At 64.1% G+C, this 50,411-nt stretch carries 46 protein-coding genes and 1 pseudogene (1 of these 47 cut by a window edge); 24 read left to right on the top strand and 23 right to left on the bottom strand.

What is annotated here, in order from left to right:
* Positions 1-1,204 precede the first annotated feature (1,204 nt).
* Positions 1,205-2,959 carry a WXG100-like domain-containing protein gene (locus ACWEWT_RS21220; protein ID WP_452561280.1) on the bottom strand — a complete coding sequence of 585 codons (1,755 nt, stop codon included), beginning with the start codon at positions 2,957-2,959 and terminating at the stop codon, positions 1,205-1,207.
* A 981-nt stretch (positions 2,960-3,940) separates the two neighbouring features.
* Here ACWEWT_RS21220 and ACWEWT_RS21215 point away from each other — a divergent pair.
* The 3 genes from ACWEWT_RS21215 (at position 3,941) to ACWEWT_RS21205 (ending at position 6,926) form a co-directional block, all read left to right on the top strand.
* Positions 3,941-4,690 (top strand): 2OG-Fe(II) oxygenase, encoded by a 750-nt coding sequence (locus ACWEWT_RS21215; protein WP_452561278.1) that lies wholly within the window; start codon positions 3,941-3,943, stop codon positions 4,688-4,690.
* A gap of 199 nt (positions 4,691-4,889) precedes the next feature.
* Positions 4,890-5,735 (top strand): 2OG-Fe(II) oxygenase, encoded by an 846-nt coding sequence (locus ACWEWT_RS21210; RefSeq protein WP_452561276.1) that lies wholly within the window; start codon positions 4,890-4,892, stop codon positions 5,733-5,735.
* A 354-nt stretch (positions 5,736-6,089) separates the two neighbouring features.
* Entirely contained in the window at positions 6,090-6,926 is an 837-nt protein-coding gene (locus tag ACWEWT_RS21205; protein ID WP_452561275.1) for a 2OG-Fe(II) oxygenase, read from the top strand.
* A 130-nt stretch (positions 6,927-7,056) separates the two neighbouring features.
* On the opposite strand, the gene ACWEWT_RS21200 is transcribed toward ACWEWT_RS21205, so the two are convergent.
* Positions 7,057-8,955 carry a DUF707 domain-containing protein gene (locus ACWEWT_RS21200; protein ID WP_452561273.1) on the bottom strand — a complete coding sequence of 633 codons (1,899 nt, stop codon included), beginning with the start codon at positions 8,953-8,955 and terminating at the stop codon, positions 7,057-7,059.
* A gap of 419 nt (positions 8,956-9,374) precedes the next feature.
* Here ACWEWT_RS21200 and ACWEWT_RS21195 point away from each other — a divergent pair, with 419 nt between their 5' ends.
* Positions 9,375-10,139 carry a hypothetical protein gene (locus ACWEWT_RS21195; RefSeq protein WP_452561271.1) on the top strand — a complete coding sequence of 255 codons (765 nt, stop codon included), beginning with the start codon at positions 9,375-9,377 and terminating at the stop codon, positions 10,137-10,139.
* Positions 10,140-10,295: 156 nt separating this feature from the next.
* Here ACWEWT_RS21195 and ACWEWT_RS21190 read toward each other — a convergent pair whose 3' ends face one another.
* Positions 10,296-11,084, bottom strand: a complete 789-nt coding sequence (locus tag ACWEWT_RS21190) for an IclR family transcriptional regulator (RefSeq protein ID WP_452561269.1) — start codon at positions 11,082-11,084, stop codon at positions 10,296-10,298.
* A gap of 158 nt (positions 11,085-11,242) precedes the next feature.
* Between ACWEWT_RS21190 and ACWEWT_RS21185 the strand changes: the two genes are divergently transcribed.
* From ACWEWT_RS21185 to ACWEWT_RS21165, 5 genes are read left to right on the top strand one after another with little or no spacing between them, the layout of a single operon-like run.
* On the top strand, positions 11,243-12,109 hold the full coding sequence (locus tag ACWEWT_RS21185; RefSeq protein ID WP_452561268.1) for an isocitrate lyase/PEP mutase family protein: 867 nt from the start codon (positions 11,243-11,245) through the stop codon (positions 12,107-12,109).
* A gap of 17 nt (positions 12,110-12,126) precedes the next feature.
* Entirely contained in the window at positions 12,127-13,371 is a 1,245-nt protein-coding gene (locus ACWEWT_RS21180; RefSeq protein ID WP_452561288.1) for a 3-isopropylmalate dehydratase large subunit, read from the top strand.
* On the top strand, positions 13,368-13,901 hold the full coding sequence (locus ACWEWT_RS21175; protein WP_452561267.1) for a 3-isopropylmalate dehydratase: 534 nt from the start codon (positions 13,368-13,370) through the stop codon (positions 13,899-13,901). Before ACWEWT_RS21180 ends, ACWEWT_RS21175 begins: the two co-directional genes overlap by 4 nt.
* Entirely contained in the window at positions 13,898-15,247 is a 1,350-nt protein-coding gene (locus ACWEWT_RS21170; RefSeq protein WP_452561265.1) for an MFS transporter, read from the top strand. Before ACWEWT_RS21175 ends, ACWEWT_RS21170 begins: the two co-directional genes overlap by 4 nt.
* Positions 15,244-16,962: a class I adenylate-forming enzyme family protein gene (locus ACWEWT_RS21165; RefSeq protein ID WP_452561263.1), complete on the top strand. Its 1,719-nt coding sequence runs from the start codon at positions 15,244-15,246 to the stop codon at positions 16,960-16,962. Before ACWEWT_RS21170 ends, ACWEWT_RS21165 begins: the two co-directional genes overlap by 4 nt.
* Before the next feature lie 202 nt (positions 16,963-17,164).
* Here ACWEWT_RS21165 and ACWEWT_RS21160 read toward each other — a convergent pair whose 3' ends face one another.
* The 3 genes from ACWEWT_RS21160 to ACWEWT_RS21150 form a co-directional block, all read right to left on the bottom strand.
* Complete coding sequence (locus ACWEWT_RS21160; RefSeq protein WP_452561261.1) at positions 17,165-18,799, bottom strand: restriction endonuclease; 1,635 nt, start codon at positions 18,797-18,799, stop codon at positions 17,165-17,167.
* Positions 18,800-18,917: 118 nt separating this feature from the next.
* A complete protein-coding gene (locus ACWEWT_RS21155; RefSeq protein ID WP_452561260.1) occupies positions 18,918-23,003 on the bottom strand; it encodes a helix-turn-helix domain-containing protein in 4,086 nt (1,361 codons plus the stop codon).
* Between the two features lie 671 nt (positions 23,004-23,674).
* On the bottom strand, positions 23,675-24,970 hold the full coding sequence (locus ACWEWT_RS21150; protein ID WP_452561258.1) for a helix-turn-helix domain-containing protein: 1,296 nt from the start codon (positions 24,968-24,970) through the stop codon (positions 23,675-23,677).
* A 254-nt stretch (positions 24,971-25,224) separates the two neighbouring features.
* Here ACWEWT_RS21150 and ACWEWT_RS21145 point away from each other — a divergent pair, with 254 nt between their 5' ends.
* The 3 genes from ACWEWT_RS21145 (at position 25,225) to ACWEWT_RS21135 (ending at position 26,032) form a co-directional block, all read left to right on the top strand.
* Positions 25,225-25,356: a hypothetical protein gene (locus ACWEWT_RS21145; RefSeq protein ID WP_452561256.1), complete on the top strand. Its 132-nt coding sequence runs from the start codon at positions 25,225-25,227 to the stop codon at positions 25,354-25,356.
* Positions 25,353-25,655 carry a hypothetical protein gene (locus ACWEWT_RS21140; protein ID WP_452561254.1) on the top strand — a complete coding sequence of 101 codons (303 nt, stop codon included), beginning with the start codon at positions 25,353-25,355 and terminating at the stop codon, positions 25,653-25,655. Before ACWEWT_RS21145 ends, ACWEWT_RS21140 begins: the two co-directional genes overlap by 4 nt.
* Positions 25,656-25,945: 290 nt before the next feature.
* Positions 25,946-26,032, top strand: coding sequence for an NUDIX domain-containing protein (locus ACWEWT_RS21135; RefSeq protein WP_452561287.1), 87 nt, complete (start codon positions 25,946-25,948; stop codon positions 26,030-26,032).
* A 253-nt stretch (positions 26,033-26,285) separates the two neighbouring features.
* On the opposite strand, the pseudogene ACWEWT_RS21130 reads toward ACWEWT_RS21135, so the two are convergent.
* A pseudogene (locus ACWEWT_RS21130) lies at positions 26,286-26,880 on the bottom strand (helix-turn-helix domain-containing protein).
* 200 nt (positions 26,881-27,080) lie between these two features.
* On the opposite strand from ACWEWT_RS21130, the gene ACWEWT_RS21125 reads away from it, so the two are divergent.
* Complete coding sequence (locus ACWEWT_RS21125; protein WP_452561252.1) at positions 27,081-27,398, top strand: alpha/beta fold hydrolase; 318 nt, start codon at positions 27,081-27,083, stop codon at positions 27,396-27,398.
* Complete coding sequence (locus ACWEWT_RS21120) at positions 27,395-28,009, top strand: alpha/beta fold hydrolase (protein WP_452561251.1); 615 nt, start codon at positions 27,395-27,397, stop codon at positions 28,007-28,009. The genes ACWEWT_RS21125 and ACWEWT_RS21120 overlap by 4 nt, the downstream gene beginning before the upstream one ends.
* 84 nt (positions 28,010-28,093) lie before the next feature.
* On the opposite strand, the gene ACWEWT_RS21115 is transcribed toward ACWEWT_RS21120, so the two are convergent.
* Entirely contained in the window at positions 28,094-28,555 is a 462-nt protein-coding gene (locus tag ACWEWT_RS21115) for a hypothetical protein (protein WP_452561249.1), read from the bottom strand.
* A gap of 463 nt (positions 28,556-29,018) precedes the next feature.
* On the opposite strand from ACWEWT_RS21115, the gene ACWEWT_RS21110 reads away from it, so the two are divergent.
* Positions 29,019-29,366 carry a hypothetical protein gene (locus ACWEWT_RS21110; RefSeq protein WP_452561247.1) on the top strand — a complete coding sequence of 116 codons (348 nt, stop codon included), beginning with the start codon at positions 29,019-29,021 and terminating at the stop codon, positions 29,364-29,366.
* 258 nt (positions 29,367-29,624) lie between these two features.
* Here ACWEWT_RS21110 and ACWEWT_RS21105 read toward each other — a convergent pair whose 3' ends face one another.
* The 7 genes from ACWEWT_RS21105 to ACWEWT_RS21075 all read right to left on the bottom strand — a co-directional run bounded on the left by ACWEWT_RS21105 (position 29,625) and on the right by ACWEWT_RS21075 (position 35,191).
* Positions 29,625-30,068 (bottom strand): hypothetical protein, encoded by a 444-nt coding sequence (locus ACWEWT_RS21105; protein WP_452561246.1) that lies wholly within the window; start codon positions 30,066-30,068, stop codon positions 29,625-29,627.
* A gap of 52 nt (positions 30,069-30,120) precedes the next feature.
* Complete coding sequence (locus ACWEWT_RS21100) at positions 30,121-30,861, bottom strand: hypothetical protein (protein ID WP_452561245.1); 741 nt, start codon at positions 30,859-30,861, stop codon at positions 30,121-30,123.
* Between the two features lie 33 nt (positions 30,862-30,894).
* Entirely contained in the window at positions 30,895-32,025 is a 1,131-nt protein-coding gene (locus ACWEWT_RS21095; protein WP_452561244.1) for a hypothetical protein, read from the bottom strand.
* A gap of 406 nt (positions 32,026-32,431) precedes the next feature.
* Positions 32,432-32,791: an RDD family protein gene (locus tag ACWEWT_RS21090; RefSeq protein WP_452561243.1), complete on the bottom strand. Its 360-nt coding sequence runs from the start codon at positions 32,789-32,791 to the stop codon at positions 32,432-32,434.
* Between the two features lie 163 nt (positions 32,792-32,954).
* Positions 32,955-33,617: a hypothetical protein gene (locus ACWEWT_RS21085; protein ID WP_452561242.1), complete on the bottom strand. Its 663-nt coding sequence runs from the start codon at positions 33,615-33,617 to the stop codon at positions 32,955-32,957.
* Between the two features lie 9 nt (positions 33,618-33,626).
* Positions 33,627-34,865 carry a hypothetical protein gene (locus ACWEWT_RS21080; protein WP_452561240.1) on the bottom strand — a complete coding sequence of 413 codons (1,239 nt, stop codon included), beginning with the start codon at positions 34,863-34,865 and terminating at the stop codon, positions 33,627-33,629.
* A complete protein-coding gene (locus ACWEWT_RS21075; RefSeq protein WP_452561239.1) occupies positions 34,862-35,191 on the bottom strand; it encodes a hypothetical protein in 330 nt (109 codons plus the stop codon). Before ACWEWT_RS21075 ends, ACWEWT_RS21080 begins: the two co-directional genes overlap by 4 nt.
* A gap of 228 nt (positions 35,192-35,419) precedes the next feature.
* Here ACWEWT_RS21075 and ACWEWT_RS21070 point away from each other — a divergent pair, with 228 nt between their 5' ends.
* A complete protein-coding gene (locus ACWEWT_RS21070; RefSeq protein WP_452561237.1) occupies positions 35,420-35,887 on the top strand; it encodes an NUDIX hydrolase in 468 nt (155 codons plus the stop codon).
* A gap of 178 nt (positions 35,888-36,065) precedes the next feature.
* Here ACWEWT_RS21070 and ACWEWT_RS21065 read toward each other — a convergent pair whose 3' ends face one another.
* Entirely contained in the window at positions 36,066-36,428 is a 363-nt protein-coding gene (locus ACWEWT_RS21065; protein WP_452561235.1) for a hypothetical protein, read from the bottom strand.
* Between the two features lie 142 nt (positions 36,429-36,570).
* A complete protein-coding gene (locus ACWEWT_RS21060) occupies positions 36,571-37,629 on the bottom strand; it encodes a helix-turn-helix transcriptional regulator (protein WP_452561233.1) in 1,059 nt (352 codons plus the stop codon).
* An 81-nt stretch (positions 37,630-37,710) separates the two neighbouring features.
* Between ACWEWT_RS21060 and ACWEWT_RS21055 the strand changes: the two genes are divergently transcribed.
* Positions 37,711-38,295, top strand: coding sequence for a VOC family protein (locus ACWEWT_RS21055; protein ID WP_452561232.1), 585 nt, complete (start codon positions 37,711-37,713; stop codon positions 38,293-38,295).
* A 409-nt stretch (positions 38,296-38,704) separates the two neighbouring features.
* Here ACWEWT_RS21055 and ACWEWT_RS21050 read toward each other — a convergent pair whose 3' ends face one another.
* Positions 38,705-39,139: a hypothetical protein gene (locus tag ACWEWT_RS21050; protein WP_452561230.1), complete on the bottom strand. Its 435-nt coding sequence runs from the start codon at positions 39,137-39,139 to the stop codon at positions 38,705-38,707.
* Positions 39,140-39,581: 442 nt separating this feature from the next.
* Between ACWEWT_RS21050 and ACWEWT_RS21045 the strand changes: the two genes are divergently transcribed.
* Both ACWEWT_RS21045 and ACWEWT_RS21040 read left to right on the top strand, forming a co-directional pair.
* Positions 39,582-39,974 carry a VOC family protein gene (locus tag ACWEWT_RS21045; protein WP_452561228.1) on the top strand — a complete coding sequence of 131 codons (393 nt, stop codon included), beginning with the start codon at positions 39,582-39,584 and terminating at the stop codon, positions 39,972-39,974.
* 187 nt (positions 39,975-40,161) lie between these two features.
* Positions 40,162-40,983, top strand: coding sequence for a maleylpyruvate isomerase family mycothiol-dependent enzyme (locus tag ACWEWT_RS21040; protein WP_452561226.1), 822 nt, complete (start codon positions 40,162-40,164; stop codon positions 40,981-40,983).
* A 198-nt stretch (positions 40,984-41,181) separates the two neighbouring features.
* Here the strand turns inward: ACWEWT_RS21040 and ACWEWT_RS21035 are convergent, their stop codons facing one another.
* Complete coding sequence (locus ACWEWT_RS21035; protein ID WP_452561225.1) at positions 41,182-42,096, bottom strand: alpha/beta hydrolase family protein; 915 nt, start codon at positions 42,094-42,096, stop codon at positions 41,182-41,184.
* 222 nt (positions 42,097-42,318) lie between these two features.
* On the opposite strand from ACWEWT_RS21035, the gene ACWEWT_RS21030 reads away from it, so the two are divergent.
* Both ACWEWT_RS21030 and ACWEWT_RS21025 read left to right on the top strand, forming a co-directional pair.
* On the top strand, positions 42,319-43,224 hold the full coding sequence (locus tag ACWEWT_RS21030) for a helix-turn-helix domain-containing protein (protein WP_452561223.1): 906 nt from the start codon (positions 42,319-42,321) through the stop codon (positions 43,222-43,224).
* 134 nt (positions 43,225-43,358) lie between these two features.
* Positions 43,359-44,507: an IS30 family transposase gene (locus ACWEWT_RS21025; protein ID WP_452561285.1), complete on the top strand. Its 1,149-nt coding sequence runs from the start codon at positions 43,359-43,361 to the stop codon at positions 44,505-44,507.
* Positions 44,508-45,051: 544 nt separating this feature from the next.
* Here ACWEWT_RS21025 and ACWEWT_RS21020 read toward each other — a convergent pair.
* On the bottom strand, positions 45,052-45,657 hold the full coding sequence (locus tag ACWEWT_RS21020; protein WP_452561222.1) for a dihydrofolate reductase family protein: 606 nt from the start codon (positions 45,655-45,657) through the stop codon (positions 45,052-45,054).
* Positions 45,658-45,867: 210 nt separating this feature from the next.
* Between ACWEWT_RS21020 and ACWEWT_RS21015 the strand changes: the two genes are divergently transcribed.
* Positions 45,868-46,503 carry a DUF2461 domain-containing protein gene (locus ACWEWT_RS21015; protein ID WP_452561220.1) on the top strand — a complete coding sequence of 212 codons (636 nt, stop codon included), beginning with the start codon at positions 45,868-45,870 and terminating at the stop codon, positions 46,501-46,503.
* A 483-nt stretch (positions 46,504-46,986) separates the two neighbouring features.
* Here ACWEWT_RS21015 and ACWEWT_RS21010 read toward each other — a convergent pair whose 3' ends face one another.
* Together ACWEWT_RS21010 and ACWEWT_RS21005 are read right to left on the bottom strand one after the other, a co-directional pair.
* On the bottom strand, positions 46,987-48,117 hold the full coding sequence (locus ACWEWT_RS21010) for a protein kinase family protein (protein WP_452561218.1): 1,131 nt from the start codon (positions 48,115-48,117) through the stop codon (positions 46,987-46,989).
* A gap of 373 nt (positions 48,118-48,490) precedes the next feature.
* A complete protein-coding gene (locus ACWEWT_RS21005; protein WP_452561216.1) occupies positions 48,491-49,057 on the bottom strand; it encodes a dihydrofolate reductase family protein in 567 nt (188 codons plus the stop codon).
* A gap of 126 nt (positions 49,058-49,183) precedes the next feature.
* On the opposite strand from ACWEWT_RS21005, the gene ACWEWT_RS21000 reads away from it, so the two are divergent.
* Positions 49,184-49,615 (top strand): pyridoxamine 5'-phosphate oxidase family protein, encoded by a 432-nt coding sequence (locus tag ACWEWT_RS21000; protein ID WP_452561214.1) that lies wholly within the window; start codon positions 49,184-49,186, stop codon positions 49,613-49,615.
* A gap of 124 nt (positions 49,616-49,739) precedes the next feature.
* Here ACWEWT_RS21000 and ACWEWT_RS20995 read toward each other — a convergent pair whose 3' ends face one another.
* Positions 49,740-50,168 (bottom strand): nitroreductase family deazaflavin-dependent oxidoreductase, encoded by a 429-nt coding sequence (locus ACWEWT_RS20995; RefSeq protein ID WP_452561212.1) that lies wholly within the window; start codon positions 50,166-50,168, stop codon positions 49,740-49,742.
* Between the two features lie 86 nt (positions 50,169-50,254).
* Here ACWEWT_RS20995 and ACWEWT_RS20990 point away from each other — a divergent pair, with 86 nt between their 5' ends.
* Positions 50,255-50,411, top strand: partial view of an AraC family transcriptional regulator gene (locus ACWEWT_RS20990; protein WP_452561210.1) — the 5' portion only. The gene runs 869 nt beyond the window's last position; only the first 157 of its 1,026 coding nucleotides appear in the window; it begins with the start codon at positions 50,255-50,257; its stop codon lies beyond the right edge, outside the window.

Genomic DNA, 50,411 nt, shown 5'->3' with positions numbered 1-50,411 from the left:
CATTCCCCGGCGCATTCCCCGGCGCATTCCCCGGCGCATTCCCCGGCGCATTCCCCGGCGCATTCCCCGGCGCATTCCCCGGCGCATTCCCCGGCGCATTCCCCGGCGGATCGCCGGGCCCGTTCGACGGAGAGTTCGCAGGCGTACCCCCCGGCGCAGGCGGATCAGCATGCGGCTCAGACCTATTCCATGGGGGCGAACCACTCGGATGCCTACCCCGCTCCGAATCCCGCAGCTCGCCGTTACGCAGAAAGTCTTCGAAGTCCCCGAATCCTCGCGAGCTCGCCCACTGATTGTGTCCGGCCCTTTCCGCCCAATCATCGAAGTCGGCTTGGTTGCGGCGCCGCATGTTGATCAGGGCACTTCGCCCATTATCGAATTCGCTTCTCGCGGTTTGTCCGGATGAAGCCGCGTCACCCCCGTCGTGCCAATGCCGCCATCGATCCCGCACTGTGTTGGCAATCGAATTTGCAGTCGATTCCCTGAAGCGTCCTCCACCTGGCGCGGGCGGATTTCCCGGAGGGTTCCCGTTGTGCGGCGGATTCGCAGGCGGATTCCCGTTATGCGGCGGATTCCCCGGAGGGTTCCCGTTGTGCGGCGGATTCCCCGGAGGACGCCCGTTATGCGGCGGATTCCCCGGAGGACGCCCACCCGGCGCAGGCGTATGCCCACCCGGCCCGTCGTCATTCATGCGGCGCCGGGCTCCCTCGTCCGCGCGTTGACCGTCTTCACTCGCCCTGCGCGAACGACCGGAAGTGCCTCTCCGGAATCCCCGGCCGAAATCGGGCATCGAGCGCGCAATGGACTCGAGAATGTCCATGACCCTGCCCATCGGACCACCCCGACCTGCCACTACACCCTCCAGCTCGAGATATGAACACTTCTGTTGCCCGTTCGACCGTCGTCACCGCAGCGGTATCTCACACCGGTCGATATGAGACACCGACGGACGTGCTTCGTAGCGGCCACAGACATCCGATGCCGGTCCCGGCCCAGTGCGTGCGGGCCGGGCCGACCACCGGAAACCCTGTGGAGCCACGCGCTGGAACACTTCCGTGGCTCCGCGTCCTCGCCCCCATTGTGGATCGTCCCCAGAAGCGGGGAACTCGTGCACCAGAGGCATCGGGTCCAGTGAGTGCACCGAAGATCGACTCCTCTCCGCCCTTTCGCAGCGGAATTCCACTTACTCATCGACCGACCTTCGTCATCTCGATGGAGGCCGGGCACCAGCAGCAGATACATCGTCTTCCTTGGGCGGAGGTTCGGCCGAGGTCTCCCGGTCGTCTCCGGTCCGTGTATCGATGGGCGGCCCGGGCGGTGGCGACGCAGTTTCCGGCGCGAACACCTGCGGGGCGTTCTGCTGGATCGCATCGGACGCTGCTGGTGTCGCCTTGGCGGCGTCACCGCCGTCGGCGGTCGCCCGCACCGAGGTTGCGGGCGCCTCCACATCGGGCCGTTTCGTAGTGGAGTCGACGCGTGCGGCTTTGCCTCCTGCACGCGACCACGGTGTTTTCTTCGATCCCGCGCGAGCCGCCGGCTGCTGTGCGCCCGGCCCGCTACCCGGTCCGCGACCGGCGCCGCTCTGGCCCTTTCCTGCCCCCGAGTCGGCCGGGCGCTGGGCCTCGCGACCGCCACCGCCACTGCCACCGCTCTGGGCTTTTCCGCCTGCGGCCTCCGCCGCGCGCTGTCCCTGAGAAGCAGGAGCCGCCTGCGATGACTGACCGGACGCAGCGGGGCTCGCCTGCGTGGGGCTCGCCTGCGCGGATCCCGGCGGAACCATCCCCGCGGTGCTACCGGCACTGTGCTGCGCGGCTTCGGCTCCGGATCGATCCGCGCCGTACCCCATGGTGCCGGGAGTCGTCGTCCTACTCTCCGACGTACTCCCGTCTCGCCCGGGCAGATCAGTGCCGCTCGCCTGGACACCACCGGTCGCAGACGGCACCGCGCCGGGTGTTGTGGCCGCGGGTGTCTCCGGCGCGGTAGCGGCCGGTCGATTCGGATCGGAGGTGGGTGTGGTCGCGCCGGTCGGATCGGTACCACGCCCCGCGCGGGGATCGCTCGGTGCTTCCGTGCGAGGTCCGGCGGGCCCGGAAGATTCGGTTCCCGGAGTGTGACCGGGATACGCGCCAGTGGTGGGCAGTTGCGTCACCGGCGACGATCCGGGAGGCACGTTCGGGTCGATGCTCGGTGGATTGTTGTCCACCGGCCCGGGTGTATCCAATGGGTCGTCCGACCAATCGGCCGGCTCCACGCCCAGTCCAGGTGTGTTGAAATCGAGTTCGGACAGCTTCTCCCCGAACTTCGCGCCGTGCGACATCAAATCGTCGGCATGGTTGTCCAGCACCCTGCTGTAGCGTTCGACTTCGTCGGGATCGAGACGGTACTCCCCTGATCCGGGCCCCGGGGCCACGGGAATCGGCGGCGGCTCCAAGGCCTCGCGGATGAACCGCTGGAATCTTTCCGCCAGCGGTTCGACGGCTTTGGCCACCACCTCGGCCGCGATGTACCACATGATGGCTTTCGCCATTTCCTTGGCGATATAGCGCGCCGCTGCCGCGATCATCGGCCCGGTCACCGGTCCGGCGGGAGTGAACATGCCCGCGATGAAACTCGCGGCGAGCGCCGCCAGTTCGACCAGCACCGCGATCTGGATGGTCTCGATGACATCCGCCGCGATATCGAGCGCCGTCGCCGCTATTTCGAATGCGTCGTCCAGTTCCGTCAATCTGTCGTACTGGTAGGCCCATCCGGCGAGAATTGCCTGGTAGGAATCCCCCGACAGTGCCGACCCCATCTCGTCGAGGGTGCCGGTCGCCGCGTCGAATGTTTCCTGGACATCGCGGGCGAACTCACGGGCACTGTTCGCCAATTCGCGTACCTGGTCCACATCGATATCCGGATACGGAACACCGATGACATTGAGAAAGAACACAACCTCGCTCGGTATGTGGATACTCAAATCTCGAACCTTCTCACAGCGCGGCGGCGCGGACCGATCGGCCGCGGGCCGAAATTTGCCCAGCCGACAGGGACCGAGAGCGGTCGGCCCGGAGGCCCTTACTCGTCACCGGTATCGACGGATCACCGTTGAACGAGCCGCACAGTGCGCCGGTGCGGCCCCCCGGCCAGAACGGCAGTGACATTCGATCCTCATGCACCTCACTTCGCAGGCGTTCCACGCTTGACAGGTTCGCCGACGCTACCCGTATCGACGCCCGGCCAGACTACCCAACGCCGAAGTCCCGACAGAGTCGCTCGCACGGCCCCGGAGTATCGGATGCGCCCGGCCCGGGTCCAGGGGGAGGCCATTCCACCGGAGTCGCGGGATCGTCACCGACAGCGAGATGCAGACCTGAGGACTGGCGGATCCCTCGTACCGACCGGCCCCGACCAACTCGGCGAGGCCGGCCGCTGAAGATAGCCCGATACGTGATTCCGCAGGTCGACAGGATACGCCGCCCTGCGACGAAGAGATCTCATCGCGCTCGGGCGCGGGCGCGATGACCGAACCCCGACGCCGGACCCCGGTCCGGATGCTCCGATCGGGGTGGCGTCGAGCCGGCCGCCGCCGGGCCGCGCGGGGTGCGGCAGGACCCACCCGGAAGGGCATTAATCACCAATGCTGGGAACAGCACCGCCCATACGCTCACTCCGTCACCCGCTCCAGCGGCGCCGGAGAGCACCGGAACAACCCATGCCGAAACTGATTCGACGAGGCCCCCTCGCGAACGACAGCCGACGACCGGCGCCCGGCGCCCGGCGCGATGGACCGTAGGGCGACCGGGCCGGCCCAGCATTCACCACTGGTGGCGGGCGTGAAAACCAGTGCTAGCCTGCGCGAATGAGTGGAGCTCTGGATTCTTCGTGGCAACACTGCGTCAAGACTTGGATCAGTGAAAATCTGGAACAGGGTCATACAGTCGAAGCGATTATCGAGTCCATGACAAACGACGGCTACGACAAGGACGCCGCCACAGCGATTGTGCAGCAGTCGCTGACCGGAGAAATCCCGGGGGACGACTCGCCCTACGTATACGACTCCGGCCCGGTCCCGCTCGACCGGTCTTTCCACGCCTACGATCGCACCGTCCACACTCTGCTGCGGGTGGAGAAGCCGCAGGCGATTCTGTTCGGTGACGTCTTGTCGGACGACGAATGCGCTGAGCTGATCGAACTGGCCCGGCCCCGGCTGCGGCCCTCCGCGATCGTCGACTCCGCCACCGGAGAATTGATTCCCGACCGCGGCCGCATCAGCGAAACGTGCGAGTTCCAATTATCGGAGGATCCGCTCATCGATCGGCTCGACCGGCGTATCTCGGCCCTGATGCACTGGCCGCTCGAATCCGGCGAGGGTCTTCAGGTCGTGCGCTATGCGACCGGTGGAGAATTCCTGCCTCATTTCGACTACTTTCCCCCCGGAAACCAGAACAACAGAGCACTTTTCATCCGCGGCGGCCAGCGGACAGCCACGCTCATAATCTATCTCAACGATGTCGAGGAGGGCGGGGAGACCGCATTCACCGAGACTTCGTTGTCGTTCACTCCGCGCAAAGGCCAGGCGCTGTATTTCCGGTACTTCAACAACGTCGGCCAGGTCGACCCGGCGACCCGGCATGCCGGACGACCGGTGATCGCCGGGGAGAAGTGGATCGTGACGAAGTGGATGCGCCGCTACCGCCACTATCTGTGAACCTCCGGGTGATCGCTCCACCGGCGGAGGGCCGTGCCGATCCGCCGAAGGCCCGTAGTCGCGCGGCGATGCCCGGTGGCCCGGATGTCTCGCGCCGCCCCGAAGCTGCTGCGCGGCCGATAGACCGCTCAGCAGCGGTCACCGATGGGGTTTCCACCTGTGGTGAGGCGCGCGAGACCACTGTCAGTAGTCTGCGATTATGACGGTGACACTGGACAGTTCGTGGCAGAGCTGTACCAAGGCTTGGATCGACGAAACCCTCGAACAGGGTCATTCGCCCGAGTCGATTATCGACGCCATGTCGAGTGGTGGTTTCGACAAGGATTCGGCCACAACGGCTGTCCATGCGTTACTGAGGGGAGAAATGCCCGGCGCTTCCCCTTACCTGTACGACCCCAGCCCGCTCTTGCCGGGCCGGGTTGTTCACGCCCATGACCGTACGATCTACGCGCTGCTGCGGGTAGAGCAGCCGCAACTGGTCCTGTTCGACGATGTCCTCTCCGCAGAAGAATGCGACCGGATAATCGAGATGTCGGGCAATCGACTGCAGCCTTCCGCGACCATCGACCCCGCCACCGGAAAGCTCGAGCAGGCCGAGACCCGTACCAGCGAGAGCTTCATGTTCGCACCGGGCGAGAACCCATTCATCGACGATATCGACCGACGGATCTGCGCTCTTATGAACTATCCCACGGATTACGGCGAGGGTTTGCAGGTCGTCCATTACCGGACAGGAGGGCAATACCTTCCCCATTTCGACTTCTTCTCACCGAACGACCCCGGAAGCATCGTTCATCTGACCGGCGGTGGCCAGCGGGTCGCGACTCTCATAGTTTATCTCAACGATGTCGAGGACGGCGGTGGAACTCACTTCTCCGAGGCAGGAATATCATTCACTCCACGCAAGGGCCAGGCATTATATTTCCGATACTTCAATAAAATCGGCCAGCTCGATCCTGCGACGGTACATGCGGGGCTTCCGGTCCTCTCCGGCGAAAAATGGATAATAAACAAATGGATGCGTCGATACCGAGTCCCACGGTAATTCCGGCTTTCACCGAATACACCAGCAGAGGATCTGCCATACGGCGCCTGGCACCGAACGTCTTCGGCTCGGCCTTCGTACCGCGGCAGTACGGCGCTACCTTCACATGACCACCGAATTCGTCATCGAGCACCCGCTGTGGCACATCGAGAGCTTCCACGGTCCAGGCGATCCGGCCGCAGATACACCACGAATACGATCGATCGAAGCACCCTCGATCATCCCACCGCTACCGCACCATCGTGATCCCCGCCGGAGACCGCGCTGCCACCACCGACCGTCGAGTTCCGTACCGCTCTCACCATCGCCGAGATACGCACGAAATCGAACAACTTCGAGTGCTAGTCTACGAATATGACGGCGGCAGTGGATATCCTGTTCCGAAACTTCATCAGAACTTGGATAAACGACAAACTCGACCAGGGCGATTCCGCCGAGTCGGTTATCGAATCGATGACCGACGGTGGTTTCGAAGAGAACGCCGCCGCACAGGCAGTACATGTTTCATTGGGGGGCGACGTGTCCAGCACATATCAATACGACCCGAGCCCCGTGCCGTCCGGCCGAATTTTTCACATCCAGGACCGAACGATTCGCGCCCTGTTGCGGGTCGAGCAGCCGCAACTTATATTGTTCGACAGTGTGCTATCCGCTGACGAATGCGATCGAATAATCGAGTTGTCCAAGGAGAGGATGCGTCCTTCGTCCACCACAGATCCCGCCATCGGCGACTTTACGCAACCGCAGGATTCCCTCAGCGAGAGCTGCACCTTCGGATTATCCGAAACTAGTTTCATCGATCGGATCGATCAACGCATATCCGCGCTCATGAACTGCCCGCTCGAAAACGGCGAGGGTCTGCAGGTCATGCATTATGGTACCGGCGGCCATTACCGACATCATTTCGATTTCCTCCCACCAGGGGATAGCACAACCGAATTGATCCGCGGCGGCCAGCGGACTGCGACCCTGATCGTATACCTGAACGAAGTCGAGGCCGGCGGGGTCACCAATTTTCCCAGAGCCGGGATAAAATTCACTCCGCGCAAGGGACAGGCTGTTTACTTCCGGTATCTCAACGATATCGGTCAACTCGACCCGGCAACAGAACATGCCGGACTTCCTGTCGACACCGGAGAGAAATGGATTCTGAACAAGCGGATGCGCCGTTACGGTTCATCGTTCGATTGAAAATTTCTCCCTTTCCGTATCCACGTCCGCGATCCATCCCACCTCGCAGACTCGGGGCGTTGGCGTATTCACTCCCGGCTTCGGGATCACGCCCAGGGATACAGACCCTCACCGACCTGATACCTGATGGTCACGTCTTACGGATCCAGGCGGGCGCACCCCCCTGCGAATTGCTTCCCTTCTCGATGACGACCATATTGTGATGGAAATGAAGGCCCCGTATCTGACCATCCGAGTACAGCGGTACACGCCCGCTCGCGTCCGGAAGCTCTTCATGGTTCAGTCCATCCACCAGTAATTTCAGAAATCCGACCGACGTGGCCGGATCGTCGAACTCTTCGGCATTCCCACCCCAGTGGGGCCAGTACGAGGCCTGTAGATCTTCGATTACATACAGGCCGCCGGGGCGCAACTTGGGGAACAGTGCGTGGAAGGACGCGATGACATGCGCGGAGATGTGGCTACCGTCGTCTATAACGATATCCAACGGGCCGGTCTGCTCGACTGCGCGCTCCAGCGATTCGCTGCTGGACTGATCTCCGAGCAAGGGCGTGATGCGCTGCTCGACATAACGGCTCGAATCGTGGATATCGAGTCCGAATACAATGGCCCGGCGGAAGTAGCGTTTCCACATCCGCAGGGACGCGCCGTTACCGATGCCGATCTCGAGAATGGTCAACGGCCGATCCCGCAGCGGCTCGAAGTATCGCTCGTATTGCGGGGTGTAGCGATGGATTCCCCATTTATCGGACCCGTACAGGAGGGCGAGCCTGGTCAGCGAGATCTGGTCGCCGGATGGTTCGAGGCCGGCGAGCAGAAGCTCGACCTGCGGGAACAGAGCGTCCAGCCGGCCCGTTCTCGCCGCATCGATATCGTCGTGTTCGCACCAGCGCAGGACCTGGGTCGCCGTGGATATCTTCGGGCGAGGACCGAACACAGCCTGTACAGCCTCATACAGATCCTGGGTCACCACCGCCTGCGGCACCAGACCGGGCGCGACACGCGCGTGCAGTACTCGCGATGAGCGGGGGAACACCATGCGCACGAATTCCGTGCCGTCCAGCACGAACCTGAACTCGACAATACAATCGAGCTTGGACCGGCCGACGTTCGCCCGATATACCAGCTCATCGACAATAATTTCCGCTACCCGCTCGGGACCGATTTGCGCGATAACATCGTCTCGGGCCCTGTCCGGACGATCGGCCACCGCTGTCAACGCCATTATGTCTGCATTACTCTTACGAACAGCTCGGCGGTCGAGCTCGACCCCGAGCTCAGTAGCACGCACTTCGGGAAGTGCATAGCGTTTCGTCACCTCATGCCCCTCCTGGAATGGTTCGACACCCAGCGATCGAAGGTACTGGTAAAAGGCGCCGTTATCGAGATCGACCGGGTTCGGATGACCGAATACCGCACTGTCGATTATTCCGATGGCCCTCTCCGGGGAGTCGAGCAGGCTCGGCCATACCGAATCGAGGCCGTATCCGCTGATGGATTCATCGAAACTATCCAGACACCGCGACAAGCCGTGGCGAGAGAACATGGGCATCATGATCTCCACGAAGTTCGTGTAGCGAACCTGATGGAGATGCCGATAGAGCGTAATATCCCAGGAAGCATGGGATTCATGAGACAACGCCGGCTGAGCGATATCCAACCCATATGACTCGAATACAGAAAAAGCTTCGGCCAGTCCGGAATGCGTACATTCGATATCGCCGTCGAGGAAGAGTACAGCATCGTATGCCTCGATCAGTTCCGGCCTCTTCGACCAGAGTGCCTTGATTCCCGGAAATTTCGAGATCCCACCCTCGACAACAAATTCCGGTCGCTCGTCGGGGCCCTCCGGCGGTAGTTCATAATAGTGGACCATCAGGTCCCAATCCCGGGGCTCGTTCTCTTCGAACCAGGAAAGGTATGCCGATCGGCGGCCCGCCCGGATACAAACGAGGAACCTTCGCCCGCCCGGCCGCCACGACAAAATTTCGACCTGGCTATTTTCGGACAGCCGCGGTGACGTCGCCACTTCATTCCTTCCTTACCTGAGTTCCTCCCGGCGGAGAGGCTAACAGGTTGCGACGAAGTGATAGTGCCACGATTGGTGAAGGGACGCCGGGGTCGGATGATCGACCCGGACCAACGGCCGCTGGCCGCACCAGTCTTTACCCACCCGCCCGGCGGAGCTCAGGAGCAGGCACAAGCCGGACCATGTCGAGCCGATCCGCTCGCCGCCACTGCGCTGGAACGGTGACCCATCCTTCCCACTATGGAATGCACGCATCGGCCCGGAAGCCCCCGCGTTGCTAGGCTTCGACTGTGTGCGCAGACGGCCCGTTCCCAATTCACCATGACCTGCTCATCTGTTCAACAATGCGGAACCCCGGACCGAGCCTTCACTCATGGATCGAATATCACCTGCGTCGAGCGGATACGATCCTGATCTTCATGGACGACCCCGACCAGCGGCCACTGTTCGAGCCATTCGCGGTCGATCGGCGAGTGGTGTTGCTGCCAGGCCTGACCGACCGCACCGACCGGACACCGTCCGGGCTGTTCAACCGCGAAGTCGCCAATTATCGGAAGGCTGTCTCCTACGCTCTCGACCACAAGATCTCGTGGCTCATTCCCCTGGATGACGACGAGATCCTGTACGACGAAGGTGATCACAGCTGGAAGACATCAGAAAATGTGGGACACGTGACCTTCACGAATCATGAAGCAGTTCCCGTGAGCCACGAGATCATCGATCGTTTCACCGAATGCACGCTCTTCCGGCTCAACGGCTGCGCCGAGTTCATGGCATACGGCAACGGCAAGAGCGCCGTGCGCGTCACACCCGGAGTGACTGTGGGAGTGCACAGTTCCAGCGGGTACCAGGGCGAGCACCGCTCCGTTTCACACCCGGTGATCCTGCACTATCCGAACCCTACATTCGACAGCTGGGTGGCAAAGTTCGGGGATTTCACCCATTTTTCCGATTTCTGGTGGGACAACCCCAACGCTCCCATCGTCATACAGTTCATGCTGCGATCCAGAGACCTGCTACGCGCGGCCAGAGACACCGGCGACTGGGACGAGGCGCGCGAGTACTTCGCCTCATGGAGTCTCGATGCCGCAACTCGTGAGCAGTTGTTGCAGGCAGAAGTGCTGCGGCGTTACGACCCCATGGCTGAGCTTCTCGGCAGCTTATCCACGACGGCACTCCACTGATCTCAGCATCACGATCGGTATTGCACACTCCGCTCGAGGCGCGTCGCACTCTGGCTCCGCGGGCCGGCCTCCCGGGGGCCACCGAGGAGAACCTGCTGCCGGTGGGAGTCGATTCGCTGACCGGTCGCGCGAGCGATCGAGGACAGTACCAGCTTGTCAGCCGCGGGGTAGCGCTTGGACGATCCGAGTAATCCGCGCCCCCGCATCACACACCTTCTCGATCTTCGCGGCGAGTGAGTCGCCCTCGAACTCCTCGGCCCGGCCACCGACGCTGATGGAAGCGACAACCGATCCGTCCCGCCCCAGGATCGGTGCCGCTACCGCGGCGACCCCGGGCAGATAGTCGGAGTTGCTCAGCGAATAGCCGACCTTCCTGATCTCGTCGAGGTGCTGGACGAGTGCGTCCGCATCGGTGATGGTCCGTTCGGTGATCGCCGGTAGGTCCGCGCCGATCCACCTGTTCCGCAATGCTTCCGAATGAGCGAGCATGACGACCGGCCCCGCCGCGGCGTGATATGGCATCACTGATCCGACATTGATACCGGCGACGACGAGCGAATTGCGGCCCTCGAGCAGGTCGATGCACACCGCGCCCTGTTCGGCGGGGACCATCAGATAGGCCGTATTGCCGAAGGTTGTCGCCAGATCCGACATGAAAGGTTTCGCCGCGGAACGGATATCGAGCTTCGACAGGGCCGCGGAGCCGATTTCGAAGACCGGCATCGCGACGCGGTAGGCGCCTTCTTCCGTACGGTTCACCCACCCCGCCTGGATCAGCGTGGCCATCAGGCGGAACACCGTCGTCTTGTTCATCCCGCTCGCCACGGTGAGGTCGTTCAGCGTCCAGGCGGGACGGTCCGCGCTGAAATGACCGAGCAGCGTGCACGCCTTGAGGACGGCGCCCACGACATCGCGACCCCCCGGCGCCTCGGACTCTACGGGCACAGCCACTGATACTCACTCGCTTCCACAGGTCGTGCGATCGATCTCGCCACCATACGAACACATCCATCGCTCGGGGTTGACTTTGTGACCTGAGCCACCTTACCGTCTCATATCGAGATACGAAACGCATTCCGCATTGCGAAACGGAGAGTGGACTGGTGCGCAGCCCGACCTTGAAAGACCTCACGTCGAACGGACTCGTCTACGCCCCCGGCGTATGGGACGGTCTGACCGCCCGCCTGGCCGAACAAGCCGGTTTCAGCGCCCTGTGCGCTTCGGGCTTCGCCGTCTCGGCCGCGCTGGGCCTCCCCGACGCCGAGCTCTACACCCAGACCGAGAACCTGCAGGCAGTCCGCACGATCCGCGAATCCTCGAAGCTGCCCCTGGTCGCCGATATCGACACCGGCTACGGCAACGCCGTCAACGCCGCCCGCACAGCCACGAAATTCGCCGACGCGGGCGTCGGCGGCATGTTCATGGAGGACCAGGTCTCCCCCAAGTCCTGCCCCATCTGCGTCGGTGATCCGGTCGACCTGATCACCGTCGGCGAGGCGACCGGCAAGATCCGCGCCGTGCGTGACTCCATCCCCGACGACGTCCTGCTGATCGCCCGCACCGACGCGCGCGGCGACGACGCCGTCCGCCGGGCCCGGGCCTACGTCGAGGCCGGTGCCGACATGATCATGCCGGTGACCAAGACCTTCGAAACCGTCGAACAGTGGCAGCGCTGCCACGAGGAGGTCGGCGTCCCACTCATGGCCACCCTCACCGCCTCGACCTGGACCGAACGCGATTTCACCCCCGAGATCCTCGACCAGATCGGCGTCCGGCTGGCCCTGCTGCCGACCCAGGTGCTGATGGCGGCGGCCGGAGCCGCCCGCGAGACCCTGAGACGGCTGGCCGCGGGCGAAGCCCCCGCCCAGGTGAGCGCCGATGCGCTCCAGCACCACGAGTTCGTCGAACTGATCGGTTTCCCCGAGGTCGAGGCCATGCAGAACAAATACCTACCGGCGAAGGAGCAGTGACCGCCGTGGGGTACACGATGACGGAGAAGATCCTGGGCCGCGCCTCGGATCAGGAATCGGTCCGAGCCCGGGAGAACCACGCGGTACAGCCGGCGCGCATGATCGCCTACGACTTCCCCGGCTACACCGACGTCATGTTCCGGCAGATGCGCGACGACTTCGGCATCACCGAACTCCAGGATCCGAGCCGCTACATCGTCTTCATCGATCACATGCTCACCAAACGCAACGACAAGGAGACCGAGGTCCACCAGGTCACCCGCGATTGGTGCGAGTTCTACGGCATCGAATTGCACGAGGGCCGCGGTATCGGCCACCAGCTCACCGCCGAACTCGGCCTGGCGATCCCCGGCGAATTCCTCGTCCATTTCGACGGCCATATCAGCGGGATCGGCGCGTTCGGCGCCCTCGGCTGGGGCATCCGCCGCGACCTCATCGAAGCCTGGGTCACCGGGCAGGTCTTCGTCGATATCCCCGGCACCACCCGTTTCGACCTGGTCGGCGAATTCCCGCCCGGCGTCGACAGCCGTGACCTCGTGCACACCATCATCGATCTCGTCGGCGCCGACGGTTGCGCCCATCAGGTGATGGAATTCGGTGGCCCCGGCGCCCGCTCGATGGCCATCGACCACCGCCAGGGCCTGTGTGGAATGGCCATGTTCACCGGCGCCGTGTCCGCGATCTTCGAACCCGACGAGCTGTCGCTGGCCTACGCGAACAAGGTCGCCCGGCGCAGTTTCGAGGCGATATATCCCGACGCCGACGCTACCTACGCGGCCCGCCACACCATCGACCTCTCGACCCTGACTCCCCGGGTGGTGCTGCCCGGTTCCGCTCGGGCCGTCAACACCAAAACCGCCCAGGAGCTCGCCGGCACACCCATTACGAAGGCATTCATCGGCTCGTGCGCCAGCGGCCGCATCGAGGACCTGCGCGCCGCCGCCCTGGTCCTGGACGGTCGCCAGGTCGCCCCCGGCGTCGAGCTCAATGTCGTCCCCACCTCACAGAAGGTGTACGAACAGGCCGAGCAGGAGGGCATCCTCGACGTACTCCGCGCGGCAGGTGCGCATATCAATATATCGAGCTGCGATTTCTGCTTCGGCTACCAGAAACCCCTGCAAGCCGGCGAGAACTGCATCTCCACCGGAGTCCTGAACATCTCCGGCCGCATGGGCAGCCCCGACGCCAATATCTACATGGGCTCCCCCTACACCGTCGCCGCCAGCGCCCTCACCGGCACCATCCAGGAGTCGAACCAGTGAGCGCCTATCCCCCGCCGCCCGACCTCATCGAAGGCAAGGTCGCCTGGATCTTCGGCGACGATTTCGATATCGACCTCGTCGTCGGCGTCTCCAATATCAAGTCCTACGACCCCGACCACCTGCGCTCGGTGTGTATGCAGGCCTACGACCCCTCCTTCGCCGACCGCGTCCGCCCCGGCGATATCATCGTCGGCGGGCGGAACTTCGGCTACGGCCATCCCCACTATCCGCCCATGGTCGCCCTCCGCAACGCGGGTATCGCGGCCATCGTCGCGGAATCCTTCTCGCCCGGCTTCTGGCGCGGCGAGACCTTCAACGGCATGCCGTTGATCACGATCCCCGGCGTATCGACCGCTGTCACAGTGGACGATCCCGTGGCCCTCGACTGGCGCACCGCAACATTGCGCCTGCCCGAGGGAACCGACCTGGTCGGGACCCCACCGAATCCGCGGACCGTTCAGGTCATCGAAGCCGGTGGCTCGTATGAACTCCTGCTCGCCGAGCACGCACGCCAAGGACAACCGCAATGACCAATGTCGATCATCGCGTCGAGAACCCTGACAGCCGGCCCACCGGGCAGCAGCAGGTGACCGCACCGGAGAAATCGCACTCCATGGCCCGCCGCGCCGCCATCGCCGGCGGCGTCGGCACCCTCATCGAGTACTACGACTTCGCCGTCTACGGCTTCCTCGCCGTCACCATCGCACCCCTGTTCTTCCCCTCCGACAATCCCGGGGTGTCGATCCTGTCGACCCTCGCCGTCTTCGGCGTCGCCTACGTCGCCCGCCCCCTCGGCGGTATCTTCTTCGGCCGCCTCGGCGACCGCCGCGGCCGCCGCCACGCCCTCGTGGCCACAGTCGTCGCGATGGGCATAGCCTGCGGCATCCTCGGGCTACTCCCCACCCATTCGTCCGTCGGCGTCCTCGCCCCCATCCTTCTAGTACTCGTCCGACTCGCCCAGGGCTTCTCCGCCGGCGGCGAAGTAGGCGGCGCGGCGACCTATATCGCCGAATCCGCCCCACCCCGGCGACGCGGCTTCTTCGGCTCCTTCACCCCCGTCGGCTCCACCCTCGGCTTCGCCGTCGCCGCCGCCGTCGTCGGCCTGGTCGCCCTCGTCACCACCGACGAACAGATGGAGTCGTGGGGTTGGCGCATCCCGTTCCTGCTCGCCCTCCCCCTCGCCTACGTCTGCCTCCGCGTCCGGTTGAAGCTCGAAGACACCCCCGAATTCGAGGAGATGGCCGAAAAAGAGCAGGTCGCCAAGAGCCCGCTCAAGGACGTCGTCACGAAGAACCCATGGTCCGTACTCCGCGTCGTCGGCGTCGCCATCGCGATGAACGGCTCCGGCTATATCGGCTTGACCTACTTCAGCGTCTACCTGATCAAGAACCTCGGCTTCTCCAAAGACGCCGTGTACTGGACATCGGCCATCGCCATCGCCCTGGCCTGCGCCACCTTCCCGATCAGCGGCATGCTCACCGACAGGTACGGCCGAAAACCAGTCCTCATCTTCGGCTACCTCGCCTACGTCGTGATCGCCCTCCCCGCCTTCATGATCATGGGCGCGACCAGCAGCATCCTCGTCATCGGCATTGTCTACTTCGTCTACATGGTCCTCAACGGTGTCGTGCAGGTTCCGGCGTTCCCGCTGTTCACCGAACTCTTCCCCCGCACCGTCCGCTACACCGGCGTCTCCCTCGGCTTCAATATCGGCACCATCGCCGCCGGCGGCACCGCCCCCTACGTCGCCGCCCAGCTCGTCGAATCCACCGGTAACGCGATGTCGCCCGCCTACTGGGTGATGGGCGTCTGCGCCATCGGCCTCCTCACCGTCGCCACCATCCGCGAAACCGGACGGAAGGAACTCCCTGCATGACCACCGGTAACCCCGGGACAACCCCGTCCGCCGCATCAGATGAGGGTGCGGCGGGCGGGGTGTCCCGGCAGGACGGCCACGAACGCTTCGCCACACTCGCGGAGGCATGGAACGACCGGGTCCGGCACGAACCCGACGCCCCGGCCCTCGTCTACTTCGACACCACACTCACCGTCCGCCGGACCGACGACCTCGCCAACGCACTCGCGGCCGCGTTCGCCGACCGCGGTGTGGGCCACGGTGAGCGGGTGGGGATCCACCTCCAGAACATCCCGCAGTACGCGCTCGTCCAGCTCGCCCTGTGGAAACTCGGCGCGATCGCCCTGCTGCTCAACCCGATGTATCGCGGGCGGGAACTCCGCGAACTGGTCAGCGATGCCGAACCGGTCGGGATCATCACCACCGACCGCGATGTGCGGCAGGTCCGGGAGGACGTCGAGGGCACCACAGTCGGGTGGGTGATCGGCACCGCGGAGTCGGACCTCCAGTCCCGCAACGACCCCCGCGTCTTCAAGCCCGAAACCGCCTCTGCCAACTTGGCATCGGCAGACCCTGCCGACACACCTTCGGCGCACATCGACCTACTCACCTTGGCCCATGAGTACACCGGCCGGAAACCCCCATCGGTCCAGGTACACGGCGACGACCTCGCTTTCCTCGCCTACACCTCCGGTACCACCGGCCCACCCAAGGGCGCGATGAACTCCCACGCCAACGTCCGCGCGGTAACCACCAGCTTCGCCGAACTCGCCGGCATCACCCCCGGCGACGTCGTCTTCGCCCTGGCCCCGCTGTTCCACATCACCGGAGCGGTCGTAATCGGCGCCCTCGCCCTCACCGAACGAACCTCCTTGGTCTTCACCGGCCGCTTCACCACCGACGTAGCCGTAGACGCCCTCCGCGAACACGGCGTCACCTACACCATCGGCTCCATCACCGCCTTCAACGCGATGATGAACTCCGAATACGCCACCGCCGAACACTTCTCCACCATCAAAACGCTGTACAGCGGGGGTGCGCCGGTCCCGCCCAGCACGGTCGCCCGATTCCAGGAACGCTTCGGCCACTACATCCACAACGCCTACGGCATGACCGAAACCTCGTCAGCAGTCACCGCGGTGCCGCCCGGAACGAGCGCGCCGGTTGACCAGGACAGCGGCACCCTGTCCATCGGGCTACCGCTGCCGGGAGTGAACGTCGAGGTGGTCGACCCCGAAGGCAACCCCCTCCCCCCCGGCAGCCAAGGCGAACTCGTCGTCACCGGCCCCCAGGTCATCCGCGGATACTGGCGCAAGCCAGAAGAATCCGAGGCCGCTCTCCCCGAAAGCCGTCTCCGGACCGGCGACAGCGCAATTGTTGACGAACAGGGCTGGGTCTACCTGGTCGACCGAATCAAAGACCAGATCAACGTCTCCGGGTACAAGGTATGGCCACGCGAGGTCGAGGACGCTCTCTACGAACATCCAGCCGTGCTCGAAGCAGCGGTCGTAGGGATTCCTGACGAGTATCAGGGTGAGGCTGTGGCCGCCTACGTCTCCCTGAAGGACGGATACAGCGCCAGGCCCGATGACCTGATCTGGTTCACCCGCGAGCGTCTCGCGCCCTACAAGCGCCCCAGGTCGATAGAAATCGTCCCGAACCTGCCAAAAACGCAGACCGGCAAAATACGTCGACGAGTGCTACGTGATCGACACAACGACGCCCTATCCGAATAACGCGGGTGCACGCTTACAGAACTCGAGCAGACCCGGCCGCATAGATTGGCGACTCGACGCTCTCCGCCCGGGCGGAAACTCCTGACGCGGTCGGCGCAACCCCACTCGCCGCGCCATGCTGGTCCAGATACGCACTCCCTTGACGATCTTGAGTTGATTGAAGTTTGCAGGACTTAGTTGTTCACTACGCAATGCCCTGAAATTATCGCAGCTCAAACGAGCGAATAAGATGAGGACGCTCATCCAGCAGCACCTCTAGCCGGGCATCGTTCCATACCTCGATACTTGGCCGCCTGCTTCCAGAATTATGTCTTTCAATCCACGCAACAGCATCAGACGTGAAGCGGCCACTTGTTGCGATAACCAGCACATCAAAAGGCGGATTCTGCCAATTGTCGAGACTTACGACGGCAGCGTTGACATCGACAGCACTCACGGATCGACTGGTCCAATGCTTGCACTGGATGGCAACCCTCTGCGAACTGTGACCACTTAACGGATCACGTCGAAGCCGGACTGCACTCACATCGCGACCATGATCGGGCGCATTCGTATGCATAAGCCACTCGACACTCTCGTAACCTTCCGTGTCAGAAATCAACTGAAAGATCAAGCGCTCGAAGGTGGCCGCATTGATACCCGCCCAGTCAAGCTCCAGACCCGCACGTCTGGCCGGAAGCTCGACGGGTGAATATGCCATCGGGTCATCGAATTTCAGAGCACGAGAGAACAAAATGTGCGAGATTGTTGATATCGGCAGTTTCGGATCTCGTCGATAAGTGCTCACTTGCCAACCGTCTGCGTACGCGCGATCAATATCGGCCGCAATCCTGGTTATCGCACTATTGGCCGCCTGTTTCTTGGGCACCCTTTCGCGCGCCAGGTATGCAGCACTGTCCCTCGCCGCTCGCCATATGAAGTAATAGATTTGCCCTATCGAATACCATTTCAGACCGCGGCGGAAAACATCGTCGGTTTTAGGCCCGGGGCTAAACGATAGCTTGTGCCGATCCAGCATATGAACGAGATAGGCTTTACATTCCGACACAGCGAGTTCGAGCCAGAAGTCGTGGAGGTGACTGATCCATGGATCTGGCCAATTCTCGCTCTGAATTAGATCAGCAAAGTTCCTGCGGTACTCCTCAACTCTGGTTTCAAGTTCGCGCGACCCTGCCATATAGAAATATGCCCGGCGAGGAAAATAGCGCCCAGATAGGGCGCCATCTCCATCCCATTCAAAGCAATCAGGAGGCGACGATGGATGAATCAGGATGAGCTGCTTTTCAAATACTCGATTCACCAGAGATAGATCATAGTCATGCGTAGGGGTAAGCGGATCGATACGGTCGTCAAGCGGCGCACTCACTTCGCGATAAATCTCTTCCGCGTCCTCAAAGATCGCCGCAAGCGTGAAAGCTGCACGTATGTCTAAATCCTCGACCCGAGGTACCACCCCATCCGTAAGCACTGGAAAGCAAGCAAGAATCGCAGCGCGTTCGGCTGCTTTTTCCCGCTCTGCCTGACGCACCTGCCTGCGACGCTGTTCATCAGCGCATGTTTGACATCGACTCGACGCAAAGCGGGAATTTGAAGTCCATTCAGATCGTGTTCGGTACACAAACCCTTTGCCGCACTCGCGGCAATATTTGCTGGTCGAGCGCGCCGAGCACATCTCAGAAACAATCTTGCTTATCCTGTGCACTGGTTCACCAAAGGCCTCCGCGATAACTTTCACGGTGTGCGCGAAGGATCCTTCTTCGGTTGTCTCCCAGTACATCGCACAGAGATCCGCGTACTTTTCACCTTCTGCATGGATATCAATCTCAAACTCTGACACTTAGCGAACTCCGCAATCGTTCATGGATGAGGGTTGTCAATTAGCCTGCGCGCGCGAAACTCAAACTCCGCAGCCGCGTGGCGGATGCCTTCGCGGCAGTCCAGAGGGCCGTGGCTGTTCACCAGGCACGACCGTCGGCGGGTAGGTCGTTTCCGATTTCGCGAAGGATGTCCCTGTTGGCCGCCTCCGCCATGTTCGTATAAAATAGCTTCTCGATTGACCCCGTTGGCAGATTCTCTGCTATATCGCGTGACCTGTCGCGTTGCTCCATTGTCTCCGGGTATGGCTTGCCAGGGATCCCGCGGCGGATTCCGGATATGGTGGCACCCCACAGCGCGCCGATCATGTCTTGCAGTATTTCCTCTCCGATTCGGCCCGCAGCATGCAAGGCAATGCGCACGAAGTCCGGCCGGTCCCAGATGAAAGTCCGGGGCGCCTCCTGCAGGACGGCAGCAACAGCACGGACCGTCTTCTCCGTGCCGGAAGAAAGTGCGTTCTCCAGAAGACCGACCACTTGGGTGTCGTACTCGTTTGCCACTGCAGCGAACAGGTCTGCACCCATTTTCTGGCGCCGCCAGGAATCGAGATCTTGTTCTATCCAGTCCAGGATATGGTTGAGGATGGCGGGGAATTCCGATGTGCCGCGGATGCGCAAGCGGCTTTTCCAGCTGTACGGCAGCGCGCAATATTCGCGGCTTAGGTCCGGGGACTCGGCTCGTTGCACCCGGTCTTGAAGCAGCCCGAGAACCCATCCAGGGTCCGTCGCCGATCGGTCTGCAAGTGCCAGGGAGACCCAGTAACCACCGATGCCATCCACGGTAGCGAGGTCTCGTCGAATGAGTTCCAGCTCAGAGTCGGAAAAGTTGTCCCATGAGATGCCAGAGTCGGACTGGAAAAGCATGAAGATATCGTCGGCCAGGTTCTCGTCATCGCCGAATCGGAGACCCGCAAGCAGACTGGTTGCCTCAGCCGGATGGGTTGGTGCCAGCATTTGAGCTGCTCGAGCAGCGTTTCGTCGGATCACCAGGTCGGGGTCAGCGGCCAACCGCCGCAGCAGGTCAAGTTCGCGGGGATTCAATTCTTGTATGCGACGGTTCCAGCTGATTGCCTGGGATACGGCGCGCCGCCGCTCTTGTGATGAGTTTTCGAGCAATTCCTTGATGGCGTCTAGCGCGGCCTCTGGCTCATGTACCGCGAGGGTGTTGAGGATGACGGACAGTACCGAGTCGAGATCGTTAGACGAAGGGGCGGCCCGAATATTGTCAAGCACCTTGTGTGCGAGTGTCGGGCGGGCGTTGATCAGGCCAGCCACGACAGGGCTCGGGTGCCCTCCGGTAGGTCCGTGAACTTCACGGTCGGCGCGGAGGCGGGTGATGAGCAGGTCAACTACCTGATCATCGGTGTGGCAGCTGAGGCCGTCAACCACCGCTTGGATGAGCTCTAGCCGCTTGATCTCTATCGACTCGAAGTTGTCGCCACGGTCACGGACCAGGTGGCCCCATCCGTCGTGCACCGTCAATCCGAGAAGTGCTTCGACGCCATTCGGGAGGGATTGCATCACATGTTCCGCGGCGTCATGAGCGGGTCCGACGCCATAGTTATCGTGCCAATGCAGGGCGTGCCGGATGCTGACCAGGACCGCGGGGTCCAAGACATTGGAAGCGGCGATCGCGCCGAGCCGGTCGATGGTAGTGACGAAACCAGGTGTCCACTCGTCGCGTTCGCCGCTGGACACCGAGCGCCCAAACAGACCCGTCGGATAGCGCACCGCTGACTTCAGGAACTCTGCGGCCGCTCCCGAGCGGCGAAGGTTGGATGAACCGAGTTCCTCGAAGGCAATGTCGATCACCCGTTGACGCACCGGCATGACGCTCTGAGGATTCAGAGAGTAGGGCTGGAAGGTAATTGTGTGACCGCGCGCGCTGGACTCTTCCCCTTCCGTGGCTAGCATCGGCTCGAATACTTCAAAAGGTGAGAGGCGCTGACCGTCGACGAACCAAGTCGAAGCAATGTCGACAATCTGATCGTTGAACCAGACCGGTTTTGCCAGTCCAAACGCTGCAAGCTCACGCAACGCGCGAAGCGCATGCTCTGGATGTTGATTGGTCGGACGCTCGTCACTTTGGGCCAGCTCCCACAGTTGGGCTAGAGCCTCTGGAAGCGTGCCGACGCTCATTGCCGCGAGTTTGAGCACAGGAGGGAGCGCTTGAAGCACGCTGCGATAGTCGGTTTTCGGTAGGAAACGCCAAGCCGTGTGGTTATCGTCAAATCGATCGGTGGGATTGTCGATAAGCCAGCGTGTAATCTTGAGTGCGCGTTCGGGCTGGAAGTACGCCACTTTGGCCAATATATTCGCGAGGGAGCCTCGGTCGATTACATCGGCCGCCTCGATCTGGGTTTGGAATGCAACCCACAGCGAGTCCGCCAGGTTCGGCGCGTCGGCGTGCTTCGTGCGAACCTGCCAGTCAACACGGCTCACATTGATGAACAAATGTTCGACGCTGCTACCGGTGACCACCGGTTCGATTCGTGAAAGGTATCCAGTGCCCAATGGATTGGTGTCGTCGAAGGCAGCTTCGGTTAGAATAACGTCGCCGAGTAGGTCGGGCACGATTCGGAGTGACTCGCCGCGGCGACGGAGGATTCCGGCGTTTTCAAGGCTGCGCAGGTGCTTGTGCAGTTCGTCGTAGGGCTTCCCGACGATCTCGCTCAACGACTCGCGCGCAGTCGTTTCGTTGGTGCGGAACGGCTGCAGTGTAGCGACAGCATCTAGAACTGCACGACGTGTGGGCGGGTCGTAGGCGAGCGGGTCGTTAACCAACGCATCACGGAACCCCCTCATTATGTGGAACCGGATGTTGTTGTCTTGCTGCAACGCTGCGGGTTCCAACTGACCTCGTTTGATCAGGACGCCGCCGACGACGGTGGCCAGAGGGGAGTCGGTGGTCAGTACGGCGAGTTGCCGCGCGACAGCCTCTGGCGCTTCGCCGCCTAAGGCCTCACGCGCGAGTGCGGTCGCGGCCTCGAGGTCGAGGTCATCGAGCGCGACCATGGTATGCATCACAGGAAGGAGGCCGTGGCGCGCCAGCCCCTCCCTCAACATCGGAAACCCATAAGTCCTGGTCGCGATGACTAACTTGGCATTCCTGTTTCGGCGCCAGATGCCGGCAACAATCCCAGTGACCTCAGAGAGTTCATGAGCGTCGTCGATGACGATCGTGAGTTCGCCTTCTTCAGGAAGGAGTTCGAAGTCGGCTGCAGACACATGCGTGTCGCCTGCCAGTACCCGAACCTGGGCAGACGTAGGAGCCGATTCCGCGATCGCCTTCAGGATTCTCGTCTTACCGACGCCACCGGCACCGGTCACAAAGGTCAAGGTTGCGTCTGCCTGGTACGCGGCACTGACGAGTTGGTCGAGTTGATCCTGTCGGCCGACCAGGCTCCATTCATGGTTGAAGATCGTGGTACGGGTGGCATCGAAGTATTCTTCGGGGTGTAACCAGGGTCCCGGGCCAGGAACGCCGAGGAAAGACTCGCGGTGGCCGGGGAAGTATGTGTCGACGATCCTCACGGCTCGCTCGCGCGGGAGGTTTCGGATGTAGCGGGAAATATCCTCGCCGTCCCACAGCTCCCAGCTCGTCTGCTTGGCAACTGCCTTGCGGGCCGCAGGAGTGGCAGTGAGCCGAGACAGGAACAAGTAGTGCTTGGGTGCGGCAACCGTCACCTCATTGATCGCCTTGCTCACCGCGGTTGGTCCGAATTCCCGAACTCGCTTGCACTGGCCAGTCGCGAGATTGGCTCCCCCAGCCGCGACCAATATGTCTATGCCGTACTGCTTATGGCCGCGCCCGCCATACCTGCTGGCATGCCCACCAGGGTGCAGCGTGGCCATCACTTCGGTGAGCAGATCCTCGAAGCGCTCTTCGGTTAGCTCATCGAGCGGCAGCGCACGCGTCAATGGGCGGACCGGAAGGCGTACAGCCGACGTCGGCAACAGGTACTCGCCGACATCCAGAAGTACATCTTCGGCGACCGCGAGAACCTGTGCGAGATCACTCAACATCGCACGCCGCGGCCTTGAACGCCCACGCTCCCAACCGCTCACCGTCTGCTGACCAACACCTTGTTGAGCTGCTAGGCCCGCCTGATCGAGACCAAGGGCTTCGCGTCGTTCGCGGATCACCTTTCCGAGTGCTTCGTACACGAGTTAAGCGTACGCAAACGCTGCGTGTGACTCGAAGGGAACGGGACCGCTCCCGAATACGCGACCACCAGATCCGTGCCCCCGTATAGGCGGCCATCATCAGGTCAGGTGAGGCCATGTCGCTCACGGCAGACCCGCGTTCGGTCACACTGGTAGAGGCCGCACCAGCACATCGAATATGGGCGCGCGCTCCGGCCTGGTCGCAACACCCCAACCCGCGACCAGCCCCATTGCGCGTGGGCGCTCGTCGGTCGGGTCCACCAGCAAGGTCCGTCCTCCGCTCCAGCCCGACCGCTCAGCAGCTCATCGTGCACGTCCCGCCCATGCCCTCGGACGATGTGCTCGTGCACGACCACGATTTACGACAGGGAAACGTTCGCCTTCCATCTTCGGTCGCGAATTCGGGCTCCTTTCGGATTCTCAACTAGTTCCACCAACGGGGATCCGCATTGAGCGGCCACTCCCGCACCTGCCCGATCACCTCACAACCGGAGTACAGCACCACCAGATCGAATCCGGAACTGCTTGTACAGGTGTCGATCGGCGCGCGGCCACCTCCGGCGGCTCGAACGAGTCGCCGATCGCGATAGCTTCCACATCGGTACGTGCGTACACATCCTGCACGGTGACGCGGATCTCGGTAGTTCCGAGACGGGTCGAATCGGCGGAACTCAGTCGACTACTGCGCCCTCCGGTGTGGTGAGCACGTCGAGCCGATTCCGGAATTCCTCACCGTCGGACAGGGTCTCGACGGATTGGCGCACCGGCGCCAGCGCTTTGAGTGCGCGCGGAGACGATAGCCAGTGCTCGAGCGCATCGAGCACCGGCGCTGCCGAATCGATCGCTGACCGCGCGTCGCCGGTGCGGGCGAGCGCCGCTGATTTCCAGGCTGCTCTGTGCACGGCGTTGCCCGCGCTCGCCGGTTCGCTCGCGACGACCTCGAACAAACCGAGCGCCCGTTCGTGACGGCCGCTATCGGTGCAGGCCCGCGCTTCATGGAACCGGATCTCGGAATGGCTGACGAACCGCAGCCATGGAGCACACTCGTCCACCGGCTCATGCCCGATCGCATTGTCCATCTCGCGCCAGGCCCCCGACATGGAACGCTGGACACTGCTCCAGTCACCAGCCGTTCCGTGTGCGGCAGCCTCACGTGCGGCGATCAGCGCGTGTATCCGCCCCGCTGGCCGCCGCCGCACCAGGCTTCCTGCGCGGCGGATGAGCGCCAGTGCGTACGACGGGGACGCTCGACCTACACGCGCCAGGGTTGTGGTCTGTAGAGCAGCGTTTAGGCATGCATGGACGGTCAGATCGTCGTCGTCCGCCGTGAATGCCAACGACAGTGCATCCGAATAGCAGCGCCACGCCATCTCGGTGCGCTCCGCATCGTAAGCAAGCCAGCCGGTTTGAACAGCGAGCTCGCCTACTGCGGACATCCACGCTCGGCCAGTCGCATCGTCGAAGACACAGTTGTGCACCAGCGCCTGACTACGCTCCAATGCGTCGAGAGCAGTGGGCAGGAGCCCTGCACCACCAACCCGCTGCTGGGCGGCCTCCAACTCGGCTGTGAATGTGTTGAGCCGGTCCACATCCGCCATACCGATGCGGGACGGATTCCATTGCGGCAACGTCGCGACGGTGAGCGCGGCAGCCTTGCTGAATTCGCGGCGGTTCACGTCTGCCTCATCCTCTACGCCTCCAGACGGCGAGTGTCGCTGTGCTGCGGCCCGCGGGGCGGATACGGCGAGAGCGAATCGACGCATCTGCTCCGGACTCAGCTTGGCGAGCCAACTATCGAGGTCGGCGGCACGTTGCCCGCGCACCGGCCGCGATTCGGTGGCACGTTCCCATTTTCGCACGGTCGCAACAGACCACCCGATCTGTTCGGCGAACTGCTCCTGCGTCATCCGCAACGCCGCGTCACGCAGCGCCCGCACCTCGACCCTTGTCCAAACCTCCACGATCACGCGAAACCCCCTGTCCCTGCGCACTTAGCGGAAGCGTAGCGGTTCTTTATGACTGCTGTCCCTGGGACCGCGAACACCGGTCGATGAGGCTTGATCCAGCCCCGGCGCCGGGTCGAACCACCAGGCCGGCCAGCACCTTACGAGGCCGCCGACCACGGAATTCCTCGGCGCCGGGTGCACGCCATGACACCCACCCAGGAGGCACTGTGCGCGAACGACCACCTCTGCCCAAGCAACCGGCGCGAAACCGGGCAATGGAAGCGACCGTCCGGCTGTTGCGCGACCAATACTGCACCGATACAGCAACATTGGAACGAGTGGCGGCCGGGCTCCGCGCCAGTCGCGATGTCCCGGAGCCCGTCACCGACGCCGATATCGCGCCATGAGCCACTCGATCGCGTTCGGCTGGATCAACCACGACATCAGCCGAGCACCCGAGACCGACCGCGACCACGTACACCGCCTCGCCGACCGACTCGGCTACCACCTCGTATGGCCCGGCGAACACTCGGTGCTACGCGTGGCCGACCAGGTACGCAACGCCGGCGCCGACCTGGTGATCCTGCCGGCACCCGACCACCTCGGCCCGCACGAACTCGACGCCGTACTGGATGTCTGCGATGTGGAAACCGTGCTACCACGTCTCAGCTTCCCACGCTGGACCTCCATGCAGGGCACACCGTGAGCGCCCTGGTAGTGGCCGGTTACGCCATCGCGATCGGACTACCGCTGCTGGTGATCGCGGCGACGATCTGGTGGCCCTGATCGTCGCGTCATGAATGGGCCGCCGACAGTAGCACTCGGGTGCAATGGCGCAGCCCGCTGTCGGAAACAGCCACCTCACGCCGCGGGGTCGGTCGGCATCTTCAGCAGATGCCCACCTTCCCGCCTAACGCGGAAACATACGCGGCGAGAGCTTCGACCGAAGCCCGGCTTCGCATCCCCGGTAAGTCGGATCAGGCTGCTCACTAGTGGGTGTGGGAGCTGCCGGGAGGGTACGTCGATCACACCGAAGATGTTGCGGCCGCGGCGGCCCGTGAAGTCGAAGAGGAGACCGGCTGACGTCCGCGCACGATGGAACACCTCGTGACCTATCAACCTGCGGTCGGAACCTTGGACCATCCCCAGGAGATCTACTCGGCCCGCGGGGCGGAGCTCACCGAGACCCTGCCGGACGTCGACGAGGCCGAGACGATCCGATGAGTACCACTTGTCGATATCGGCCACTCCTGCGCGGCGGAACCCGGCGGAAGAGACGGGACGTTCGCGACCTGGCAGGGTCAGCCAGCGCATGCTCGCGATGCAAACCGGTGTCCTATTGCGCGTCGTCCGGGGACCGCTGCGAGCCGGGGCGCACATGTGCGCGCGTTCCGTGCGGGCCGAACAGGATGAGCAACTCGACCGCACGCCCGTCGGCGCTGCCCAGCCAGTGCGGTAGGGACGTGTCGAATTCGGCGGCTTCACCGGCCGGCAGCGTCAGGTCACGGTCGCCCAGTATCAGCCGTAGACGACCGTTGAGGACATACAGCCATTCGAACCCGTCGTGCGTCTGCGGTGTGGGTTCCGGCGGTTGCGACCGGGCCGGAATCATCATCTTGAATGCCTGCACCCCACCCGGACGCCGGGTGAGCGGGATGTACACCATTCCGGATCGCTGGATAGGTTTCAGGTGGATCCGGGGATCGCCGGTGCGTGGGGCGCCCACGAGATCGTCGAGGGGAACATCGTAGGTACGTGCCAGCGGTAGCAGCAATTCCAGACTGGCGCGGCGTTGCCCGCTCTCCAGTCTGGACGCTCTCGGAGATTCCCGTCTTTTCGGTCAGGTCGGCGAGGGTGATTCCGCGGTCCCGACGCAGCGCGCGTAACCGCTGTCCCACCACATCGAGTACTTCTTCCGTTTCCCGGTCCATCCGGGCATCTTGCCGGAACCGCAAGACTTCGTGCCAGGAGCGGGTGTGGCCGGTGAGACTGAATCGGCCCGGCAACAGACGGGTTCGCTTCCACAGAATGGGATCACGATGACCACAACAACCATGCCACCGGCTCGTCAGGCTCTGCGCACTGCGGCGGCCGCCACGCTCGCCGACCTCCTCATGATCTATACCGCGGCATGCGGCCCTCCGACCGCCGCCGAAATTGCCCCTACGCCGCGGCCACCCACGAAGACCCCGAATTCGAAGGCACCTTCCGCCACGAATTCGCCGATATCGACGGCGTCCACATGCATTACGTGACCGGAGGCAGCGGTACACCGGTGGTACTGATCCACGGTTGGCCGCAGACCTGGTACGGCTGGTGGCCGATCATGCCCGAACTCGCCGAACACCACACCGTCTACGCCGTCGACCTTCCTGGGCTGGGTGACAGCACCGGATCGCCGGCCGCCTATGACACAAAGCCACCCTCGCCCGGTACGTCCACACCTTGATCACCGAGCGGCTCGGGGTGCGGGACGCGCGCGTCGTGGGACACGACTTCGGTGCCGCGGTGGCGTTTCAGTACGCCGCCCAATTCCCGGACGACACCGCGGGACTCGGCTACTTCGATCTCCCGCTACCCGGCCCCGCGATCGATGCCGGCACCTACCGGACAATGAGCTGGCATATCGCCTTCCATTCCCAGCGGCGGGTTCCCGAGGCGGTGGTGGACGACGACGTCCGGGAGTACCTGGCCCTGTTCTATCCCCAGGCCGCCTTCGGTGGAACAGCTTTCGGCGGTATATCGACCCGCTCACCGTTCACCGATGCCGAGATCGACGAGTACGCCCGGACATACGCCCGTCCCGAGGCACTGACCGGCGGCTTCGAACTGTACCGCAGCCTCGACGTGGACGTCCGCACTACCGTCGCGGCGGCACCTGTCCAGGTCCCGACTCTGCTGCTCACCGCCCACGGACAGCTCGATGCGGTCCGCGCCACCGTGGCCCCGCGGATAGCCGATATCGTCCGGGCAGTGGACGTACCGAACGCCGGGCACTGGCTGATCGAGGAGAACCCCGGGTTCGTCACGGCGGAACTACTGCGTTTCCTCGACGGCTGAACCTTCCGCGGACGCCTCTTCTTCAGGCCCGAACTCGTCCTGCCCTCCGGGACCTCGCCGACGGCCCCATAGCCTCGCCCCGGTTCAGGGGCTGGAGGGCGAGTGCGCGACGTCACGTGACGGCCGGGTTCTGCGTCGTACCACGATACCGAGTAGCGCGAACAGAACAATGGCCCATCCCGAACACCAAGTCAGGTAAACCCATCCGGTGGTTTCGCCCGAACCATCCGCCGAGGCATCCAACGGCGGAATCGTACCGATGAAACCGGGGTAGGCCGTGTACGCAAGGTACATCCTGCGGCTGAGCAACGTGGCGAGTGCGATGCCCATGGCGGCCATGACGAACAAGCCGAGGAAGCTGAGGTGACCGCCGTTCCCGGTTGCGCTGTCCGACTCCGAAGTGTCAGGGACCCACCAGCGCTGGTTCAAACTCACCAGATAGACGACCCCGGCGAGTATTACTCCCACGGCGAGCGCCATGTAGGCGGGAGGGAGTGGCTGCCGGTAGACCGGGGGAACGTAGGGGTCAGGATCCGGTGAGTTCATTGCTGTCCCAGGATTGCCGCGCTTGTTCCCGAGCCGCCCGATGAAGCCGACTCGGATCGAACACCTCTGCACTGTACAGGCTTTCGGTAGACGATCTGCTGGTTTCGATCTGCACGCGGATTCGGGATCGAAGGTGAGGCTGCCGTTGCGATGGCGGGCCATCGCGGCGCTGAGCAGAGAACAACGAACCGTCGACTTATCTGTAAGGCAGCGGTTTCGTGGTCGGGGTCAGCTGCCCCGTAGCGTGCGTAGGAGTCCAGATAAGTCGACGGTTCAATACGGCGAGAGATTCGCGGCTGTCTGGAGTGTGCCGCCGTGCCGGGTGAATTCAATTGCGCTTTGGGTTCCGGCGGCGATGCGGCAGGATGCAACCTACACGTCAGCCGTCAACACGTAACAGTAGCTGTGCATTTGCTGACACCAGAGAGTGAACCCTTTCCACCCAGTAAATGGAGCAGAATAGATGCGTTCTACGATCCGCAACGGGCTTGTCGCCGCCGCGATCACCGCTGCGGGATTCACTGCGCTCACCCCGTCCGCCGCCGCCCAGCCCTCCATGTACAACCCGGTGATCACGCCGTGCGGCCACCTGTTCCGCACACCACTCGAGGCACCGCGCCCCGGCACCGACGTCTATTGGAGCCCGTTCGGCACCGCCGACATCGTCTGCTTCGACGCCGACATGGGAGGGTTCAGCTTCTATCAGCGCGATCCATGGGGCGGCTGGCACAGAATGAACGAACTGAGGCCCGGCCACTTCTTCTATGAGGTTGCCACCTCTACCGTGCCCGACCAGGCCACCTGGGGCTGAAACTCGGAGCGCGCGTGCCGCATTCGTGGGAGGTACAGGTCGGCGGTCCACGCACAGACCGAACCGGCGACACGGTACGCGAAGGAACGACGGCGCTCGGCGAACAAGGGCGGCGAATCGGTTGACTGCCGCCCTTGGTTCGCGGTCACACCGAGACCGGCGACAACCCTGATACCGGATGCGGACGTGCGTCGTGGCTGTTGGCGCCGACGCACGCCGGAACGATGCCCTTGCTGGGGTTCGCAGCGGTCAGGTAGTTCAGATGTTCAGGAACTCCAGATGGACGATTCGGGTTTGTGCGTCACGCTCATCGACCAGAACCTTACGGAAAACAAGGTTCCCCGACGGAGACGTGATGCTGTCACGAGCGTAGAGAAGCTTCGGTGAAGAGTTCGGATCAGGTCCGGCGATGGTCGAAATGGACAGTGCGTGCCCGGGCTCGAGCGGAGCCGAATAGCCGGATTTCTCCAGCATCCACACCAGATCGGGCGGCGTCATCTCGACGGCCAGCCGAAACCGGGGCTCGCGTCCGGATTCCTTCTGGACCAGTAGAACCTTGCCGCCCGCCGGGAGAGTCCACCCGCCGTATTCGGTTGCTTCACCGATGAGCTCCGGGCTGTCCCCCACTTCGGTTCCGGAATCCGCTGCCCGGTCGACCGATTCGGTGCATGCCACACCTGTCAGCGCAACCAGCAGGAGCATGCCGAGGAGGATGCCACGCCGAGCCACCGAAAAGGCCCTCGGAGACCCGCTGTTATCGGGTCGGGTCGGTGCGGTCGCCCTTTCGGCTGTCCGGCGGGCCCGGAAAATCGATAGCGCCATTGGTGGGTACAACCCCCTCATAGTGTTGAACCGACGAAGTTCCGAACATATTGAATTCCTGGGCATATCCCGCTGTGTGCAAACCGCCCATCCGTTTGTCGCTGATGTCGAAGCCGAGCAGTTCGACGCCTTTCGGGCTGGGCCCGGAGCTGTCCCAGTTGTAGCGGTCGAAAACGTAGCACTTGTAATCGACCACGACGGAGGGCTGGCCACCGTCGGTTTCCGGAGTTCGGACCGTGACCACACCGCTTGCGGTGAGATGCACCGCGTTAACGGCGAAGTACCAGTCCCCCTGGGTGTCCTGATCGAAGGTGTGGTCCTGGGTCCACGGCTGTTGGAATGTGACGGTTTTTCCGTGGTTCGCCGGATCAAAAGCGATTTGTTGCACAGTGAGGGTGACGAAGCTGTCGACGCGGCGCTTCATGATCGGATCGTCGGTCATCATCTCGTCCGGACTGATCGTCAGATCTTTGCCGCTGTTGCCGAGGTAGTGGCGGAGGTGCCGAGCCGCGTTCGTCCATCCTGCGGCATCTGCGGCTACAGCTCCCCCGAGGGCGACCTTCGCGAAAGCGGCGTCGTCTGCTCGGCTGTACCAAGGCTGCGAACCGTGCGCCCCCTGCCCTGGATCCGTCGGCGGCAACGGCATCGCCATTCCCGGGATCTCCGGTGCCATCAGAACACCACCCCGACGCCCGCCACCAGGTGCTCAACCTGCGGATGCATTACTTTCCTCCCACCACACGTTGTCACCGAACCCATATTTCGCGACACCGGGGTCGACCACGACCTTCTCCGGCACCTCGAAATCGACCGGGTTGTACACCGGAGCCTTCCGCCCAGGGGCGTAGTCCATGGCACCGGAAATCCTCTCCAACATCGTTGTGATCGCCGTATGCCCCGATTCGGCGGCGCTTCTCACTCCATCGAGCGCCGACCGAATCTCGGCCCTCAACGATTCCGGCATCGGGCTGTTGATCAGCGACGCCCACACACCAAGCGGAAACGACGCGTCCTGGTGGCTGATCGGCTTCAGCACCAGATCGCTCAATCCCACGGCCTGGTTGAAGACCAGCCGGTCCAGTACGAACGCGCCGTTCTCGACGATCTTCGAGACGGCATCGAGATCGATACTTCTGTCGGCCATTGTCCGGGCAGCGGTTCCGGTGCCGGACCCGAATGCCTGCGCGGCGTCACCGGTCCAACTGCTCTGCAACCATCTCGTGCCGTTGATGAGGTTCTCCGAGGTGACGTAGTCGTTGATGCCGATCCAGCCGATCCGCTGGCCGATCGCCTGCAACGCCTCCCAGTCCCCAACCAGAGGTGCGAGGTAATCCGCGACCGGCTTCTTTCCGATCGCCGAGGCGAAGTCCTCGTCGTAGACCTGTATCTGATCGATCGCCGCATCTACCACCCGGCGGACGGCGTACTCGAGCTCCGGAACGTCCGGAAAACTGGGCAGTTGCAGGCCGCTGAATCTGTTGACGCCCGACCCCGCGCCGGCCGAGTCGGCTGCGCCCGAACCGCCGGGCAGACCATTCGACGCTGCGGAGACTGCGTTCGCCGTGGCACCATCTGTCGTCTGATAGGTGGCCGCTGTCGAAGAAAGATTCGTTCGGAATGTCTCGACGGTTGCCAGGTCTGCTCGCTGGGCGGTAGAGATCGCTGTCTCGAACTTCTCCAACGACGGCGTCAACGTGGCCATAAGTCCCGTGGTGCCGACCGGAAGGGCCGTCCCGGGTAGAAACCGGGAAGCGTTCGAGATGAAGTTCGCCCCCAGATCGCTGAGATCCAATCCGAACCCGGCGAGGGCTGCCAGATCGACCGTCACATCGGTCACAACGCCTCCCCTGCACTTGCACCCGACCTCATACACACCCATCGCTTCCGACAGGAACAGTCGAAGGGCATGTTGCCGTACAGATACATCGAATCCCCCCTCTGAGCCTCGAACCGAGGATACCTCGTGTACAGAAAACCGAACGGCCCAGCGCAACTCCTCACCCAGCGACCCGGTCAGAGGCTCCGCCTCCATCTACCGGATCGCGTCGGGCGAGCAATTTCCACTACACCTGCCGGTCGGGAAGAACGCACTGACGTCGCATCGTGATCACCGAGCGCATCGAACGCACGGTCACGCCATGCGTGAGGCAGCGTCCGCTACCGATCATCCCGACAACGCATGACTAGAGCCGCCGCATGCGTCCACAACGTAATACGGCGTAACGCGAAGGGGGAGGTCGCGGTCAGCTGAAGACGGTGAGGATCTCCAGTGCCCCGAAGATGCCGATGAACCACTGCTTGATCAGCTGCCCCAGCGTCGGATAGCTGCCGTCCTCGCGCCGCAACCGGAGCCCGAGAAGGAGTTTGCCGAGCGTGGTCCGGATCAGCCTCTGGATGAATGTGCGGTGGAGGAACGAGGCGGCGATAGCGGCGAGCACTCCCGACATGATCGGATTCCACGGGGGCTCGGGGGAATGCTCGAAGCTGTACGACACCGCCACACCCACCGCGATGTGCAACACCATATCCACGATCAGGGCCACGGTGACCAGCGTGTACCGCAGTTCTTTCGATGTGTAGGGGTTCGACGTCCTGCCCACCATGAGGTCGTCCGAGGGCTTCGGGGTGCTGGGGGCGGGGCGGGCGCCGGTTCTGCCGCCGGCACGGATTTTGTGCCGCATGGGGTTCGGTTCGCGCTTGCTCAGTCCTACGGGTGGGCGTTCCGCTCCTGCGTTGCCGCGGTGATATGGCGCCGTGTTCGATTCGTCAGAGCGCAAGACTGGAACTCCTACTGTCCGAGAGGGGTTGCGGGAAGGTCACCGACATCGCCATATCGAGAACCATCCGGCGGTATTGCGGCCCGGCGTCGGCGTCCGCGGTCGAGAACTCCACCACCGCGATCGCGGTGCCGTCCTTGGACGGCACCGTTGCTTCGATTCGGAACACCTCCAAACCATCTTCGGTTGCGGGATAGCTTGCGACAGCCGGTGCCGCATGCTTTTCGGTCCACTCGAAGTAGAGGATCGGGACGATCGGTGCTTCCACCATCATGAGCGTGCCCCGTGACTTCGCGTCGGCCTTGGCGTTGATCAGCTCACTGAGCACCAGCCTCGGGTTGCGTTCCTCCCCGAAATCGAACGAAGAAACGGTCAGCCACGATACGGCCACCCGCTCGGCTTCCGCATCTGCGGTGCGGTGCAGGCCTATACCGGTGTACAGAGCGTTGTTCGCGGCCAGGGTGGCCAGCATGAAATGCAGTGTTCCGAGCACATTCGGTACATCGTCGCGAAGATCGTCGGGAACGGACTCGGTGATTACCGGGCCCACGGTCTGCAGGAGAGTGTCCAGGTCACCGAGCGGAATCTCGTTGTATCCGCCCGGAATCTCGATACCGACGGCCGGAGCGGGGCGTAGCTTGTCGTTCGGCACAGCGGGCTGCTACTCCTCCCCGCCGAGTCCGGCCAGTTTGTACACCGACGAGCCGGCTCTGGTGAGTATCGCCATGGCCGGCGCGGCGCTGGGCAACGGGGAAGTGCCGCCCAGATCGGCCGCTTGCAGCACTTTGTAGGTTGTGGCGAGCGCCGGATTGGCCTGCGCCGCTGCGCTGAGACCCGAATCGACCGGGCTTGCGAGAGCTTTCATGACGATGCCGGGATCATGCGCACCCGCTGTCCAGGCGTTGAGCATTCCCCCCAACCGCCCGACATCGTCGGCCCCTCGGATGCCGACCCAGGCGGCCTTGCCGACGGCGCTGGCACCGGGAACGACGCTGAGCGCGTCACCACCCACGGTCAGCCATGCCTTCGGGTCACCGGACATAAGACCTTCCCGCACCTCCGGGTCGGTGAAATCGAGGGCGAGTGCTCCGGCACCCGCGGCCAGTGACACTCCCAGCGCGATCGCGGAAACCGGCGGCGGCGTGACCAGCGCGAGTAGACCGGCGACGGCCGCGGTGGTGGAGAGTGCGGTGTGGATACCCTCGCGATGCTCGTCGATCCAGTCGCCGATGGCCCCGATCGCATCCTTGATCCGGTCCCAGATGCTCTTGTCCGGCTCGCTCGGCGCGAAATCCTTCGCCGCGGCATCCAGTTCGGAAGCGATCCGCTTGGCCACATTCTCGTGTTCGGTGGCGAGATCGCGGACACGGGCGGCGATCGAATCCTGGACCCCCAGCCAATTGCTCAGCGCGGTGTTGGCCGCATTCACCCGTGCGGTGGCCGCATTGAGCCGGTTCTGTGCTGCCTGCAGTGCGGCCGGGTCGTCGAACTGCTGGTTCGCGAGGCCGAGGTCGGGGTTGGCACTCGCCTGCTGAACTTCGGTGACGGCCTTGTTCACCTCACCGGCCGCCGCCGCGGCTTCCTGATCGAGGGCTTTCGCCTGATCGCGAAATCCGATGAGGGCCGTGTTCCACTCCCCGAGAACCGTGACCGCACGCTCCAGCGAACTCTGGGCATAACCCAAATCCTGGGCGAGAGTGGCATCGAAGTGGCTCCGGAACGCGTCGCCGGCCTCCCCTCGCCAGACCTCGTCGTTGCTGCTACGCAGCCGGGCCAGCAGGTCGTTGGTTTCGCGGACTGCGTCGGCGGCTGTCTTGACCCGGGTACTCAGGCCGGTGACATCGTCGGGTACGCCGGGTACCGGGTTGTAGCCGAGATGCGGATAGGGATTGTCCGTCACGGCTGCCCTTGTTCACCGGCGGTAACGGGCGTTCCGTTGACCTGGCCGAGGGCGGCAGCCGTCGCATTGTCGGCGGCCTGGTAGGCGGCGAGGCATTGGTCCACGCCGTCCGCGGTGGTCCGGGAGAGCTCCCCGATGCGCTGCACCCCGAAACGCCACCGCCGCTGGAAACTGTCCGCGGCGTCGTCGAGCGTCTGGGTGCCGATACTCGCGGCGCCCACATCGGCCATCGCTTTGAGAGCGTCCTCGAGTATCTGTTGTGAATTCTTCAGTCCGGTCGAAGTTTTCGTCAAAACATCGATATCGACCTGAAGTGGACCGGGCATCCGCTCCCCCCTTCTGCACCTGATGAGTCGGTCGCTCGGACGTTACCAGTTCACAGTCGAAGGGCAGATCCGCGAAAGAGTGGTGCGAAGCTCCGACGTAGCGCTGCTGTTTCTACGGTGTCGCGAGCTTCGACCGGCCGGGACCGGCCAGGTGGGGTGCGGGGTGCACGTCGATCGCCACGCCGACCCGTCACCAGGCAAGCCGGATGAGGGAATTACGTTCGGTGGATGAGCTTCAGACTCGCGGCATACGCCGTCTGCCTCGAACAGGGCCGCGTGTTGGTCGCTCGTCATGTGGCCGGAAACGGCGAGACCACGTGGACGCTTCCAGGCGGTGGGGTCCAGCATGCGGAGGATCCTTTCGATGCGGTGACCCGGGAGCTCTCCGAGGAGACCGGCTATAACGGGGTCGTAGAGCGTCTGTTGGGTGTGGATTCGAGGGTGATCCCCGCCGCCGTTGCTCGTGCGGGAGTCGAGCATCAGAATGTCGGGGTCTACTACCGCGTCCGCATCACCGGCGGTCGACTTCGAGCCGAACCGAACGGGGCAACTGTCGAGCCGACCTGGACTCCGATCAACAAGGTGGCCTCTCTGCGTCGATCATCGCTTGTCGATGCCGGCTTGGCTCTGGCGCGGACCGTTCCGGCAACTGGTCACATCACGCCCACTCCGGTCGGCGGCTTGATCCAGCACTGAAATACTCCCGGCAGCTACGCAGCCGGCACCCGTCACCGACCGTATTCGGTGTGTATCGGGCGCTGCTGGAGGACCGCGGGGTCGGGGCCGGCCGCACGCCCGAATCGGCCGACCTTCGTTCACCGAATGGCCCGACGCCACCTACCCGGTAAAGGGCTGACCCCGCGGCCCCGTCCGATCAGCAGCCCTGCGGAGCCCGCCAGGCGTCCTGGGCGTAGGTGGTCGAGCCGACCATGGCGCCGACCACGCCGCCGATGATCCCGAACGGGATGGCCCCGACAAAGAAGATGGGCAGCCCTGCGATCGCGCCGCTCCCGGTCCCGAGCAGGGCGCCCAGGCCGGCCCGGAGTTCGATGGAGTCGCCGGGCGCCATGCACGCCGCGATGGGCGCCACCGCCCCGGGCCCCGGAACATCGGGTGCTTGCACCGGCGCGGGCGCCGGGGCGGGCGCGGCCGCCGCGACGCCCCCTGATCCGACAATGAGCAACCCGGCAATGGCACTGCCGAGCACGGTGCGGGTCGATATCTTCAAGGTATGCACGCAGATTCCTGATCAGTCGAAAACAACTGTGCGATCTGAGGTAGTCAGATCTGTGACCATAATGTCGTATCGGCGTATGTGATGCTCGCTTTCGGTATCTCGGTCGGAGCAAGCGAGAAACCGTGCTCGCCGATGATCCGGCCTACCCCGCCTGCCCTCCTGCACAGGTAGACCCCGGTTTCTGTTCTCCCCATGTCGTCGACTCGAAGGAAATCGACCTGTCGCATACGAGTCCGTTTCCGGTCGTTCGCGTGGCGGTGAGGAGCCTGGATCCCCAGTCCTTCATGAGGTCGGTCGCTTCGGGTGGCCCGTGCACGATGAACGGTACTCCGATCGAGACGAGGCAGAAGGCCGCCCAGTCCAGGGATTCGGCGGCGATATGGACCTCGCAGGAGCCGGGGTCGACCGTGGTGACGGTGCCGTAGTGGACGATCTCGGCTCTGACCCGTTCGGCGGGGGCCTGGATGGTGGCGTGGACCCGGTATCTGGAGGGCATCGACCCGATCCGGTCGCGGACGTAGTCCACCGGATCGCCGCCGGGCAGGCCGCGTGGTGCGAATCGTGCGCCGGTGCGGCGTGGTTGCGTGATCCGGTCGATTCGGAAGGTTCGCCAGTCGGTGCGATCGAGATCCCAGGCCACCAGGTAGAGGCGGCTTTCGACATTGACGATCTGATGCGGTTGGGTGGTGCGCTCCGAAGTGGCCGCGTCGCTGCCGCAGTAGGAGAAGGAGACGGTATCGGCGTCCCGGCAGGCGAGCGCGAGTGTGGTCAACGCGGTGACATCGTCGATCCCGGCTCGGTGGTATCCATCGCCGGCGGGGGTCGCGACGGTCCGCAGACTGTCGATCCGGCGACGGATACGAGTGGGAAGGACCTGGACGATCTTGGCCATGGCGCTCATCGCGGCTTCCGCGGAGGCGGGATGGACGCCGGTGGCGATCTCCTTCAGCCCCAGCACGGTCGCGGCGGCCTCCTCCTCGCCCAGCACCAGTGGTGGCAGGCAGGCACCCGCACTGAGCTGGTAGCCGCCGCCGGTACCGCGCGTCGTGACGATCGGATAGCCGATCTCCTGGAGACCGAGTACATCACGCCGGACGGTCCGCACACTGACATCGAGTCGGCGCGCGAGGTCGGCACCGGACCAGTGGCGACGGCTCTGCAGCAGACCGAGAAGCGCGAGGGTGCGAGTGCTGGTGGACACGCCCCGAGGCTAGGCGCACTTGTGGCCATATCCTGTCCGCAACTGCGACGAATCTGGGGACGCCAACCGAAAGGAGACAGTATGTCCACCACTCCCGCAGTCCCCCCGGCGCCCGCCGGATCCGCAACGGTCGACCCTTTCATCTGGACCGACGACGCGGCAGGTCTGCTCGACTTCCTGGTCGAGGTGTTCGGGGCGATCGAAGTCCCCGAGGCCCGGACCGCCGATACCGACGGCCTGATTCTGCATTCCGAACTGCGGATAGGCGATTCGACGCTCACGATCGCCGATCGCAAACCGGACTGGCCGTATATGCCGTCCTTCGTCCGCGTCTACGTCGACGATCCGGCCGCCACGCTGAAACGAGCCGCCGCGCGTGGTGCGCGGATCGTGACCGAGCCGACGGATTTCTGGGGCGACGTAATGTCCCGCTTCGCCGACCCGTTCGGCCACCTGTGGTGGGTGTACAAGCACAATCCGGGTAACGCGTCCTGGGATGAAGGATCGGCGGACGGAACCGGCGAAGGCGACTGGGGGCAGGCCGATTCCGCCGAGGCCGGCGCGGGCGAGCAGTCCTGGGAGTCGTTCGCGACCCCGGAGTTGACCGCCGTTCATTCCTCGCTCATGGAAGCGATGGCCTCGCTGCGGGATCCGCGCACCCGCTGACCCGTCGGCTATGCCCTGCGGCCTCGTGTTCGCCGCAGGGCATGGCCTCCGAATCTCCGAGAACGGAGATCATTCGATGCTCCCTGTTCGGCTTGTGGCCGTACACCGTCCGGAACCCGGAGTTCGGATCGTCCTGTACCCCATCGAGAGGCAGGACGTGATCAGCACCCGGAATTCGACCAGGACTTTCCACGGTCCCGGCGAAGACGACCTCGACTCGACCGCGGCGATCTCGGCGATCGAGCCGCTGCTGGAAGACCCACACGGGGATGTTCGCCAGGCGGCACGCACTGCCGTGGACGGCCTGCGCGAGCGCGCAGGGTCCGCTGGCTGAGCAGTCCACAGCCCTTCCTCGACGACCCTGCTGCCTGTCATCGGGATCGAGCAGCCTCCGACAGAGCAGTAGCGCTCAGCGACCCAGCCGGTGTCGGAGGTGATTCGGATGGGCTGCGCCGACCTCGATGCGGTTCTCGTCGAGACCGTTGCTGATCCGTAGACAGTCCCCAGCGAAGGCGAACTCCACGGTCACTGTTCCCGCTGCCAGGTCACGGTCTGCCGGCCGCCACTCGAGCAGAGCGACCTCTCGCAGTTTCCGGCCGACGAACGGTTCGAGGTGTTCATCGTTGTGAGACCACTCGGGCGTGAGCTCGAACCACTCCCACCCGGTGATGGCCACTGCGGTGTCGATCGTGTCCCAGCCGATCGAGAGTTCGTCGAGTTTCGAGTGGCAGACCTCCACCTGGACGCCGTCGAAGTCCAACACCACCGGGCAGTCGGCGAACCATTCTCCGTCCTCGACGAAGCGCACCATAGCGAACCCCGTCAGCGGCCTACCAGCGAGCATTGCCAGACGTGATCCGTGCACTTGCCGAACCGCCTCGATCCCGACCAGGAAGGTCGGCTCGAAACCAGAGATCCCCATGTCCACAGCAACTGAGTTTCCCGGCCTACGGCCCAACCGGCCAGCACATATTCGAAGCAGCCGGATTTCGGCGGCAGTCGACAGCTCAGGTTCCGCAGAAACATCAGTGTGATCAGGAGGCAGATGTTCGGCAGCGTAGGCCTTCCACTGCTGGGCAAACGCTTGCTACTCACAGCCGCACAACGATGACGCCGCAGACCCGTGGCGCGGCCCTCATCACGGAAAGTGGGCCAGATCCTGATTTTGACGCCGATCTGGCGTGAATCTCGACATCACGAGCCGACCTGCGGGCCGGATCGTGCGCGCGAAAACCAACACCACCTGACCAGCAGGCCGACGGGGTGGGCCTCCCTATGCTCAGATGATGCAGCTGGAGCTGGTGGCGATCGTGGTCGAAGAGTACGACCCGGCGATCGAGTTCTTCGTCGCGGTGTTGGGCTTCGAACTGGTCGAGGACGTACCGTCGCTGACCAACGACGGCAGGCCCAAACGGTGGGTGGTTGTTCGTCCGCCAGGTGGGCAAACCGGGATTCTGCTGGCGCGCGCGGATGGTGAGCGGCAGGCAGCTGTAGTCGGTGCTCAGGTTGCTGGTCGCGTGGGGTTCTTCCTGCGGGTCGATAACTTTCGGTCGGAATATGCTCGGCTGGTCGCAGCGGGGGTCGAGTTCGTGACGCAACCGCGGTCCGAGCCGTATGGCATAGTCGCTGTCTTCTTGGACATTGCTGGCAACCGGTGGGATCTACTGGGTCCTGCCTAGCCGGGCATGGATGGGGTGTGGACGGAAGAGATCGAATGGCAGGAAGACATCCCGGCGGGTCCGGTGCGTGAGCGGTGTTCTTGGTGTGGACTTCACCTCACGCCAGCGGGGTCCGGGGAAGAGGTTCGGCCTGACCGGCTCGGAACTCGGTGGCACAGTGATATCGAGAGCGGTTGACTGTGTAGCCATGATCCCACTTGATGTTCGGCCGCTGTTCCGGCGCGAAAGGCAGTTGCTGCTCGAGATGCTCCAGTCGTTGGGATCGGCGGACTGGGATAAGCCGACGGTTTGCCCTGGCTGGAGCGTGGCCGATGTGACCGCGCATCTCCTCAACGATTACCTGCGGCGGATATCCGGCAGTCGGGACGCGCACGGCGGCGCGGTGTTCGCCGACGACGAGACCTTGCCGGCCTACCTGGCGCGCGTCAACGGAGAGTTCGTTCACGCGATGCGTCAGTGCAGTCCCCGGGTACTCGTTGATCTGCTTGCCCACATGGGCCCTGAACTGGACCGTGTCTGGGCGGAAACAGCGGACCTCGCCGGGCCCGCCCGGCTGGACGTTTCGTGGGCTGGGACCGATACGAGTCCGGCCTGGCTCGATATTGCCCGTGAGTACACCGAGTTCTGGGTCCATCAGCAGCAGATCCGTGACGCGGTCTCTCGTGGCGGCGCCGACGATGCCGCGCTGGTGCGTCCGGTGCTCGTGACTTTTCTGCACGCCGTGCCGTGGGCACTCCGCGATCGGATCCGGTCTGACGGGACGGCGGTCCATTTCGAGATCACTGGCCCGGCGGGTGGTTGCTGGTCGGTGGTGTCCGACGGAACACGCTGGAACCTGACGGCCGCGCAGGCCGAGGATCCGGCCGCGGTAGTGCGCATGGACCAGGACTCGTTCTGGCGCTTGGCCAGTCGCGGAATCACCGTTGATCAGGCACGTCGGCGTGCCGAGTTGCGTGGCGACCCGGAGCTGGTAGAGGGAGCGACCACATTGCTTGCGGTGGTTGCCTGAATCAGGCATGGCGTCTTCGCCGAAACCTTCACCGAAGACGCCGACTTCGTCGCGGTCAACGGCGAGCACCTCCACACGCGGGTAGCGATCGCCGAAAGCATGCAGCAGGGCCGGTCAGCGTTTCAGGCCGGAAACACCCTTAAATCCATAGTCCCCGTTCAGGTGAAGGGCTCCCGGTCGGATGGGCAGGGGTGTCGGTTACTTCAGGTGTTTGTCGAACCAGTCGATCGGGACCTCGGGATGCAGGCCGAAGAAGTTGTAACCGTCGAACCGGCGGTCTGTGCCCCGGATCCAGTACAGCTCTTTTTCTTGGACCGGTAGCGCGTCGTAGATCGATTGGACGTCTTCGGGCCGGGTCATGGTGTCATCGTGGACCTGGGCGACCAGGGTCGGGACGGTGACCGCGCCGACGTGCTGGAGCGGGGATTGCTCGGCGAGGTGGAATCCGGTGCGTTCGTGGACGGCCTTGTCGAATTTGTCGTAGCCGTCGGCCATACCGATGGCTTTGACGAATTCCTCGACGATGTAGGGGCCCGAGACCGGCTGCAGCATGACCATGGCCTGGACCTCGGAGAACTCCTCGGGATGTTTCGACCAGGCGACCGCGGTGGAGTCCGCGCCCAGGCACACCGACAGCAGAACTTTCTTCATGGTGCGGGTGTCAGGGCGGGCGGCGGCGTAGCGCAGGGAGCCGATGACGTCGCGGTATTCCAGCAGGCCGATACCGGCGATACCGCCGTTGCCCTGGCCGCTCAAACCGTGGTTGCGGATGTCGTAGGCCAAAATGTTGTAGCCGGCGTCGTGCAGGGCCTTGTATTCGGGCAGGAAGTTGACCTCGAAACCGCCGAGTCCCGCGAATTCGGGGAGGTGGCCGGGGTAGCCGTAGCGGTTCCCGGGCAGGAAGTGGTTGTGGATGACCAGCCGGTCGGAATCGGCGGGGATGAACCAGCCCTCCAGCGGGACGCCGTCGGTGGACGGGAAGGTCACGTCCTCGTAGTCGAGTCCGACCTCGTCGGGTCGGCGCAGTACCGGGGCGCGGCGACCGGCGGTGGTGCCGGTGGTCCAGAGTTGAACGAAGTTGTCGAAGGCGGCCTGATCCTCATCGGTTGCCATGGTGATCCTCTCCCTGTGTCGGGCGAGCGTCGCGCCGCCGTTCGAAACCGGAACCCGGTGACGCTCGCGATGGTGATGCGCTGTTCGGCGCGTGGTACCCGCAACCCATGCTGGCAACCGTGAGCGCCGACCGGCAGAGGAAGGATTCCTCCCCCTCACCCGACCGGGGAGGGAGGAATTCCTCCCATGAACAGCAGGCCGCGGATCCGGGAAGGTGGAGGTATGGCCGATCACACTCACCTGCGGGAGCTGGGAAATTTCCTGCGGGCTCAACGCGACGCCCTCACACCCCGAGATGCCGGCCTGGCCGAAGGCCCCACACCGCGGCGGGTGCCGGGACTGCGCCGCGAAGAGGTCGCCGGTCTCGCCGCGATCAGCACCGACTACTACACACGTATCGAACAGGGACGCATCACCGCGTCCGGCCCGGTCCTGGACACGCTGGCCCGTGTCCTGCACCTCGACGCCGACCAGCGAGGCTACCTCCACGAACTGTCAGGCCGGGTCCCCACACGGCCGCGGCAGCGTGCTCGGCAGCGGATCCAGCCCACGCTGCAGCGACTTCTCGACGACCTCCAGTTCGTCCCGGGCTTGGTTCTGGGCCGCCGAATGGACATTCTGGCCTGGAACTCACTGGCCGCGACCCTACTCACCGATTTCGCCCAGATTCCGGAGAGACACCGCAACTATCTGCACCTCGTCTTCACCGACCCCGCCCTGCGAGCCCTGTACGCCGACTGGGAAACCGTCGCCCGCACCTGTGTCGCTCAACTGCGCATGGAAGCCGCCCAACGACCCGACGACCCGCAACTGGCAGCCCTGGTAGGCGAACTATCGGTCTGCGACGACCACTTCCGCCGATGGTGGGCCGCCCACCACGTCGCCACACGCCGGATCGGCACCAAAACCCTGCACCACCCACTCGTCGGAGAACTGAGCCTGGACTGGGACACACTGACCTGCGCCGCCGACCCCGAACAGCAACTCATCACCTGGACCGCCGACCCCGACACCCCCACCAGCGACAGGCTGCGCATCCTCGCATCCTGGACCGCCGAACACCCCTGCTCACCCTCGGACCCCCGACCGAGTCCCGCTGTCCACCAAAGGGGCATTCATGGACAGTAATGCACCAGGAAACATCCCCGACCAGCGATGATCTAGCTGCTGAGCGTCCAGGAAAGCATCTTGGGCTCAACCGGTCACTGCATCACCGCATGGATGATCATGTCGGCGTGGAGGGTTCGGTGCGGGACTACGGGATGTCACCTGCTGGTCAGGATGAGTTGTGGAGACGATGGCGGGCAGGTGAGTCGCTCAGTTCGATGTCGCGATCACTCGGGATTCCGCTGCAGCACGTGCGACGGTTCCTCGCCCAGACCGGGGGAATCCGAAAGCGACCCCGAACTCGGCAGGGCCGGCATCTTTCATTCGCCGAGCGTGAGGAGATCTCGCGAGGCCTGGCCATGGGCTGCTCAGCGCGAACGATCGCGGTGTCGCTGGGGCGCTCGCCCTCGACGATCTCGCGTGAGATCGCCCGCAACGGCGGCCAGAGCACCTACCGGGCCGCGGCCGCTGACCAGCTGGCCTATCAGCGGGCGCGGCGGCCGAAGCCGGCCAAGCTCGCGGCCTGCCCACCCTTGCGGGTGCTGGTGGAGGACAAGCTCAATTCTTTGTGGTCGCCCGAGCAGGTCGCCGGATGGCTGCGCCGGCACTTCCCCGACGACCCGACGATGCGGATCTCGCACGAAGCGATCTATCTGGCATTGTTCGACCCGCGGCGCAAGGCGATCGACCGCGCCCTGACGCAGCGGTTGCGCACCGGGCGCCCGATGCGGCACCCGAAACGGGCCCGCAAGCCTGACGGGCGTGGCGTGATCCGGGAACTCGTGCCGATCAGTGAGCGTCCGACCGAAATCGAAACCCGACGGGTCGCCGGTCACTGGGAAGGTGATTTGGTGATGGGCTCACGCCCGTCGGCGATCGCCACGCTGGTGGAGCGGACCAGCCGGTTCACTGTCCTGGTGGCGCTGCCCGACGGCATCAAAGCCGAGCAGGTCACACCACGTCTGACACGGGTCCTGCTCGGGTTGCCCGCATCGATGCGGCGGACCCTGACCTGGGACCGCGGCCGCGAGATCGCCGGCCATAAGGCCATCACCGCCGCGACGCAGACACCGATCTACCTCTGCAAACCTCGCAGCCCCTGGCAGCGCGGCACCAACGAGAACACCAACCGACTGCTGCGCCAATACCTACCCAAAAGCGCTGACCTGCGTCGATTTGACCAAGCCGACCTCGATGCCATCGCCCGCGAACTCAACCACCGGCCCCGCAGGATCCATGGATACCGCAGCCCTGCCGAGGTTTACGCTGAACATCTGAGCAGCGGTGATGCGCTGACCCTTTGAGATCGCCATCGGTTTTTGAACAGTCGCGCGGGTTGCACCGACTGTGTGTGTAATTGTCCTCGTCTCAGGTTGGACGACACCGGCTGCAGGGGAAGTTTGCCGGTGGCGGGCGTGGCCTTGGCCCAGGCTTCCGCTCCCCCTTCTGCACCTGCCGAGTCGGTGGCTCGGGGAATACCAGTTCACCGTCGAAGGGCTGATCCGTGAAGGGTGGTACACAGATGCGAGGCGCGGAACCCTTCGGCACGACCGAGGGGGTGGTATCGACCTTCGGGGGCTGATCGGCGGTCCCGGATTCACTGCCCGGTTTGCCTGTTGCAGAAGGCCTGTGGGGCCGCCGTCTCGTCCTCGACGAGCTGGACGCATTCGGCGCACGAATCAAGCAGGCGGCAACCAGCGCCGTTGCATCGCGCGATACCGGCTGGGCCCGCGGTGAGTCGTCCAGGCTTCCGTCAGTAGCCGTCGGATCACGAAGGCGCGTCGTTCGATGCGGATCTCGGCTTGCGGTCCGGCCCGTACGGCGGGCCGGACCGGCGGCACGGAGACGTCACGCAGAGGCGCCGAGCGGTGGGTGCTCGAGCACGCGGGGTTTGTACTCGACCAGCTGGATGCGGCCGTCGAAGGTGCGGTGCTCGATCATCTCGAGGGCGACGTCCGGATAGCCGTCGTAGATGCGTTCTTCGCCCGTCGCGCCGGTGATCACCGGGAACATCACGACCCGGAAGCGGTCGACGAGTCCGGCTCGCAGCAGGGACCGGCTCAGGCCGAGGCTGCCGATCGTGCTGAGGAGCCCCGAACCACTCGACTTCATGGCGCGGACCGCCTCGACGGCGTCGTCGCGGACCAGCGTGGAGTTGGCCCACGTCAATGGGTCCTCGAGCGAGGAGGAGAACACCACCTTGGACGCTCCAGTGAGCTCATCGACAGACGCTTCTTCTTCGGGCCTGAACTCGTCTTGACCATCCGGGACCTCGCCGGCGGCGAAGCCCGACATCAGGCGGTAGGTGTTCGCTCCCATCAGGTAGGTGACCTCGGGCTGCTCGCCGAGCCACGCGAGATACTCCGGGCCCTCGAGGCCCCAGAAACCGGGCCATCCTTGTCCCGATGCGTAGCCGTCGAGAGAGGTGATGAAGTCGACGAGAAGCTCCGACATGGCGTGTCCTTTCCTACGGTGTCACGAGCTTCGACCGGCCGGGAGCCGCAAACTCATCGGCCGCGCACCCGGCTCCGGTATCGCCGGGAACTACGCGCCGAGGACTTGCGTCCGCGGAGGCGGTGGGCATGAAGATTCACGACACACCTGAGGATCGACCGGTCGACTCCCCGTCGTCCCACTCGTACGGCGGGCGATAGATTCGACGGTATGAGCGAGTTCGCGGGATTCCCGATCGCCGGGCCGGACTTCTACGAGGATCTCGAGGCCGATAACTCGAAGACGTTCTGGACCGCCAACAAGCACGTCTACGAGGACGCCGTGAAACGGCCGATGGCCGCGCTGTGCGCCGATCTCGAGCCGGACTTCGGCCCGGTCAAGATCTTCCGTCCCTACCGCGACGTACGGTTCTCCAAGGACAAAGCACCGTACAAGACCCATCAGGGCGCCGTCGCGCACACCGCGCCGGGGGTCGGGTGGTACGTCCAGATCGGCGCACCCGGGCTGTTCGTCGCCGGTGGCCTCTACGCGGCCTCACCGGAACAGCTGTCCCGCCTGCGCGCCACCCTGGATGACGACGTGCGCGGCGCCGAGTTCGAGAAGATCCTGGACAAGCTCGTCCGGGCGGGCTACGTCCTCGGTGGCAGCAAACTGAAGACCCGCCCCAAGGGCTATCCACTCGACCATCCGCGCATCGACCTGCTGCGGCACAAATCGCTCGTGGTCAGCCGGGAGTTCGGCACCCCGGGCTGGCTGAAAACACCGCGCGCCGCCACGGAGGTCCGCACGTCGTGGGAGACCCTGCGGCCCATCGTGGGGTGGCTCGGTGCCGTCGTCGGCAACTGAGTGGACTATTCGCTCACGCACCAGCGCTGCGGTTTCCTCAGTGATGTTCATATGCCCGGTCACCGCGAGCCGCATTGTTCACGAGCCCGGCGGCTTCTGGGTCGAGATCACCTATCAGTGGAGATCCGCTAGTGCCGCGTCAGGACCGGTCATCTTCTCGATGAACGCCGGGTCGCTGCTGGACTTCCATCGTGGACTGCCACGACACCCGGCGGCCTTCAGGTGTCGCCGAGGGAACCCGTCGCACTGGCAGAGCCACTGCCTACGCTGATGGCCGTGACCGACGCGGCCGCCGAGACTACCTGCTCGAGATCACCGACGGCTACCGCACCCGCCAGATCGAGGTGCGCGACACCGGCGAGGAGGTCCGGACCGGCCTCGACGGCTTCCCGCTCGACCCGCCGATCGACCTATGGGATCCGGATCCGGCCGACCAGGAGATCACGGCGGAGGAGTTCGAAAGGCGCTGGGATAGTTCGGTTCCTACGCTTGCGGACCGACCCCCGTGGTCTCGGACGAACTCACCTGTGTGAACAGCAGGCGGCGGATCTCCTCGTCCGGATAGGGGGCGCTCCGGTTCTCCTGCTGGAACGCGCGAATGAACGCGGACATCGCCGCTGCGATCGGCGCGTGCCGGGTGAGGACCGTGGCGACCACCTCGGGGATGTCCTCGGGCGGCTTGCCCTCGGCGATAGCGCGCACCATCGTGGCGCGCGCCTCCTGTCGGAGCCCGTACAGGGTGACGACCAGCCAGTTCACCAGGTAGGAGGCGGTGTAGCCGCGGTCGTAGCTCTGGTTTCGGTCGAAGAACGCGGCCTCCTCCGGTGCGAGGTCGAACCCGGCGGAGAGCGCGAGGCCGTAGTCGCCGAAGTAGAGGCGGTGACCGTCGGTCAGGATGTTCTCGAAATGCGCGTCGAGGTGCAGCAGCCCACAGCTGTTCATGAACGCGGTGCCGGCGGTCAGTTCCCGCTCCACCATGGCGCAGGCCCGGTCGGCGGCCTCCCCGCCCGCCTCGATCCGGTCGTTCAGCCACTCGTGCAAGTTCTGCGGGATGTACTCCAGGAACAGCGCGATGCTCGCCGAAGCGTCCCGCAGGGCCTCGATCCGGTGGCGTACCTGCGGTCGGCCGTCCCAGTAGGCGACGGCGCGATCGATATCGGCCAGCTCTTCCGGCAGCGGCGTCGTATCCGGCAACACCCGCCAGTGGTACATCAGCGGGAAGCCGTCGTGTTCGGCGGCGAGCACCCAGTTCGTCGTCATGGTGTGCACGGCCAGCTCGCGCCAGGCCCCGAAGCCCGGCCCACCGATGAGGCCGACGCCGTACTGGCAGAAGAGCGGCATATCGAACAGGTTCGCCGTGGACCGGACGTGCTCGGGCCGGCGTTCCAGATCGGTGAGGGGCACTCGCTTAACGAAAACCGGAGTTCCGGCGACCTCCAGCAGCGCCGACTTCCCGCCGATACCGGCACCGATCGGCGCGGCCGCGTCCACGAGTTCGCGCAACGCGTGATCGCTGTACAGCGCCAGAGCCGTGGAGACACAGCTGTGAGCGCGCAGGCGCGCCGGGCGCGACCTATCGCGAGATACCACCGCGTCGGGTGAACAGGACGTCACTACACCAGCGGAGTTCGCTGCGACCTCCATGTGGACGCCGACCTCGATTCAGTCGTGGCAACGCGGTCGTGCCGGCCTCCGGAGCGGGCAGGAGGTCGGCGCGGGGCCGTCCCCAGGATACCCAGCGGAAGAGTAGCGGTTTCCTATCGCCGCTGTTTGCGGGACGGCCCGCCTCGGTCGACGAAGGTTGAACCGAACCCGGCGCCGAGTCGAACTGATCGGTCGGACAGCACATTACGAGCATTCCGACCGAGCCGTCCCCGGCACCGGGGCCTCCCATCACGCCTGATGACGACGCTGCGTGGAGATGGCGTCCGGCCCTGTGGGTGAGCGGGCCTCCGGCGGCCTCCTCGTATCGTCGCGCCTCGCCGTATCAGTCACGTTTCGCCTCGTAGCGCAGCAGGACCATGCCGCCCGGAAAGGTGCGATTCTCCAGCAATCGCAGCGGTATCCATGACGGCAGTGTCGGGAAGAACGGGGTGCCGCCCCCCACGGCGGTGGGCGTGACCACGATCCGGTACTCGTCCACCAGTCCGGCCCGCACGATCGGTGCGGCCAGCGTCGCGCCCGCCACCTCCAGCCTGCCGTCGGTTTCGGCTTTCAGTTTCGTCACCACCTCGACCGGGTCGCCACGTTCCAGGCGGGAGTTCCAGTCGACCGATTCCAGGGTGCGTGAGAACACGACCTTGGGCATATCGCGCCAGATGCGAGCGAAGTCGACCGTCCGCGGGGTGGCGTCCGGAGCCTTGTCGGCGGTCGGCCAGTACGCGGACATCAGTTCGTAGAGCCGCCGCCCGTAGAACGACAGGGCGGTCTCCCGCTCGAAGTCGTTCCAATATTGGAGGAGCTCATCGCTCGGATCGGAAAAGTCGATATTGCCCTGCGCGTCGGCGATGTACCCGTCCACCGAGACGTTGAACCCATAGATGAGTGTGCCCATGGAGATCAGACTGCACCGGCGGCCGGAAATCATCGCGACGCCACACGAAGTATCGTCTTCCCGGCCCCACCCGCCATCGTATGCGCCCGTGGGAAGAGTGCCATCGACCGGCCGGTTACATGCTGTATGCCGAAACCCTTCACCGAAGCCGAAAGCCATGGATTCCTCGCGGGCAAGCACATCGGGGTGCTGTCGGTCGCGGCGACCGACGGACGGCCGCCTGCCTCGGTCCCGATCTGGTACGACTACGTCCCGGGCGGTGATATCAGGATCAATACCGGCGCGAATCGGCGCAAGGCCCGGCTCATCCAGGAAGCCGGTGTGGTGACCTTGGTCGTCCAGCGCGAAGAGCTGCCGTATCAGTATGTCATCGTCGAAGGCACCGTAGTCGATGCCGAGACTCCGTCCCCTCGTGCGGCGCGGGAAGCCATCGCCGTCCGCTATCTAGGCCCTGAAGGCGGACGCTCGTTCGCCGATCAGATGGACGGCGCCCAATCCGTCCTGTTCACCATTCGCCCCGACCGCTGGCTCAGCCAGGACTACTCGAGCGACCTCTGACCAGTACTGTCAGCTCACGCCCGGGGGTCGGTGGACACATTCGGAACGGGCCCCTTCTCCACAGGATGTGGTCCGCCACCGGGTACCGCTCGATACCGCCACGTGAATACGAGGCGGCCTCGCGTCAGTGGCCGGTCCGCTGCAACTCGACGACGGGTATGACCCGGTCGGTCTTGCGCTGGTACTCACCGAACTGAGGCTGCACGGCGACCTGTTTGGCGTAGATCTCGTCGCGCTCGGCCCTGGGCAGCACATGAGCGGCGACCGAGAAGGTCTCGGCGCCGTACTCGACGGTGGTGTTCGGGTTGGCCACCAGGTTGTGGTACCAGGCCGGGTGCTTCGGGCTGCCACCCAGGCTCGCGAAGACGAAGATCCGGTCACCCTCCACGTAGGGGACCAGCGGTGCTACGCGTTCGACACCGGATCTGGCGCCGATGTGATGGACGAGGATCAGCGGAAAGCCTTCGAACATGCCGCCGACGGTGCCGCCTTTCTCCCGGAATTCGGTGATGACCTGGCTGTTCATCTCGATGATGTCGTCCGCGTCTGCCATGCTTCCACCATATGCGGTACCCAGTGAATTGATCGATAGCTGAATCGGCCAGAAGAATATCCGTTTGTCGCACTACCATCGAATATATGGACATTCTTGCCGACGTACTCGCGGTCGGCGGCGTCAACGGCACCGCGGGTGCGCGCATCGAGGCGGGCGGCACCTGGGGGATCTCCTGGGACGCGCGACGCGACGCGGCGTTCTATGCCGTCACCTCGGGCACCGCCTGGCTGTGCCTGCCCG

It is taken from the genome of Nocardia sp. NPDC003963 (genome assembly GCF_053605105.1).
This window is presented reverse-complemented; position numbering and strand designations above follow the sequence as displayed.

Coding starts and splice junctions, on each gene's coding strand:
- ACWEWT_RS21215 (WP_452561278.1), top strand. CDS start 3,941: ATGACAAACGACGGCTACGACAAGGACGCCGCCACAGCGATTGTGCAG.
- ACWEWT_RS21210 (WP_452561276.1), top strand. CDS start 4,890: ATGACGGTGACACTGGACAGTTCGTGGCAGAGCTGTACCAAGGCTTGG.
- ACWEWT_RS21205 (WP_452561275.1), top strand. CDS start 6,090: ATGACGGCGGCAGTGGATATCCTGTTCCGAAACTTCATCAGAACTTGG.
- ACWEWT_RS21195 (WP_452561271.1), top strand. CDS start 9,375: ATGGACGACCCCGACCAGCGGCCACTGTTCGAGCCATTCGCGGTCGAT.
- ACWEWT_RS21180 (WP_452561288.1), top strand. CDS start 12,127: ATGACGGAGAAGATCCTGGGCCGCGCCTCGGATCAGGAATCGGTCCGA.
- ACWEWT_RS21170 (WP_452561265.1), top strand. CDS start 13,898: ATGACCAATGTCGATCATCGCGTCGAGAACCCTGACAGCCGGCCCACC.
- ACWEWT_RS21165 (WP_452561263.1), top strand. CDS start 15,244: ATGACCACCGGTAACCCCGGGACAACCCCGTCCGCCGCATCAGATGAG.
- ACWEWT_RS21145 (WP_452561256.1), top strand. CDS start 25,225: ATGGAAGCGACCGTCCGGCTGTTGCGCGACCAATACTGCACCGATACA.
- ACWEWT_RS21140 (WP_452561254.1), top strand. CDS start 25,353: ATGAGCCACTCGATCGCGTTCGGCTGGATCAACCACGACATCAGCCGA.
- ACWEWT_RS21125 (WP_452561252.1), top strand. CDS start 27,081: ATGCGGCCCTCCGACCGCCGCCGAAATTGCCCCTACGCCGCGGCCACC.
- ACWEWT_RS21115 (WP_452561249.1), bottom strand. CDS start 28,555: ATGAACTCACCGGATCCTGACCCCTACGTTCCCCCGGTCTACCGGCAG.
- ACWEWT_RS21110 (WP_452561247.1), top strand. CDS start 29,019: ATGCGTTCTACGATCCGCAACGGGCTTGTCGCCGCCGCGATCACCGCT.
- ACWEWT_RS21105 (WP_452561246.1), bottom strand. CDS start 30,068: ATGCTCCTGCTGGTTGCGCTGACAGGTGTGGCATGCACCGAATCGGTC.
- ACWEWT_RS21100 (WP_452561245.1), bottom strand. CDS start 30,861: ATGGCACCGGAGATCCCGGGAATGGCGATGCCGTTGCCGCCGACGGAT.
- ACWEWT_RS21090 (WP_452561243.1), bottom strand. CDS start 32,791: ATGGTGGGCAGGACGTCGAACCCCTACACATCGAAAGAACTGCGGTAC.
- ACWEWT_RS21075 (WP_452561239.1), bottom strand. CDS start 35,191: ATGCCCGGTCCACTTCAGGTCGATATCGATGTTTTGACGAAAACTTCG.
- ACWEWT_RS21070 (WP_452561237.1), top strand. CDS start 35,420: ATGAGCTTCAGACTCGCGGCATACGCCGTCTGCCTCGAACAGGGCCGC.
- ACWEWT_RS21055 (WP_452561232.1), top strand. CDS start 37,711: ATGTCCACCACTCCCGCAGTCCCCCCGGCGCCCGCCGGATCCGCAACG.
- ACWEWT_RS21050 (WP_452561230.1), bottom strand. CDS start 39,139: ATGCTCGCTGGTAGGCCGCTGACGGGGTTCGCTATGGTGCGCTTCGTC.
- ACWEWT_RS21045 (WP_452561228.1), top strand. CDS start 39,582: ATGCAGCTGGAGCTGGTGGCGATCGTGGTCGAAGAGTACGACCCGGCG.
- ACWEWT_RS21040 (WP_452561226.1), top strand. CDS start 40,162: ATGATCCCACTTGATGTTCGGCCGCTGTTCCGGCGCGAAAGGCAGTTG.
- ACWEWT_RS21035 (WP_452561225.1), bottom strand. CDS start 42,096: ATGGCAACCGATGAGGATCAGGCCGCCTTCGACAACTTCGTTCAACTC.
- ACWEWT_RS21030 (WP_452561223.1), top strand. CDS start 42,319: ATGGCCGATCACACTCACCTGCGGGAGCTGGGAAATTTCCTGCGGGCT.
- ACWEWT_RS21025 (WP_452561285.1), top strand. CDS start 43,359: ATGTCACCTGCTGGTCAGGATGAGTTGTGGAGACGATGGCGGGCAGGT.
- ACWEWT_RS21020 (WP_452561222.1), bottom strand. CDS start 45,657: ATGTCGGAGCTTCTCGTCGACTTCATCACCTCTCTCGACGGCTACGCA.
- ACWEWT_RS21015 (WP_452561220.1), top strand. CDS start 45,868: ATGAGCGAGTTCGCGGGATTCCCGATCGCCGGGCCGGACTTCTACGAG.
- ACWEWT_RS21005 (WP_452561216.1), bottom strand. CDS start 49,057: ATGGGCACACTCATCTATGGGTTCAACGTCTCGGTGGACGGGTACATC.
- ACWEWT_RS21000 (WP_452561214.1), top strand. CDS start 49,184: ATGCCGAAACCCTTCACCGAAGCCGAAAGCCATGGATTCCTCGCGGGC.
- ACWEWT_RS20995 (WP_452561212.1), bottom strand. CDS start 50,168: ATGGCAGACGCGGACGACATCATCGAGATGAACAGCCAGGTCATCACC.